The 57,671-nt window shown below is 42.5% G+C and carries 50 protein-coding genes, 1 rRNA gene and 1 other RNA gene (1 of these 52 running past the window's edge); 5 read left to right on the forward strand and 47 right to left on the reverse strand.

Going from position 1 to position 57,671, the window contains the following annotated elements; genetic code table 11:
* The 4 genes from QM873_RS07825 to QM873_RS07840 all read right to left on the reverse strand — a co-directional run.
* Positions 1 to 61: ribosomal RNA gene (locus QM873_RS07825) — 16S ribosomal RNA — on the reverse strand; the annotation flags it as partial.
* Positions 62 to 356: 295 nt separating this feature from the next.
* Positions 357 to 902 (reverse strand): ribosome hibernation-promoting factor, HPF/YfiA family, encoded by a 546-nt coding sequence (gene hpf, locus QM873_RS07830; RefSeq protein ID WP_006596830.1) that lies wholly within the window; start codon positions 900 to 902, stop codon positions 357 to 359.
* An 87-nt stretch (positions 903 to 989) separates the two neighbouring features.
* A complete protein-coding gene (locus tag QM873_RS07835; protein WP_129270675.1) occupies positions 990 to 1,595 on the reverse strand; it encodes a ComF family protein in 606 nt (201 codons plus the stop codon).
* A 62-nt stretch (positions 1,596 to 1,657) separates the two neighbouring features.
* Positions 1,658 to 2,956: a DEAD/DEAH box helicase gene (locus QM873_RS07840; protein WP_129270673.1), complete on the reverse strand. Its 1,299-nt coding sequence runs from the start codon at positions 2,954 to 2,956 to the stop codon at positions 1,658 to 1,660.
* A gap of 55 nt (positions 2,957 to 3,011) precedes the next feature.
* On the opposite strand from QM873_RS07840, the gene QM873_RS07845 reads away from it, so the two are divergent.
* The gene (locus tag QM873_RS07845; RefSeq protein WP_048715308.1) at positions 3,012 to 3,644 is read left to right on the forward strand and encodes a YigZ family protein; all 633 of its coding nucleotides are present in this window, start codon (positions 3,012 to 3,014) and stop codon (positions 3,642 to 3,644) included.
* 91 nt (positions 3,645 to 3,735) lie between these two features.
* Positions 3,736 to 4,665: a cysteine synthase A gene (gene cysK, locus QM873_RS07850; protein ID WP_048715306.1), complete on the forward strand. Its 930-nt coding sequence runs from the start codon at positions 3,736 to 3,738 to the stop codon at positions 4,663 to 4,665.
* Between the two features lie 51 nt (positions 4,666 to 4,716).
* Here cysK and QM873_RS07855 read toward each other — a convergent pair whose 3' ends face one another.
* The 13 genes from QM873_RS07855 to QM873_RS07915 form a co-directional block, all read right to left on the reverse strand.
* Positions 4,717 to 5,085: a S1 RNA-binding domain-containing protein gene (locus QM873_RS07855; RefSeq protein WP_048715304.1), complete on the reverse strand. Its 369-nt coding sequence runs from the start codon at positions 5,083 to 5,085 to the stop codon at positions 4,717 to 4,719.
* Complete coding sequence (locus QM873_RS07860; protein ID WP_343094245.1) at positions 5,082 to 6,488, reverse strand: bifunctional Cof-type HAD-IIB family hydrolase/peptidylprolyl isomerase; 1,407 nt, start codon at positions 6,486 to 6,488, stop codon at positions 5,082 to 5,084. Before QM873_RS07860 ends, QM873_RS07855 begins: the two co-directional genes overlap by 4 nt.
* A gap of 44 nt (positions 6,489 to 6,532) precedes the next feature.
* Positions 6,533 to 7,165, reverse strand: coding sequence for a response regulator transcription factor (locus QM873_RS07865; RefSeq protein WP_048789433.1), 633 nt, complete (start codon positions 7,163 to 7,165; stop codon positions 6,533 to 6,535).
* Positions 7,143 to 8,162: an envelope stress sensor histidine kinase LiaS gene (locus QM873_RS07870; protein WP_048691922.1), complete on the reverse strand. Its 1,020-nt coding sequence runs from the start codon at positions 8,160 to 8,162 to the stop codon at positions 7,143 to 7,145. Before QM873_RS07870 ends, QM873_RS07865 begins: the two co-directional genes overlap by 23 nt.
* Positions 8,159 to 8,854, reverse strand: coding sequence for a cell wall-active antibiotics response protein LiaF (liaF, locus tag QM873_RS07875; RefSeq protein WP_048691924.1), 696 nt, complete (start codon positions 8,852 to 8,854; stop codon positions 8,159 to 8,161). The genes QM873_RS07870 and liaF overlap by 4 nt, the downstream gene beginning before the upstream one ends.
* Before the next feature lie 131 nt (positions 8,855 to 8,985).
* Complete coding sequence (gene pknB, locus QM873_RS07880) at positions 8,986 to 10,857, reverse strand: Stk1 family PASTA domain-containing Ser/Thr kinase (protein ID WP_195348307.1); 1,872 nt, start codon at positions 10,855 to 10,857, stop codon at positions 8,986 to 8,988.
* Entirely contained in the window at positions 10,854 to 11,594 is a 741-nt protein-coding gene (locus QM873_RS07885) for a Stp1/IreP family PP2C-type Ser/Thr phosphatase (RefSeq protein WP_048715296.1), read from the reverse strand. Before QM873_RS07885 ends, pknB begins: the two co-directional genes overlap by 4 nt.
* 21 nt (positions 11,595 to 11,615) lie before the next feature.
* Positions 11,616 to 12,929 carry a 16S rRNA (cytosine(967)-C(5))-methyltransferase RsmB gene (gene rsmB / locus QM873_RS07890; protein WP_414279121.1) on the reverse strand — a complete coding sequence of 438 codons (1,314 nt, stop codon included), beginning with the start codon at positions 12,927 to 12,929 and terminating at the stop codon, positions 11,616 to 11,618.
* The gene (gene fmt, locus QM873_RS07895) at positions 12,919 to 13,854 is read right to left on the reverse strand and encodes a methionyl-tRNA formyltransferase (RefSeq protein WP_414279123.1); all 936 of its coding nucleotides are present in this window, start codon (positions 13,852 to 13,854) and stop codon (positions 12,919 to 12,921) included. Before fmt ends, rsmB begins: the two co-directional genes overlap by 11 nt.
* An 11-nt stretch (positions 13,855 to 13,865) precedes the next feature.
* Positions 13,866 to 16,256, reverse strand: a complete 2,391-nt coding sequence (locus QM873_RS07900; RefSeq protein WP_414279124.1) for a primosomal protein N' — start codon at positions 16,254 to 16,256, stop codon at positions 13,866 to 13,868.
* Between the two features lie 62 nt (positions 16,257 to 16,318).
* The gene (gene rpoZ / locus QM873_RS07905) at positions 16,319 to 16,633 is read right to left on the reverse strand and encodes a DNA-directed RNA polymerase subunit omega (RefSeq protein ID WP_006596845.1); all 315 of its coding nucleotides are present in this window, start codon (positions 16,631 to 16,633) and stop codon (positions 16,319 to 16,321) included.
* A 27-nt stretch (positions 16,634 to 16,660) separates the two neighbouring features.
* A complete protein-coding gene (gene gmk, locus QM873_RS07910) occupies positions 16,661 to 17,290 on the reverse strand; it encodes a guanylate kinase (protein WP_006596846.1) in 630 nt (209 codons plus the stop codon).
* 210 nt (positions 17,291 to 17,500) lie between these two features.
* On the reverse strand, positions 17,501 to 19,108 hold the full coding sequence (locus QM873_RS07915; RefSeq protein WP_048715288.1) for a ribonuclease Y: 1,608 nt from the start codon (positions 19,106 to 19,108) through the stop codon (positions 17,501 to 17,503).
* A 270-nt stretch (positions 19,109 to 19,378) separates the two neighbouring features.
* Here QM873_RS07915 and QM873_RS07920 point away from each other — a divergent pair, with 270 nt between their 5' ends.
* The gene (locus QM873_RS07920) at positions 19,379 to 19,861 is read left to right on the forward strand and encodes an S-ribosylhomocysteine lyase (protein WP_006596848.1); all 483 of its coding nucleotides are present in this window, start codon (positions 19,379 to 19,381) and stop codon (positions 19,859 to 19,861) included.
* Positions 19,862 to 19,903: 42 nt separating this feature from the next.
* Here QM873_RS07920 and QM873_RS07925 read toward each other — a convergent pair whose 3' ends face one another.
* The 5 genes from QM873_RS07925 to QM873_RS07945 all read right to left on the reverse strand — a co-directional run bounded on the left by QM873_RS07925 (position 19,904) and on the right by QM873_RS07945 (position 23,905).
* Positions 19,904 to 21,343 (reverse strand): cell division site-positioning protein MapZ family protein, encoded by a 1,440-nt coding sequence (locus tag QM873_RS07925; RefSeq protein WP_233332303.1) that lies wholly within the window; start codon positions 21,341 to 21,343, stop codon positions 19,904 to 19,906.
* The gene (locus tag QM873_RS07930) at positions 21,340 to 22,512 is read right to left on the reverse strand and encodes a THUMP domain-containing class I SAM-dependent RNA methyltransferase (RefSeq protein WP_048715286.1); all 1,173 of its coding nucleotides are present in this window, start codon (positions 22,510 to 22,512) and stop codon (positions 21,340 to 21,342) included. Before QM873_RS07930 ends, QM873_RS07925 begins: the two co-directional genes overlap by 4 nt.
* A gap of 63 nt (positions 22,513 to 22,575) precedes the next feature.
* Positions 22,576 to 22,941, reverse strand: an RNA gene (rnpB, locus tag QM873_RS07935) — RNase P RNA component class B.
* 22 nt (positions 22,942 to 22,963) lie between these two features.
* Positions 22,964 to 23,308: a cell division regulator GpsB gene (gene gpsB, locus QM873_RS07940; protein WP_195348302.1), complete on the reverse strand. Its 345-nt coding sequence runs from the start codon at positions 23,306 to 23,308 to the stop codon at positions 22,964 to 22,966.
* A 69-nt stretch (positions 23,309 to 23,377) separates the two neighbouring features.
* Positions 23,378 to 23,905, reverse strand: a complete 528-nt coding sequence (locus QM873_RS07945) for an SLOG family protein (RefSeq protein WP_195348301.1) — start codon at positions 23,903 to 23,905, stop codon at positions 23,378 to 23,380.
* Between the two features lie 66 nt (positions 23,906 to 23,971).
* On the opposite strand from QM873_RS07945, the gene recU reads away from it, so the two are divergent.
* Together recU and pbp1a are read left to right on the forward strand one after the other, a co-directional pair.
* Positions 23,972 to 24,565 (forward strand): Holliday junction resolvase RecU, encoded by a 594-nt coding sequence (recU, locus tag QM873_RS07950; RefSeq protein ID WP_125336196.1) that lies wholly within the window; start codon positions 23,972 to 23,974, stop codon positions 24,563 to 24,565.
* The gene (pbp1a, locus tag QM873_RS07955) at positions 24,566 to 26,683 is read left to right on the forward strand and encodes a penicillin-binding protein PBP1A (RefSeq protein ID WP_414279125.1); all 2,118 of its coding nucleotides are present in this window, start codon (positions 24,566 to 24,568) and stop codon (positions 26,681 to 26,683) included.
* A 64-nt stretch (positions 26,684 to 26,747) separates the two neighbouring features.
* On the opposite strand, the gene pepC is transcribed toward pbp1a, so the two are convergent.
* From pepC to infB, 25 genes are all read right to left on the reverse strand, one after another.
* A complete protein-coding gene (pepC, locus tag QM873_RS07960; protein WP_414279126.1) occupies positions 26,748 to 28,085 on the reverse strand; it encodes an aminopeptidase C in 1,338 nt (445 codons plus the stop codon).
* A gap of 68 nt (positions 28,086 to 28,153) precedes the next feature.
* Positions 28,154 to 28,705, reverse strand: coding sequence for a GNAT family N-acetyltransferase (locus tag QM873_RS07965; protein WP_154854854.1), 552 nt, complete (start codon positions 28,703 to 28,705; stop codon positions 28,154 to 28,156).
* A 96-nt stretch (positions 28,706 to 28,801) separates the two neighbouring features.
* Positions 28,802 to 29,527 (reverse strand): PoNe immunity protein domain-containing protein, encoded by a 726-nt coding sequence (locus QM873_RS07970; protein WP_414279127.1) that lies wholly within the window; start codon positions 29,525 to 29,527, stop codon positions 28,802 to 28,804.
* 141 nt (positions 29,528 to 29,668) lie between these two features.
* Positions 29,669 to 30,271, reverse strand: a complete 603-nt coding sequence (locus QM873_RS07975; protein WP_414279128.1) for a hypothetical protein — start codon at positions 30,269 to 30,271, stop codon at positions 29,669 to 29,671.
* Between the two features lie 316 nt (positions 30,272 to 30,587).
* A complete protein-coding gene (nadE, locus tag QM873_RS07980) occupies positions 30,588 to 31,412 on the reverse strand; it encodes an ammonia-dependent NAD(+) synthetase (RefSeq protein ID WP_129270655.1) in 825 nt (274 codons plus the stop codon).
* Complete coding sequence (locus QM873_RS07985) at positions 31,409 to 32,866, reverse strand: nicotinate phosphoribosyltransferase (protein WP_120701198.1); 1,458 nt, start codon at positions 32,864 to 32,866, stop codon at positions 31,409 to 31,411. The genes nadE and QM873_RS07985 overlap by 4 nt, the downstream gene beginning before the upstream one ends.
* A 198-nt stretch (positions 32,867 to 33,064) precedes the next feature.
* Positions 33,065 to 33,979: a thioredoxin-disulfide reductase gene (gene trxB / locus QM873_RS07990; RefSeq protein ID WP_120701199.1), complete on the reverse strand. Its 915-nt coding sequence runs from the start codon at positions 33,977 to 33,979 to the stop codon at positions 33,065 to 33,067.
* Between the two features lie 58 nt (positions 33,980 to 34,037).
* Positions 34,038 to 34,265 (reverse strand): DUF4059 family protein, encoded by a 228-nt coding sequence (locus tag QM873_RS07995; protein WP_120701200.1) that lies wholly within the window; start codon positions 34,263 to 34,265, stop codon positions 34,038 to 34,040.
* Positions 34,266 to 34,459: 194 nt separating this feature from the next.
* Positions 34,460 to 35,203, reverse strand: a complete 744-nt coding sequence (locus QM873_RS08000) for an amino acid ABC transporter ATP-binding protein (protein ID WP_120701201.1) — start codon at positions 35,201 to 35,203, stop codon at positions 34,460 to 34,462.
* On the reverse strand, positions 35,200 to 36,006 hold the full coding sequence (locus QM873_RS08005; protein WP_120701202.1) for an amino acid ABC transporter permease: 807 nt from the start codon (positions 36,004 to 36,006) through the stop codon (positions 35,200 to 35,202). The genes QM873_RS08000 and QM873_RS08005 overlap by 4 nt, the downstream gene beginning before the upstream one ends.
* A 224-nt stretch (positions 36,007 to 36,230) precedes the next feature.
* Positions 36,231 to 37,574 (reverse strand): DEAD/DEAH box helicase, encoded by a 1,344-nt coding sequence (locus QM873_RS08010; protein ID WP_195348296.1) that lies wholly within the window; start codon positions 37,572 to 37,574, stop codon positions 36,231 to 36,233.
* A 127-nt stretch (positions 37,575 to 37,701) separates the two neighbouring features.
* Positions 37,702 to 38,703: a phospho-N-acetylmuramoyl-pentapeptide-transferase gene (gene mraY, locus QM873_RS08015; RefSeq protein WP_129270649.1), complete on the reverse strand. Its 1,002-nt coding sequence runs from the start codon at positions 38,701 to 38,703 to the stop codon at positions 37,702 to 37,704.
* A 1-nt stretch (position 38,704) separates the two neighbouring features.
* A complete protein-coding gene (pbp2x, locus tag QM873_RS08020) occupies positions 38,705 to 40,990 on the reverse strand; it encodes a penicillin-binding protein PBP2X (protein WP_414279129.1) in 2,286 nt (761 codons plus the stop codon).
* Positions 40,983 to 41,318, reverse strand: a complete 336-nt coding sequence (ftsL, locus tag QM873_RS08025; protein WP_006596866.1) for a cell division protein FtsL — start codon at positions 41,316 to 41,318, stop codon at positions 40,983 to 40,985. Before ftsL ends, pbp2x begins: the two co-directional genes overlap by 8 nt.
* Positions 41,319 to 41,330: 12 nt before the next feature.
* The gene (gene rsmH / locus QM873_RS08030) at positions 41,331 to 42,281 is read right to left on the reverse strand and encodes a 16S rRNA (cytosine(1402)-N(4))-methyltransferase RsmH (RefSeq protein WP_006596867.1); all 951 of its coding nucleotides are present in this window, start codon (positions 42,279 to 42,281) and stop codon (positions 41,331 to 41,333) included.
* Between the two features lie 395 nt (positions 42,282 to 42,676).
* Positions 42,677 to 42,934, reverse strand: a complete 258-nt coding sequence (locus tag QM873_RS08035) for a DUF896 family protein (RefSeq protein WP_154859396.1) — start codon at positions 42,932 to 42,934, stop codon at positions 42,677 to 42,679.
* A 33-nt stretch (positions 42,935 to 42,967) separates the two neighbouring features.
* On the reverse strand, positions 42,968 to 45,004 hold the full coding sequence (glyS, locus tag QM873_RS08040; RefSeq protein ID WP_414279130.1) for a glycine--tRNA ligase subunit beta: 2,037 nt from the start codon (positions 45,002 to 45,004) through the stop codon (positions 42,968 to 42,970).
* A 208-nt stretch (positions 45,005 to 45,212) separates the two neighbouring features.
* Positions 45,213 to 46,130 carry a glycine--tRNA ligase subunit alpha gene (gene glyQ, locus QM873_RS08045; protein WP_002886077.1) on the reverse strand — a complete coding sequence of 306 codons (918 nt, stop codon included), beginning with the start codon at positions 46,128 to 46,130 and terminating at the stop codon, positions 45,213 to 45,215.
* Positions 46,131 to 46,806: 676 nt separating this feature from the next.
* Positions 46,807 to 51,297, reverse strand: coding sequence for a S8 family serine peptidase (locus tag QM873_RS08050; protein ID WP_414279131.1), 4,491 nt, complete (start codon positions 51,295 to 51,297; stop codon positions 46,807 to 46,809).
* 257 nt (positions 51,298 to 51,554) lie between these two features.
* Positions 51,555 to 52,397, reverse strand: coding sequence for an aldo/keto reductase (locus QM873_RS08055; protein ID WP_117745198.1), 843 nt, complete (start codon positions 52,395 to 52,397; stop codon positions 51,555 to 51,557).
* Between the two features lies 1 nt (position 52,398).
* Positions 52,399 to 52,626: a hypothetical protein gene (locus QM873_RS08060; RefSeq protein WP_042361369.1), complete on the reverse strand. Its 228-nt coding sequence runs from the start codon at positions 52,624 to 52,626 to the stop codon at positions 52,399 to 52,401.
* A 337-nt stretch (positions 52,627 to 52,963) separates the two neighbouring features.
* Positions 52,964 to 54,115: an N-acetylglucosamine-6-phosphate deacetylase gene (gene nagA / locus QM873_RS08065; RefSeq protein WP_414279132.1), complete on the reverse strand. Its 1,152-nt coding sequence runs from the start codon at positions 54,113 to 54,115 to the stop codon at positions 52,964 to 52,966.
* A gap of 431 nt (positions 54,116 to 54,546) precedes the next feature.
* Complete coding sequence (locus tag QM873_RS08070; RefSeq protein ID WP_414279133.1) at positions 54,547 to 56,178, reverse strand: Na/Pi cotransporter family protein; 1,632 nt, start codon at positions 56,176 to 56,178, stop codon at positions 54,547 to 54,549.
* Between the two features lie 144 nt (positions 56,179 to 56,322).
* Entirely contained in the window at positions 56,323 to 56,673 is a 351-nt protein-coding gene (rbfA, locus tag QM873_RS08075; RefSeq protein WP_414279135.1) for a 30S ribosome-binding factor RbfA, read from the reverse strand.
* Positions 56,674 to 56,745: 72 nt separating this feature from the next.
* Positions 56,746 to 57,671, reverse strand: the end of a protein-coding gene (infB, locus tag QM873_RS08080; protein WP_414279136.1) for a translation initiation factor IF-2. The gene runs 1,798 nt beyond the window's last position; the window shows 926 of its 2,724 coding nt (coding positions 1,799-2,724); its start codon lies beyond the right edge, outside the window — the gene reads right to left on this strand; the stop codon is at positions 56,746 to 56,748.

Consider the following 57,671-nt stretch of genomic DNA (forward strand, 5'->3'; position numbering starts at 1 on the left):
CTTGCATGTATTAGGCACGCCGCCAGCGTTCATCCTGAGCCAGGATCAAACTCTCATTAAAATAATTGTTTGTCTTAAACTCATTCTGTCACTGACAGATTTATTGTTTTTTCATTGTTCAGTACTACAACTTCTGTTGTAGCGCCCTGCACATTGGTTCGTCTTGTTCAGTTTTCAAAGGTCTTTGTCGCTCTCGCGCGACAACTATATTAGTATATCACGACCATATGACCTTGTCAATATCTTTTTTCTATTTTTTTAAATTTTTTATTGTTTTTTTGATTTTAGAAACTTTATCTTCTTATAATATAGGAAAGCTCCTGTATGTTCTACAGGAGCTTTCTTAGTGTATTAGCTTATTTTTCTTTGACTTCAAGAAGTCCTACATCTCCATCTTCGCGACGGTAGATGACGTTTGTTGTGTTATCTTCCACATCTTTGTAGATGAAGAAGTCATGTCCCAATAGTTCCATTTGTAGGATGGCTTCATCTAGTTCCATTGGTTCAATGTCAATCGTTTTTGTGCGGACAACTTTTTCAAGAGCAACACTTTCCTCAACCAGAGCGTCTGTAAAGATTTTGCTGGTTGCAGATTTGCTACGATTTTTCTTTTCAATTTTTGTTTTATTCTTTCGAATTTGACGTTCAATCTTATCAACTACCAAGTCGATTGATCCATACATATCTTGAGAAACATCTTCTGCACGAAGTGTAATGGAACCAAGTGGAATCGTGACCTCAACTTTCGCAGTTTTTTCACGATAAACTTTTAGATTTACGCGGGCATCCAATTCTTGCTCTGCTTGAAAATATTTTTCAATTTTTTCGAGTTTAGAAACGACGTAGTCGTGAATGGCTTCTGTTACTTCTAGGTTTTCACCACGGATACTATATTTAATCATATAAGTACCTTCTTTCTAAACGTTTTTCTTTTTATATCTTTATTATAACGCTTTCATTTTGTTTTTGCAAATATATTTTTGATTATTCTATCTTGCTATTGAAAAAGATCTTATTTCTTTCACCCCATTTACAATTAACATTTCTTTAGCTCTTTCGATGGTTGCTCCTGTTGTATAGATATCATCCACTATCACTATATTCTCTGGCCAGCTTTGATTTTCTGGCTCTATACGTTCAAAGGCTTGTTCTGCTTTCAATCTTTCCTTTTTATTTTTTTGTGATTGGGCCTTTGTATCCTTTTTTCTCAATAGGTCTTGATAGGGGATCCCCGCAGAATCTAAAATGGCTGTTACTTGATTAAAGCCCCTTTTCTTTTTTCTCGCATCGCTTAAAGGTATGGGAACTATGGTATAGCCTTTATATTTTTTTAGTTCTGCCTTCATTTCTTCAGCAAAGAGACAAGCTAACAATTGGTCACCCTGAAATTTGTACCTTTGAAAATATTCCTTCATTTCTTCATTATAATAATAAAGCGCTTTATGATTTACCTTCTTTCCTTTTCGTTTCCACTCTTGGCAATCTTCACAATAGGTTTCTGAGGATTTCTTATAACAAGACCGGCAACTAGCTTCACTAATTGGGTCAAACTTGTTTTTACAGTTGTCACACATTGTTGGATTATCCTTTTTCATTAGGATGAGGCTCTTTAAGGATTCTTGATTGAAAATCTCTTCATCACATAGCAAACAATTACTCAAAAACCTGCCTCCCGATTCATTTCTTTTATTTCTTTAATAGCTTGTGTCATCTCTTTGCTACTACCTTCTGCCAAGTATAGTAATTCCCCTGTGGGTCTTTCCATACTTCTTCCCACACGACCAGCGATTTGAACCAGAGCGCTCTTGGTAAACAGTCGATGATTGGCCTCAATCACGAACACGTCTACTTTAGGGAAGGTGACCCCCCGTTCAAGAATGGTCGTTGACACAAGGATGGTGATTTCTTGATTGCGAAATTTTTCTACCAATTCCAACCTATTTTCCGTTTTAGAGGTTACCAGTTCGATGTTTTCATCCTTGAAGGCCTTCCTTAATAGAATGAGGATTTTTTCTCCTAATTCGATTTCTGATACAAATAGGATTAGGGGGAAGGAGGTCTTCCGTTGTTCTTTTATTAGCTTGAGCAACTTCATTGGCACTTGTTTCTTTTCTACTTTTTTACGTAGATCTTTTAACCATATTTTCTTAGGGACCACAAGGGGATTGCCATGAAAGCGTCTAGGTAGGCTAACGCGTTTTATCTCCTGTTTTTTGACCTTTTTATCCAATTCTTCTGTGGAGGTAGCTGTCAAATAGATGAGCTTCCCATTCTTGGTCACTGCATTTGAAACGGCATGATAGAGAACGGGGTTGTCAACAAAAGGAAAGGCATCGACTTCATCGATTATGAGGAGATCGAAAGCTTGGTAAAATTTGAGTAGTTGATGAGTAGTGGATATGACAAGAGGCGTTCGGAAATAAGGGTCTGAATCACCGTGCAACAAGGAGATGGGACAGGAAAAGTCCAGCGTCATCCGTTTATACAATTCAATACACACGTCAATCCTTGGTGTAGCAATGCACACACATGTCCCTTTTTTAATCGTTTCCGCCACCACTTGGTACATCATTTCCGTTTTACCTGCTCCTGTTACTGCGTGTACCATCATCGGCTTGCTTTCTGTTAAGGATTGAACCAACTCCTGGGAAACCCGACTTTGAAAAGGAGTTAAGGTTCCCTGCCATCTTAAGACTTCTTCTTGCGGAAAGGCTTGTTGGGGAAAGTAGTAGAGTGCTTGGTCACTCCTAACTCTTCCTAATTGAATGCAGGCTCTACAATAGTAGCTTCCTATCTGTAGTTTCCATCTAGTCTTATCAATCTGGGTTCCGCACCGATTACAAGTCAACGCCGTCTTTTCCTGCACTATAGCTGGTAGTTGCTGAGCCTGCTCAAGCAGGTCATCCTCCAGTTGGTCTTGGGTGAACAAGCGTCCATAACAATCTTCAAGTTTCATACTTATATATTCGTAAAAGCTCGCAGTTTTAAGAGTTTTTTTGTAAAATAAATGTATGGAATACAAGACTTTTAAAGAGGACGGTCTCGTCCAAGAAGAAATTAAAAAATCCCGCTTTCTTTGCCATGTTAAACGAGTTTATACTGAAGAGGAAGCACGCGACTTTATAGCCGCTATCAAAAAGGAACATTATAAGGCAACTCACAATTGTTCTGCTTTTGTCATTGGAGAGCAATTTGAAATTAAACGGACCAGTGACGATGGCGAACCGAGTGGGACTGCTGGCGTGCCCATGCTTGGTGTTTTAGAGAATCACGAACTGACCAATGTCTGCTGTGTCGTCACTCGTTATTTTGGAGGCATCAAGCTAGGAGCCGGTGGACTCATTCGCGCTTATGCTGGCAGTGTCGCACAAGCTGTAAAAGAAATCGGTCTCGTTGAAATAAAAGAGCAGGTTGGTCTAGGGATTAGCTTAACTTACCCCCAATACCAAGAGTTTGCGAACTTTTTATCCGCTCACCAATTAACAGAATTCCAGACAGACTTCACCGATGCTGTCTTTAGTCTGATCTATGTAGATAAAGAGCAAAAAGAGGATGTGATTGCGGAACTGATTGATTTTTACCATGGAAAAGTTGAGATTAGTGATCAGGGGTTAAAGGAAGTGGAAGTTCCTATCCCGTTATAAAAAAAGGCTATCACCTTGATAGCTTTTTTATATTTTACAAACCTTCTTACTGGCGGTATACTGGATACACTAACAAAGGAGTGTATATCGTATGCCAATCTATCAAAATATTACAGAATTAATCGGAAAAACACCTATTGTAAAATTGAATCACCTAGTACCTGAAGGGGCTGCTGAGGTCTATGTTAAATTAGAAGCCTTCAACCCTGGTTCATCTGTCAAAGACCGGATTGCTCTTAGCATGATTGAAAAAGCAGAACGAGATGGACTTCTTCAACCTGGTTCTACTATCGTTGAAGCAACCAGCGGAAATACAGGAATCGGTTTATCATGGGTCGGAGCTGCCAAAGGGTATAAAGTGGTTATCGTCATGCCTGAAACCATGAGTGTTGAACGTCGAAAAATCATTCAAGCTTATGGAGCAGAACTTGTCTTAACTCCAGGTAGTGAAGGAATGAAAGGAGCTATCGCTAAAGCAGAAGAAATCGCTGCAGAACGAAACGGTTTCCTTCCCCTCCAATTTAACAATAGCGCCAACCCAGAAGTCCATGAAGCAACAACAGGACAAGAAATTTTAGAAGCTTTCGGACCAAATGGATTGGATGCTTATGTCAGTGGTGTTGGAACTGGTGGAACTATTTCAGGTGTTTCTCATGCCTTGAAAAAAGTCAACCCAGCTGTCCAAGTCTATGCAGTTGAAGCAGATGAATCAGCGATTCTTTCTGGTGAAAAACCTGGACCACACAAAATCCAAGGATTGTCAGCAGGTTTCATTCCAGAAACGTTGGATACCAATTCTTATGATGGCGTAATCCGCGTCACTTCTGAACAAGCTTTAGAATTAGGTCGCTACATTGGTGGAAAAGAAGGATTCTTAGTTGGGATTTCATCTGCTGCCGCTATCTATGCAGCAATTGAAGTCGCTAAAGAGCTTGGAGCTGGTAAAAAAGTCTTGGCTTTGGCACCGGATAATGGGGAACGTTACCTTTCAACTACCCTTTACGATTTTGATCAAGAATAAAAAAGAGGCTACGATGTAGCCTCTTTTCTTTCTATCTGCAGAAACAAATTCTTATTTTCCCTGACTGGTGTCACTCAAAAATTCTTTACTTTCTTTAATCCAAATAGGTAATTGTTTGGCTAAAGGAGTAAAACCGATCTTATGGCGATCATTTGAAAAACGATGATGGCGAAAATGCTTTCTGTTCCCAGCTTCTAAGGCTCGAAGGGACAAGCTAGCCTTCCCAGAGTATTCATCTATATCAATAACCTGGGTACAAACTTGATCCCCAATTTTTAAGATATCATGAATGTTGTCGATATATCCACTGCGGATTTCAGAAATATGAATCAAACCGGTTACCCCTGTCTCTAATTCAACAAAGGCTCCATAAGGTTGCAAGCCTGTCACAACACCCTTGAGTTTATCCCCGATTCTCATGCCTCTCCCTCAATGTCAATCGATTCCATGACCACGTCTTCTTTAGGTTTGTCCATGGCACCTGTCTCAACAGCCGCAATTGTATCCAATACTTGATAAGAAGCTTCATCCATCAATTGCCCGAATACTGTGTGACGACGGTCCAAATGAGGAGTTCCTCCTTCTTCTGCATAAATCTCTGCAATGGCTTCAGGCCAACCACCACGGGCAATTTCCTTTTTAGAATAAGGAAGGTGTTGGTTTTGAACAATGAAGAATTGACTACCGTTGGTATTTGGACCAGCATTGGCCATGGATAGCGCACCACGGATATTGTACAACTCTTCTGAGAATTCATCTTCAAAAGACTCTCCATAGATGGATTCTCCACCCATACCTGTTCCAGTTGGGTCCCCACCTTGGATCATGAAATCTTTAATGATGCGGTGGAAAATCACTCCATTGTAGTAGCCATCTTTTGCAAGTGCAATAAAATTTGCTACTGTTTTCGGTGCTTGATCAGGGAAGAGACGAATCTTCATATCTCCATAGTTGGTATGAATCGTCGCAATTGGTCCTGTTTCTTGATCCATTTTTGTTTGTGGTAAGTGCAATTCTTTTTCAACCATTTTTAACTCCTCTAAGGCATGTAAGATGCCATCTTCTTCTAAATTTTTTGTGACATAATCTGCTTTAGCTTTTAATGCATCCTGGGCATTCCCCATGGCAATCGCTAAACCAGCATAGTCAAATAGTTCTAAGTCGTTCAATCCATCCCCAAATGTTAAGACATTTTCTGGTTTGAATCCCAATTTTTCGACTACTTTTGAGACACCATGAGCTTTTGATTGCTGATCTAAGACAACATCTGATGAGATTGGGTGCCAGCGAACCAAACGCAATTTTTGCTCCAAATTCTCAGGTAGGGCATCAACTGTTTTACCAGTCTCGAAAGTCCACATCTGATAAATGGGATGTTTTGCAGCAAAATCGGGATCTACTGGTAGCTTTGGATAAATGGGGTCAATAGCCCGACTTATCTCTTCTGTCCGAGTCGAAAGAGCTGCTTGATGACTCCCAACCAAACCATAATGAATCCCTACCTGCTTAGCCCAAGCAATAAAGTCCTGAACAAGTGGATTTGGTACCCTTTCTTCATAAATGACATGCTCCTTACGATCAATCACGTAAGAACCATTCAGAGTGACGTAAAAGTCAGGTTGGAGAGCCTTGATTTCTTCTGGCACTCCAAAAATCCCTCTTCCACTAGCAATAGCTGTGTAAATTCCTTTTTCTCGTAATTGAGAGAATACTCTGGTGACCGAAGCCGGAACATAGCCGATCTCAACGTTTCGTAAGGTATCGTCAATATCAAAAAATACTATTTTAATCTTTTTTGCTTTGTAGCGTGTTTTTGCATCCATGTAGGTCTCCATTCAGTATGCTGTCTATTATAGCATGTTTTTGACTAAAAATCTTCCTGAGAAACCAAGTGATGCTGGAAGGCATAGACCACTGCCTGAGTACGGTCGCTCACTTCTAATTTTGACAAAATATTCGATACATGGGTCTTGACTGTTTTTAATGAAATGAATAACTCATCAGCAATTCGTTGGTTTTCATATCCTTTGGTTAGCAAAGCTAAGATATCTCGTTCACGCGCTGTCAAGTCATCATGGAGTTCCACGTGGTTTTTCCGATACTCTACTTTTTGGCTGACCTCTGTCTCAATTGCCAACTCTCCTTGCTCCACCTTGCGAATGGCCCGTAAAATTTCCTCTGCACTAGAGGTTTTGAGCATATAGCCCTTGGCTCCCGCATCCAAGACAGGATAGATTTTTTCATTGTCCAAATAGGATGTCAGGATTAATATTTTTGCATCTGGCCACTCCTTTAGGATTGCGAGTGTCGCTTCAATCCCGGTCATATGGGGCATGACAATATCCATAATGATGACATCTGGTCGCTCCTTTAGGGCTAACTCAACACCCTCTTGACCATCACTGGCCTCTAGGACTTGATCAATTCCATCTTGCATACTTAAATAGCTTTTCAAGCCTAATCGGACCATTTCATGATCATCTACTAGTAATAATTTCATCATCTTCTCCTTCTACTAATGGCACTTTAATATCAATAGCCACTCCCTTTTTGGGACTGGTCAAAATCTTAATTCTTCCTGCCATGTCATCTACTCGATCCTGAATATTCTTCATACCGTAACTTAGTTCACCCAAAGATTCTGGATCAAATCCCACTCCATCATCTGCTAATTTCAGATGGAGAGATTGTTCTGTTTGCAACAGATAAACATCCAAGCGCTTCGCATGGGCATGTTTTAGTGTATTGCTCACTACTTCTTGTACAATTCGAAAAATATGCTCTTCAATAGTTTTTGGTAACTTTTGAACATCGTGTTCAAAGTATACTTCTAAATTGCTCTTTTCTTGTAGTTCTCTAAAAATCACCTGGAGACCTTCTACCAAGTTTCGACCTTCTAATTCTGTCGGCCGCAAGTGTAACAATAGAATCCGCAAATCGTTTTGAGCAGTATTTAGAATTTCTGTGACCCCCTTCAACTGTTGCCCTACTTTAGGGAGTTGAAGAACTTGATCCTGACTGGCTACACCAGACAAAATCATATTAGCTGCAAATAATTCCTGGCTCACCGTATCATGGAGATCTCGGGCAATTCGCCGTCGCTCTCTTTCGACAATCTCTTCTTCATTTTGCATGACTCGATTTTCTGTTCGTTGCAAATTTTCTGTCAGGCGTTTGAGCTTGCGATCCAAGCGTTGAAACTCTTCATTAATCTCTTTGTTTTCTCCGAGTTTTAGCTTCTTGCCTTCGAGCAAGTTTCTCAGGTTTTTTTGGACGGTGTTCATGATTGTAAATTGAATCAATTTAATCAATAGAATCATCAAAATAGTCAGAGCAACCGTCAAGCCAAAACCAATAAACAGAAAAGCACGCAGTTTGGATAAATCTTCCAATAGATAAGTCCACTGAAAGTCGAAAAGACCAAAAATAGAATGGATAATAACAGCTAGAATTAAGACCGTATAAAGGAAGATTAAAAGATAGTCTGTTCGTTTCATCCTCTGACGACCTCCACATCTCCTACAATCCCCGCAATAACAAGTTTCACTGTTCGATGGGAACTTCGATAATTCGGTGTCTCCATGCTTACTGTCTCATTTCTCAATTTCCTAGGTTTTTGAGAGAAGAGGCGCAATTCTCCATATAAGGTATTCACCTGCAAACTCAGCTCCACATCCACCGGCAAAATAATTTTCGTATTGCCAAACATCTTTCTCATGATGATGACATTGTCATGATTCACAACAATCACTTCGTCTAAATGGATCGTATCCCGCCCCACTAAACGAGTAATCGTTAAATCACGAAAATGGCAGTTTACCTTTGAAAAATGATGCAGATCCCCAATCCAAGGTGTTTTCTCTTGTCGGATTTCTACATCTTCCTCATAATCTATCTTCACTTCTTCATTTTCACGGTAAAAATAGGGATAAGCCACCAGCATGGCATAGACAACGGCAAACAAAAGCGCAGCGATGACGTAAGGATTTAACATGACAATAAAAAACAGCAGAATGCTGGATGCCACTAAAAGAAAATTACTCCGCTGTTTTCCAATGTAATAATACAATAGAAGCAAGCAAAGGACCACGATTAGGACGATACGAGATATATTTCCCGCCAAAATAGTGATTGCAGCCATGGTGAGTAACAAAGCTTCAACAAACACAAACAATTGAATCTTCCACATAATTGAACCTCTCCATTCTATTTTATCAAAATTCCAAGGGATTCGCTTCAGACTCTAGAAGGATTCGTTAACAACTCTCTCTGTACTAAAAAAACCAGACCGATTGGGTCTGGTTTTATAGAGTCATCACGTTACGACTCTGGTTCAGAAGAGGCTGAAGGCTCCGTATTGGAATGGGATTCCACTGTTGTAGAGCTTGAGCTTTCTGATGAACTGCTTGAAGCTTTCGTGCTACTTGATGGTTCCGTCTTCGGTTCGTATATAGTCAAGACAATGCGAGTCTTTTTAATATCAATGCTCGATTGAGCTTCTGGAGTCTGACTCACAATTTGACCTGGTAAGACTTCTACACCAGCCGGAAGATGCGATGTGGTTTTCCGTTCAATATTTGCTTCCTTCACCCCGTAGATTTGAACGAGATTAGAGACAGCAAATTCATAATAAGAACCAACATAACTTGGTAACTCGATTGAATTACTTTCCTTCGATACTTTCAGAACAACCTTGGTATTAGAAGTCAAATCATATTTTTGACCAGCAGCAGGAGATTGCTCAAGCACGATTCCTGGCTCCACTTCATTGGTCTCGACTTCTTCAATCGAAATCAGCTTGCTAGAAAGCTTATAGGTGGTTTTCAGATCGTTTTCCGCATCTTCTCTAGACCTACCAGTATAGTCCGGCATATCAAAGGTGCTTGGCCCTTTCGAGACAACCAAATCAACCTTGCTGTTTTCCTTTTTCTGAGCTCCTGCATTTGGATTGGTACGGATTACATAGCCCTCCAGCACCGAATCACTGTATTCTTCTTTTTCGTCTCCCACTTGAAGATCCTGATCTTCAATGATAGCACGCGCTTCTGCTACCGTTTTTCCAGATACATCCGGAACTGTTTTGTTGGCTGGACTCATATAAAGAAGAAAGGCAAAGGCAGCTAGTACCAAAGCTAGGGCTACAAACAAGACCTTGTAGCGCGTCCGCAAACGACGACGTGGCTTATTTTTTAGAGAAACTGGAGCTGTTCGATCCTCTGAAGCCACTGGTCGGTCCTCATGAACTGTAGGACGAACCTCTGATGTTGGAAGTGGAGCCGGTTTTGGAACCACATTCACCTTTGGTAGGGTCTTAGTATCCGCTTTTGAAGCGTCATCAAAGACTAATTTTTTCTCATTACGGCGTTCATAAGATAGACAACTTGACAAGTCGACATACATTTCAGCTACCGACTTATAGCGATCGGATAGTTTCTTCGCTGTGGCCTTAATCACCACATTTTCCAAAGCCTGCGGAACATTTTTGTTCTCTTCAATGATGGACGGAAGTGGTTTTTGGAAATGTTGCAGCGCAATGGTCACTGCACTATCCCCATCATAAGGGATATGACCCGTCAGCATTTCGTAGAAAATGATCCCCATTGCATAGATATCACTTTGAATAGAAGCTTTCGATCCTCTGGCTTGCTCTGGTGATAAATAATGAACCGAACCCAACATAGAGTTGGTCTGGGTGAGACTGGTCTCTGCAAAGGCTACTGCAATCCCAAAGTCAGATACCTTGGCATTTCCGTCCGATGTTAAAAGGACATTTTGAGGTTTCAAATCACGGTGAATAATGCCTTGCGTGTGCGCCAAGCGCATAGCAAGGAGGATTTGCCCCATCAAGCGAACAGCTTCTTCATTTGAGAGAGGGGCATTTTCTTTGATATAACGTTTCAAGTCCAAACCAGCGACATATTCCATCGCCAAGTATTGCTGGCCATCCTCTTCACCGATATCCGTGATCCGAACGATATTTGGATGATCCAAATCTGCCATCGCTTTGGCCTCTCGTTGGAAGCGTGCAACTGCAATTGGATCTGTTTGGTAATTGGTCCTCAGTACTTTAACTGCAACTTCTTCACCATCTAAGATTAAATCCCGAGCGAGGTAGACATCTGCCATCCCTCCACGCCCGATTTGACGGATTATCTTATATCGTCCGGCAAAAATTTTGCCGATTTGAATCATGCCACATCCTCCTCAGCAAAGTGGATTAGTACAACTGTAATATTGTCCAAACCGCCAGCATTATTCGCAAAGCGAACCAAGGTTTTTGCCTTTTCTTCAACCGATAAATCGCTAACAACGATATCACGGATTTCATCGCCAGAGATCATATTGGTTAATCCATCACTATTAATAACAATGAAATCTCCTGCTTCAACCGTAACCATACCAAAATCCGGTTGCAATTCATCTTTTTGTCCAATGGATTGGGTGATGATATTGCGTTGGGGATGATGAGCTGCCTCTTCTTCCGTAATCTGTCCTGCCTTGAGCAAGGCGTTTACTAAAGAATGGTCACTGGTCAATTGATGGTATTCCCCATTACGCACGAGTCCAATTCGGGAATCCCCTACATGCGCAAATAAGACTTGGTCATCAATAACGGCAACAGCTTCGAGAGTTGTTCCCATTCCTTTATGTTCTTCATCTTGACCAATGCGATGGATCTGCTGGTTTTCTTTTTCCAGATACTCCGCAAACCACTCTCTGACTTCGTTAATGGTGCTGATTTCAGTCGCTACCCAAGCAGCGCCGAGATCGGTAACAGCCATCTCACTAGCAATATTACCAGCACGATGCCCCCCCATCCCGTCAGCTAGAAAAACCATGGATTTTCCCGCTTTATTTTTATATTGATTTGCATAGTCTTGGTTATTTGTCCGTCTTTGACCTACATCGGTTAAGATAGAAATTTCCATACTGTCCGTATCCTCCTGAGATTACGATATTCTTCGAAAACGACTAATAAAGAAACCATCGCTTCCATACAATTCTGGTGTAATTAAAATACAGCCATCTTTCAGAATATCTTTTCGTTCATGATCTAATGGCACGAGTTCAAAATTTGGATGGGTTTCTAAAAACTGGTCAACCACATCAAAATTCTCTTCTCCTATAATTGTGCATGTACTGTAGACTATTATACCATCTTTCCGCACACTTTGACAAACTCCATCCAATATTTCCAATTGAATCGCCTGTAGAGACGCAAAGTCAGCATTGTCTTTATTGTACTTGATGTCTGGCTTACGGCGGATCAAACCAATCCCAGAGCAAGGGGCGTCTACCAAGATTTTATCAAAGGCATCCGCTCCAAAAGCTTCAAAGACCTGGCTGGCATCCAGTTTTTTTGTCTGAATTTTATCTGCAACTCCCAGACGTTCCGCGTTTTCCTGAATTAATTGGAGCTTATGATCGTACAAGTCCAAGGCTGTGATCTTCCCATCTACTAGATAAGAAGCTAGATGGGTGGTCTTGCCCCCAGGTGCTGCACAGGCATCTAATACCTGGTCTGATGGTTGGACCTCTAAAGCCGGAGCGACCAATTGACTGGTCTCATCTTGAATGGTTAATTTCCCTTGTTTGAAGTAATCAGAGCCTGCAAAATAGCCATTTTCTTTCACAAGAGCTGTTGAGGCCAACAAGGAATCCGATGCCTGCAATTGCTCCTTGATCTCTTCTTTTTGATCCAGATCGACAACACGAACACTAGCCTTGTTGCGAACATAGAGACTCTCAAAAATCGCAATGGCCCGCTGTTCACCATACTCGTCCATCAACTTTTTCACCAACCAAACCGGAAGAGAATAGCGGATTGAAAGTCGTTTGTTGATTCGTTTAATCTGGTCAATTGATGGAAGCTCCTCTCGTAGCATTTTCCGTAAGAGAGCATTGACATATTTTTCACTCCCCTTCTTCCGTTGCTTGGCAAGCTCTACTGCTTCATGGACAACAGCATGGGGAGGAATTTTCTCCAGATAGACGAACTGATAGAGGCTCATCAATAAAAGATGATAGATCCAGGGATCTACTTGGTCCCGATCAGCGACAAAGTGCGATAGATACCATTCCAAGGTTAGTTTGCGTGAAACCGTCCCATAGACGATTTCGGTTACTAGACTTTTATCCACATCTGACAAGGTTGCCTTGCCCAAGGATTTTTTGAGGGCGATATTTGAAAAAGCACCGTCCTGGAAAATCTCTCCTAGAGTAGATAGGGCCACCCCTCGTGCAGTCTGCATCTTATTTACCAAATTGATCACCTACTTGCAGTTGTCGCCCCAAACCATTTAAGAAATCTCCGACAGCCATCTTGGGTTTACCAGCTGGCTGAACAAGGGTCAAGGCTAAGGCTCCCTCACCCGTCGCAACAACGATTTCATTTTTATGGAGAGCTAAAATTTCCCCTGGTTCTCCTTGACCTTCACACGGTTTTGCTTGGTATATCTTAAAGCGTTCACCCTTCCATAGGGTATGGGCAACTGGCCAAGGATACATGCCTCGAACTTGGTTAAAGAGTTCACGGTTGGTCCGTGTCCAATCCAGGCGTTCTTCTTCTGGCTTGATATTTGGAGAGAAGGTGACTTGTTGGGAATCCTGCGGTTGGGGCTTAAGCTCTCCCGCAAGGTAAGCTGGCAGAGTTTCTAAAAGAAGATCCCGGCCAACAAGAGCCAATTTCTCAAATAGGGTTCCCACATTGTCTTCCTCTAAAATAGGGATGGCGCGAGAAGAAATCATATCTCCAGCATCCATCTCTTTGACCATTTCCATGATGGTCACACCAGCTTCTTTATCCCCATTCATGATGGCATAATGAATAGGCGCTCCACCACGGTATTTTGGAAGAAGAGAAGCGTGCACGTTGACAGAAAACTTCATCGCCTCTAACAAACGACTCGGCAAAAACTGTCCAAAGGCTGCTGTGACAATCCCATCTGCTCCCAAAGCCAATAAGTCTTCTAGTTCTTGGCTTCCAGATAGTTTCTCCGGCTGGTAGATTGGCAAGCCCGCTTCTAAAGCCGCTTCTTTTACTGGTGTCATTCGAATTTCTTTTTTACGACCAACTGCTCGATCTGGTTGGGTCACAACGGCTAGAATCTCATAGCGTTCATCAGAAATCAAGCCTTTTAAGACTGTAGCTGAGAAATCAGGCGTTCCCATAAATAGTATTTTTGTCATTTTTTCTCCTTCTACATAAAACTTTGCGGTTCATTGTCAATGCTGACTCGAAGATCTTGATTTTCCCGCTCTTGAGTATAGTCCAAAATCTGATTTAAAACCTGTGGTAAGTGGTCTTCAAACCGGTACTTCAACAGAATCTGGTAATGGAATAGATTATGCGTACGAGCAATCGGTTTTGGCGTTGGTCCCAAGATTTGGACTTGGTCCGATAGCCCTGCTTTCAACAGGTCCATCACCTGATAAGCTTTTTTAACCACGACCTCTTCTTGTTTGTGAGAGAGGGTCAAACCTACCGTGTAATAATAAGGTGGATAACCCAACTGATGACGCACCTTCATTTCATAGGCATAAAACCCTTCATAATCTTGGCGTTTTGCGTATTCAATGGCATAATGATGAGGATTATAGGTCTGGATTAGAACCTGTCCTTCTTTATCCGCACGACCGGCTCGTCCTGCCACCTGGGTTAACAGTTGGAAGGTCCGCTCTGACGAGCGAAAATCAGGCAAATTTAGGGCTGTATCAGCATTGAGGACACCGACTAGCGTTACATTGGGGAAATCCAAGCCCTTGGCAATCATCTGGGTCCCCAGTAAAATATCCGCTTGCCCTTGACCAAACTGGTCCAACAAGGCCTCGTGACTCCCTTTTTTCCGAGTAGTATCAACGTCCATCCGCAGAATACGAGCCTCGGGGAAAATTTCTTGTAGCTCATCGTAGGCCTTCTGGGTCCCCGTCCCGTAATAACGAATCGATCGACTTTGGCAATTAGGGCAGACTGTTGGGATGCCCTTGTGGTAATTACAATAATGGCAATCCATCGTCTTGGTATCCATGTGAAGGGTCAAGGAGATATCACAATTCGGACAGGTATCTACCTGACCGCACTCCCGACACATAACAAAGCTGGAATAACCCCGGCGATTGAGCATGAGGACGACTTGCTCTTTTCGTTGCAGACGTTCTGCTATCGCTTCCAGCAACTTAGGCGTATAGGTTCCGGATTCTTGCTGGCCAATATAATCCCTGAAATCAATCACTTCCACCTCTGGAATACGGGCAAGAGGATTGGCTCGTTGGGTCAATTGAAGAAATTCATAGACTCCTTTTCCTGCACGGGCTCGTGTTTCTAGACTAGGTGTCGCCGACCCCAAGACCAAAACAGCCTGGTGATACTGAGCTCGTAGTAAGGCCACTTCACGCGCATGGTAGCGAGGATTGCTATCTTGTTTATAGGTAGCCTCATGTTCTTCATCGATAATAATGGCCCCTAGGTTCTTCAGAGGTGCAAAGATAGCAGACCGCGCTCCTACGACCACTTGAGCTTCTCCACGTTCAACACGTCTCCACTCATCGTATTTTTCACCGTTGGATAGACCTGAATGAAGGATGGCCACTCGATCCCCAAAGCGAGAAATGAAGCGATCCGTCACTTGAGGCGTCAAGGAAATTTCGGGAACCAACATAATAGCTGTTTTTCCCTTTTCTAGCACCTCTTGGATGATTTGGAGATAAACCTCTGTCTTCCCACTTCCTGTCACTCCTTCTAGCAAAAAAGGTTTGGAAGGTTGCCCTATTTTGCTGGTTACCGCTTGAACGGCTCGTTCTTGTTCAGCATTTAAAACCAAGGCCTCTGTCGACTCTTTGTCTTTAAAGTAGGCAGCCGCACGATTGACTTCTTTCTCAAAAATCAGTAAGGCTCCCTGATCGATGAAATAGTTCACAACTGGACGAGAGAATTCCGCCAATAAATCACTCAAAGGCGCATCTTCTTCCTGACCTTGGACAAAGTCTCGCAAGGCCAAGCGCTTTTTAGCATTCTTAGCGATTTCCAAATTTTCAAGTAGGGGTTGATTTACTCGATACCATTTTTCTGTTTTGATATGTTTACGATCCACTGCTTGGTATTCTACTTCCAACTCTCCTTTACGAGTCAGTCGCATCATTCGTGCTTGTGCATCAATATCCAAAGAAGAAAAGGCCAAGCTGGTCGCTGTTCCAAAAATGTCTTCTCGATCCTCTGGCGATAACAATTCTGTCGGATGGAGAATTTTGTCATAGGAAGAATTTAAAACACTCGGTAGCATGGCTTTCAAGAGGGTGATCTTGTAGGCAAAAACCGTCTTTCGCAACTGATCTGCCAGCCAAAATTGCTCCTCTCCTAGAACTGGTTGGTAGTCTAAGACCTCCACGATATTTTTCAATTCTTGATCTTTAACTGCTAGAGTGGTCTCTTCAAGGCCAACCACAATCCCTTGAATGAGCCGATTTCCCTTTCCAAAGGGAACATGCACCCGCATTCCTTTTTCCAAGAAAGGAGAAAACTCTTCTGGTACCTGGTAGCTATAGGGCTTGTCTGTTTGCATCAAGGGAACATCAACGATGACTTGTGCTAGCATGCTTCCACCTCCTTCCTGTCCTAGCGCTAAATAGCAAAAAATAAGATTGAGCGAACCCAACCTTAAATTTTTTCACCATCTTCTTTTTCTTTCGCGATTTGTTCTTTAATTTTACGCTCTTCTTCTTCTTTACGCAAGCGTTCTGCTTCGATTCGACGACGAACCGCTTCACGCTTAGCTTCTGGATCTGGGTGAATCACCACATTTCCTGATTCAATCTCTTCCAAGGCACGCAAGGTAGATTTTACTGATTGAAATTCTTGAGTAGGAGTTGCACCACTCTCTAACTCATGAGCTCGTTTGGCTTCAAGAATAACCAAAGAGTATTTTGACGGTACTTTATCCAACAATGTGTCAATAGATGGTTTTAACATCATAATCTTTTTACCTAATTCCTATTCTAATTATCGTACCACTTGAGTGGCTTTGGGAAGCATTTCTTGGTAGTGACCAATGACCCGATCAACACGGAAATGTTCTGCCTCAATCACACGTTTAACACGTTCTGCAGCCAAAGGTACTTGATCGTTGACAATGGCATAGTCATACTCCCGCATGAGGGCAATTTCTTCTTTTGCTTTTTCAATCCGCTGGGCAATGACTTCCGCACTATCTGTGCCGCGTCCAACCAAACGGTCTTGCAATTCATCCAAATCTGGAGGAGTTAAGAAAATGAAGACGGCATCTGGTACCTTTTTCTTGACCTGCAAAGCCCCTTGCACCTCGATTTCAAGGAAAACATCGATCCCTTTATCGAGGGTTTCGTTCACATAGGTCAAGGGAGTCCCATAGTAATTGCCAACATATTCAGCATATTCGAGCATTTGACCTTGACGAATCAATTCCTCAAATTCTTCACGTGTCCGGAAGAAATAATCTACTCCGTCCACTTCACCTGGACGTTGTGCACGTGTTGTCATCGATACTGAGTATTGAAACTGATTATCTGAGCTTTCAAAAATCTCACGTCTAACCGTTCCTTTCCCAACACCTGAGGGCCCTGAGAAAACGATTAATAATCCTCGATCCGCCATTTTATCTCCTTCGCTGTCTTTCTATCTAGTGTAACAAAAATAGAAAGATTTTTCAACAGATTTTTCCTAGAGGCAAGGCCCTAACCACTTCTCTACCAATGAACCATTTCATCTGTGCTAACCCATTTTTAACACGACTCACAAAAAAATAGCCAACTAAGGTTGTTCCACCTTCGCTGACTATCTTTTATATATGGCTTTTAACAAGCTCTATTTTGCATAATCAATGGCACGTAATTCACGAATAACGGTTACCTTGATGTTACCAGGGTACTCCAAGTTGGACTCAATCTTCTCACGGATATCATGAGCCAAGATGGTCAACTTATCATCCTTGACTTCTTCAGGGCTGACCATAATTCGAATTTCACGACCTGCTTGCAAGGCAAAGCTTGTCTTAACTCCCTCAAAGCCATTTGCAATTTCTTCAAGATCTTGCAGGCGTTTGATGTAGCTTTCAAGAGACTCGCTCCGGGCACCTGGACGCGCTGCACTCAAGGCATCTGCTGCTGCAACAATAACTGCGATGACACTTTCTGGTTCAACATCACCATGGTGACTAGCAATCGTATTGACAACAACTGGATGCTCTTTGTATTTACGAGCTAATTCAGTACCAATTTCTACGTGGCTACCTTCTACCTCACGGTCGATGGCTTTACCAATATCATGAAGGAAACCAGCTCGACGAGCCAAGGTAGCATTTTCACCAAGCTCACTAGCAATAATACCAGATAACTTAGCAACCTCAATGGAGTGACGCAAGACGTTCTGTCCATAAGAAGTTCTGAATTGCAAGCGTCCCATAATCTTCATCAAATCAGGATGTAGATTTGGTGCGCCAATTTCATAGGCTGCTGCTTCACCATATTCACGAATCCGTTGGTCAATTTCCAAACGGTTCTTCTCTACCAACTCTTCAATCCGAGCTGGATGGATGCGACCATCTTTCAAGAGACTTTCCATGGTCATTCGTGCGATTTCCCGACGAATCGGATCAAATGCAGACAGGGTGACTACTTCTGGAGTGTCATCAATAATCACATCCACACCTGTCAAGCTTTCGAAGGTTCGGATATTTCGACCTTCGCGACCAATAATCCGGCCCTTCATTCCATCATCTGGTAAATGAACCGTTGAGTTGGTCTGTTCTGCCACAAAATCCCCGGCCATCCGTTGCATGGCTTGAACCAGGATATCTTTTGCAACTTTATCTGAACGTTCTTTCACTTCCACTTCTGCTTCTCGAATTCGAGTCGCAATCTCTTTGGAAAGTCGTTCTTCTGTTTGCGTTAAGATAATATCACGTGCTTCCGATTGAGTCAGAGAAGCAATTTTTTCTAATTCTTCTTCTTTCTTCTTTTCTAGCTCATGTAATTGTTCTTCACGCGCATCAATGTGTTTAGTTCTATCTGAAAGACTTTGCTCTTTTTGTTCAAGAGCTTGCTCTTTGCTCGTAAGATTGTCATCTTTGCGATCAAGATTATTCGAACGTTCCGCTAAGCGGGTTTCTAATTGTTTTAATTCTTGACGCTCTGATTTAAACTCAGCATCGACTTCTTCTCGATATTTTCTGGCTTCTTCCTTTGCCTCCAAAAGTGCTTCTTTTTTAAGTGAACTAGACTCGTGCTTAGCTTCTTTCAAAATCAAATCAGCTTCGCGCTCTGCCTGTCCACGTAAATTCGTTGCTTCTTGTTCAGCATTTAAAAGAGTAAGTTCTGCAGCCTCTTTCGATGCTTTCATCTTGACTGAGATCCCTACATATCCAATGACTAAACCAATGATTGCGGCAAAAACAATTGCAATTCCAAATTCCATGTTTTTACCCCTAATCTAATGAATAGTTGAATTAAAAAATTCTTTATTATTTTATCATATTTTTACAAAATTAACAAACAAATTTTCTAGCGAAAACTAATCTATTTCTGCTATCATTCTAATGCTTCTTTCCCTTGATTCTAACGGGAAAACACCCTAAAAACAAGCTTCTGAATCCTATTTCAACGGCTACTTGCCACTATCTTCTCTTGTGTTTTCTTCCAGCGCCAATTGTGCTATAATCAAGAAAAAAGAAATTGAGGAAGATACATGACGAAAGAAGTTATTGTGGAAAGTTTTGAACTAGACCACACTGCTGTAAAAGCCCCTTACGTCCGCCTAATCGGAGAGGAAACTGGACCAAAAGGAGATGTCATCTCAAACTACGATATCCGCTTGGTTCAACCAAATGAAGACTCTATCCCGACTGCTGGTTTACATACGATTGAGCACCTATTAGCTATGTTGATCCGTAAGCGCATTGATGGGATGATCGATTGTTCCCCATTTGGGTGTCGTACTGGATTTCATATGATTATGTGGGGTCAGCACGATCCAAAAACCATTGCACAAGTGATTAAATCTTCTTTAGAGGAAATTGCTGAAGCAACAAGCTGGGAAGACGTGCCAGGAACGACGATTGAATCTTGCGGAAACTATAAAGATCACAGCCTCTTTTCTGCCAAAGAGTGGTGCAAATTGATTCTCGAACAAGGTATTTCTGACGATCCATTCACACGCCATATCGTATAAAAAACAAAAGACTTCTCTTTCAAAGAGAAGTTTTTTTAATTCTTAATAATCCAATGCATCGGAATGGCCTTTTCCGTTTCCGACAAAGTAGCCTGTTTTAGCATTGATACTAAACAAATAAGTTCCATCTGGCTTAAAGAGGTTGTAATAACCATTGCCGTTGATGATATTCACGCGTTCCAAGATGTATTGATCTCCAACGATATGCCCACGTTCCCGAGCAATCTTCAGAACTTTCTCCAAAATACCAGGGTTAAAGGTCCATGCAGGATTGTTTACATCGTCAAGCGCTGCTTGGTTGTATGGCACCCGGCTCAAGTTTCGTTGAAGTGGCACACCAGTACTTTGAAGGCCAAAGCCAGAATAGCCTGGGTTCACTCCGCCTATCGTGTTGCCTTCAGTAGCTGGGGCTGGTGTAGGAGCTGGACTGGTTACCGTTCCTGAAGAAACTGCATTTCCACCTGTAGCACTGCCACCATCATCTGTCACGGGTGCTGGAGTCGCAACTTGTTGCGAGCGTCCTTGAGAAGCTGCATCCTTCAATAATTGGTTCAATTGTGTATTAGATGTTGACACATCTGAAAAGACTGCATCACTCTTTACCTGCGCCTTGGTATCGATGGCCCCATCCTTAATAACTGGGCTGGTAAACTGAGAGTTTACTGTTTGAATAGCAGAAACCTGCTTCACCAATTCATCGTATTTACTTTTGGCTGCATCGTATTCCTTGGTGTCTTTCAATTTATCTAAACTGGCTTTTAGTTTTTCCAAATTACCAAAAGAATCATTTTTCAACTTCGTCTGCGTGTCATCTGTAAAGAAAGCTGCATACTGATCGTTAAAATCCTTCAGCAAAGCCTCTGTATTCGCGCTCGTTGAGGAAGAAGAACTAGAGGACTTCTTGCTAGATGAGCTAGTAGAAGAGACCACTGTCGTTTCCCCTTTAGACTGGTTACGGATCCATTGATAAGACAACCAACTAGCCGTAGCAACTGCTGTCAGAGCTAAAACTGAAAACAAAATTGGTTTGACCCGGCTTTTTTTCGGCTCTTCAGGAATCTCAATTTCTTCATCCACATATGGTTCTGTTGGCTCTGGACCAAACTTAATTTTTGCAGGGCGTTCCCCAGGAATTGGATCTGGAATGCGAGTAGATGCAACCTCTTTTTTAGCTGCTTCTGCTGAACTTACTTCTGTTGCAGGTTCTTCGTTTGGAATTGACTCTGTTGCTTCCACAGTGGCTGCTTCCTCTGCCTCAGCCAACATTTCCTTTTGCATGACGATGGTATCAAACTTATGAGCTTCGATTTCCTCACGGTGCTGTTTGATGTATTTATCGAGGACATTATCTGTTTCTTTGACCCCTGCTTCGATTTCTTCAGCTTTGCGGTTCGCTTGGCCAATCGTCATCTCTTTAGCGTCCTTAAAATCAAGAACTGACTCTGCCTCTTGGCCCAACTGTTGTTTATCTTCTTTTGTCATATGTTTCCTTTCTCACTAGTCGCTTGTCGACGTACCCGCTCCCCAAAGAACTGATACAAGTCAACCTTTAAGGTTCCGTTATATAATTTTCGTTTTTTATCTGCTTGTCGCCCAAATTTCTTCTCAAAATTTTCATCGCTGGTCAGGATAAATTTGCTCCAAGTCTTCAAGGGCTCAAAGACCTCTCCCATTTCAGCGTACAATTTTGTAACTCCTGCATCATCGGATAAGCGTTCACCATACGGTGGATTGGAGATAATGACCCCATTGATCTTCTCCGATCGCAAATCTTGCACCCGCATTTGCTTAAAGGTGATATCGCTCGCAACTCCAGCTTTTTGAGCATTTTCTTTGGCAATCTCAACCATCCGCGCATCGATATCGGTTCCCATGATGTCTAGGACAAGGTCCCGATTGATTTTTTTACTAGCCTCTGTGCGAACTTCTTGAATCAGTCGATCATCCACCCAATTCCACTCTTCAAATGAGAAGGTCCGTCTCAAGCCTGGCGCTATCTGGCGAGCCATCATCGCTGCTTCGATACAGAAGGTCCCTGATCCACAAGTCGGATCAACCAAAGGCTTATCTGGATACCAATTGGAAAGTTGAAGAATGGCTGCCGCCATATTTTCCTTAATGGGTGCGCCCCCTTTTTCCGTCCGATAACCACGTTTGAAAAGGCTGCTACCAGTGGTATCAATTAGAATAGTCGCTTGGTCCTTCAAAATGGAAACTTCAATTTTAAATTCTGGTCCATTTTCAATCAATGGAACGCCTTCCGGGCGGGCATAGTGTTTTTGCAACTTTTTAACAACAGCCTTTTTTGAAATCGCTTGTACACTCGGTTCGTTATGCAGTTTGGATTTGACACATTTTGCTTTGGAGATGGGGAAACGTGCTCCTAAAGGGAGGTATTGGTCCCAATCCAAGGCAAAAACTCCTTGAAAGAGTTCTTCAAAGGTACGGGCAGGAAAGGATCCTACGACGATCTTGATTCGGTCTGCAGCCCGCAACCAAAGATTGGTTTCGATGATTGCACGAACATCGCCTTTGAAACGGACTCGTCCATTTTCCACTTGGCAATCGTAGCCGAGCTCTCGTAATTCACGCCCAACCACTGCTTCTAATCCAGCAGCAACTGTCGCAATTAATTCAAATTGTTTTTTCATGTGTTCCTCATTGTTTAAAAAAGAGGTTGAGATTTCTCTCCCCCTCACCACCTATATGCAATTTTCTATAAGCCATGTTTTGTTCCAGAAATGACTAGGTACCATTTCCTTCGATAATCATCTGTCTACTGTTTCCAGTCAGAATGCTATGTTCGTTTCCATGCATCCCATGCCCCGACCAAAGTTTGGGTTGCTAGCTTGAGGGGTTTACCGCGTTCCACTTTTTAGGTTTCCCTAAAAACTACGTCACTGTGGCACTTTCAGAGCTAGTAGAACTTATCCTAAGACTTAGCCCGTTCGCTCGCCGTAACTTGAAGATCAAGTCCCTAGGCTTATGGATTCACCTAGCACAAACACTACAGGCATCACAGCCTGTGCTAGCATGGACTTTCCTCATGAGAGAAAGCTCTCACGCGATTATCCAAAAATTGCACGATTCATCTTTTATGTCTTAAAAATCACGATCTATGACTTGTTTCCCGAAGACTTCTTTTTCAAGACGATTTAAGCGTTTCAAAATATCGAAGTTTGTCGTAGTAGTGACCTGAGGAAACTCATGCTTTGGAGCAGATTCAGGAACTGATGGACTCGGAGTTGCTTGGCTCGTTTTCTTCGCTAATTCTTCACGGAGCCGAGCATTTTCTTCTTTCAATTCCTTCACTAAGGCAGCATAGGTTTCATAGTCTTTGATGACATCATCCAAAAACTCATTTACCTCAACTTTACTAAATCCACGAACTTCTTTTTTGAAATCTTGATCAAAAATATCTTTCGCAGTAAAAATAATACTTGCCATCATTCTCTCCGTTCTAGTTAATCATAATCATTATATAAAAAATGAGGAGCAAAAATCAAGGTAAATCACTTATTTTTCGTAAATTTTTTCCGCTACTTCATTTAAGTCATCAAAGTTTAATCTTTTGACATGATACTGATCCATTTCTAGCATCATTTTGTAAAGATATTTGAGATTTGTTTCGTGTTCTGGATCGTAAAATAAATAAGCGCCATCTGTATTTTCTAACAAAAATGTATTGTATTCTTTAAATTGGCCTGGCTGGCTATAAGAGGGATAGGCATACTTGACAAAATCAACCTGCTTAAAGCGACTAAGGAGTTCTTGATTGGCCTCATTCCAGTTCTCTCCTTGGTTTTCAAACATAAAAATCGTGGCCAACTGTATCTCGTATTCTTTTTTTAATTCCTGGGCAACCTCCAAGGCCCAGGCTTCAAAACCTAGATTACCCGTAAAAATCAGCCACTTGACGCCCTCTTCCAAAAAACGGACTAAATCCCTGCGAATCGCCTCTTTAATAATGGGAAGTCTAGGGTCCTTTGCTGTCAGAATTCCCAATTCAAATGCCTTGTAACCTGTAATCAGTAAACTATTCATTATTTCCCCTCCCTTCTTCATTTTGTGATATAATAGAGTGATGTAATTGTACCAATAAGGAGAATTATGGTCAACTATCCTCACAAACTTAGCAAGAAATCTTCTTCGCCCATCCAGAGGAAGCAAAGTGTAAACTTTGCCAATCGGGGGATGACATTTGAAAAAATGATTAATGAGAGCAATCAGTACTACCTTTCTAGAGGGCTAGCGGTGATTCATAAAAAGCCGACACCCATCCAGATTGTAAAGGTGGACTATCCTCATCGCAGTCGGGCAAAGATTGTGGAAGCTTATTTTCGCCAGGCGTCTACCACAGACTATTCTGGTGTTTATAAAGGACACTACATTGATTTTGAAGCAAAAGAGACCCAGCAGAAACAATCCATGCCGATGAAGAACTTTCATCAGCACCAGATTGATCACATGGCTGCGGTCGTCCAACAGGGAGGAATTTGTTTTGTGCTCTTGCATTTTGCAAAGCTCAATGAGACTTATCTACTGCCAGCTCCTTCCTTAATCGACTTTTACAACATCGATCACGGCAGTAAATCTATGCCATTGACCTTTATACAGGAAAATGGTTATCGTATCGAGACAGATCACCTTCCAAGCGTTCCTTATCTCGATATTATCGAACAGAATCTACTAGGCGGTAATTAAATGAACAAACAAACAGTTATCCAGTGGTTAAAATATGCAGCGATTGCGGCTATTTCCTTATTTTTCCTTTTACTTATCCTGGGTGGGTTGGTATTTGGATACTATGCCTCAAAAGCACCGACTCTTTCTGAGAAAGACCTCATCGCAACGACTTCCAGTAAAATCTATGACAATCAAAACAATCTGATTGCCGACTTGGGTGCTGAGAAACGAATCAACGTAAAAACAAATGAAATCCCAATCGACTTGGTCAATGCGATTGTGGCGATTGAAGACCACCGCTTTTTCAATCACAGAGGGGTCGACTTTATTCGTATTGGAGGAGCCTTCTTCAGTAACCTCCGCGGAGGTCGCCAAGGGGGATCCACTCTTACACAGCAATTGATCAAGCTCACTTACTTCTCTACTTCTTCGTCCGACCAAACCCTATCTCGGAAAATCCAAGAAGCTTGGCTTGCGACACAATTAGAACAAAAAGCCACTAAACAAGAGATTTTGACCTACTACATCAACAAAGTCTACATGTCTAACGGAAACTACGGAATGCAAACAGCTGCTCGTAGCTACTATGCAAAAGACTTGAAGGACCTTTCTCTGCCACAAGTGGCCCTATTGGCCGGAATGCCTCAGGCACCCAACCAATACGACCCTTATACCAATCCGGAAGCTGCACTCCAACGCCGTAATCTGGTTCTTAAAGAAATGTTGGACATGAAGTCCATTACAAACGAACAGTACGAAAGTGCCGTCAATACACCTGTTACAGATGGTTTACAAAGTCTGACAGGCTCAAGCAACTATCCTGCTTATATGGATAACTACCTTAAAGAAGTCATCCAACAAGTCGAAGAAGAAACAGGCTACAATGTCTTGACAACTGGTATGGATGTCTACACCAACGTCGATACCGCAGCTCAAAAACGTCTGTGGGATATTTACAACTCTGACGAATATGTCAATTATCCAGATAATGAGTTGCAAGTTGCTTCTACTATCATCGACGTGACAAACGGAAAAGTCATTGCTCAGTTGGGATCCCGTCATCAATCATCTAATGTATCCTTCGGTACCAACCAAGCTGTCGAAACGAACCGAGATTGGGGTTCTACAATGAAACCTATCTCAGATTATGCTCCCGCGATTGAACATGAAGAATATAGCTCCACTGGAGTAACCATTCCTGATACACCTTACAACTTCCCTGGTACAAATACGCAAATTTATAACTGGGATAGACAATACTATGGTAATATCAGCATGGTCTATGCTCTCCAACAATCCCGTAACGTTCCTGCGGTCCGGGCCCTCGAAAAAGTTGGTTTGAAGAAGGCTCAGAAATTCTTGAGCAGCATCGGAATCGATTATCCAGAAATGGTATATGCAAATGCCATCTCAAGTAATACCAGCGACTCTAGCAACAAATACGGGGCTAGCAGTGAGAAAATGGCCGCTGCTTATGCAACCTTCGCAAATGGCGGTACCTATTACAAGCCACAATATGTGAATCGGGTTGTCTTTAGCGATGGTACAACGAAGAACTTCGATACCTCTGGAACACGAGTGATGAAAGAAGCCACAGCTTACATGATGACAGATATGTTGAAATCAGTTATCACAGCTGGTACAGGATACAATGCAAATATCTCTGGTCTTTATCACGCTGGTAAAACAGGTACCTCTAATTATGCCGACAACGAATTAAAAAAACTGACCAAAGACTACAATTACTCAAGTATTGTGACACCTGATGAATTGTTTGTGGGTTACACCACGCAATATTCTATGGCTGTATGGACAGGATATACCAATCGCTTGACTCCAGTCCTAGATGATGGAATCAAAGTCGCGACGGATGTCTACAAACAAATGATGCTGTATTTGTATGAGCAATACGGATCAGGTAGCGAAGACTGGACCCAACCAAGTGGCGTATACCGTAGCGGTTCCTACCTCTATCTTAATAATGGTAAGAACAACTACAATTACTACTATTATGAGCCAAGCTATACAGTTGATGAAACGAGCGAATCAACAGAAGACAGCTCAAGTTCATCTAGCTCAGAAGAGAATTCTCAACACACAGAATCATCTTCTAAAGAGAATGAGCAAAATCACTAATTAGACCACACTATATTAATAAAACACGATTGTTCTTAAACAATCGTGTTTTTTCTTATATTTGTTACTTAGAAGCCAAGGCACCCATCGGATCCCATGGAGCCAAGACGATTGGCTCTGCCTCATAAGCAGCCAATTCTTCCGCCGTCAACAGTTCCTTGCGGACGACGATTTGGTAGGTGTATTCGTCCATCCAGGCATCAGAAGCTACAAAGTAGCCATCTGTTCCGACTTTATCTCCCCAAGAATTCTCAACCTTCCATTTGAGAGAGCGTCCAGCTTCGTCCAGATCTACACCAGTCAAGACCATGGCATGGGTCATGAGACTTTCCGCATAATCCAAACGCCCTGCCTTATCTTGAGTCAGCTGGATATCCATTCCCGCTTCAAAATCGTAAACATCTGTCGCAAGGATTCCAGCTTTCCGGTTGCTGACTTGGCCGACATCCGATCCAAACCAAACAGTTTCTCCAGCTTTCATTTGGGAAATGGCCAATTCTTTCAAGCGCTCCATCGGAACGTTGAGGTAGCGGACTTCCCGGCTACCGACCACATTCCCCAGCATCTCAACTGTGTAGGACTGGCCATAAGGCTTGTCTGCCGTTGGCGCATTGATAACAGAAACGTAGTCCTCCAACTGAAGATCCACATATTTTTTGTAAAAACTTTGAGGTGTCAAGCCAGACTCTGTGTGGAAGTTATTGTCCTTATCGCGATAAGAGAAACTAAATGTACGAGGGGGCAAGCCCAGTGACATAGCTAAGAAATTAAAGATTTCTTGGAGGAGCTCTTCTTTCTTGCTTTGAACCGTTGCTTGATCTGCTCCACTCGCAAGCAATTCGCGCAGGATCTGCGCATCTTGACGCAACAATTTGTTTAAGTAGGTATTGAGCTCTCGGCTATTGCTAGATGAGATGGATTCTGGATAGACAGACTTGGGTACAACCCCATATTTTTCAAAAAGGGAAACGACCATATCCCATTGACCACCATCTTGTTGAGGGGTTTGAAGGAGGAAGGCCACCTTGCGGCTGGTCAAATCCTGGTCCGCTGTCGCAATGATTTGTTCCAAGAACCAGTTGGATTTTTCGTACTTGTCCCAGAAGAAGGTATGAGCTTGAGACAACTCAAAATCCTCTAATTGGAAGCTGGCAATCATTTTATGACGGAAGGTATTCAGAGCCGCAAACATCCAGCAACGACCTGAAGCTTTCTGGTCCGTCACCTTGTCCTTGGTTAAATCAAGAGAAAAGACGGGTGTATTTTCAACTGCACTTTTGCGTGTCTCTAAAGCTGCATGAATCCCATTGTGGGTGATGGCATTTTCAAGAGCCACAAATTTCACATTTGCTTGGTAATTCGCATAGAGTTGATCTGTAAATTCTTGTGTTAATTCTGACATAAGATTCTCCTTTGTAAAGCTACTTACCATTATAGACCATTGGCTAAAATCTTCAAGTAAAAATTGTTTTAAAGGTCAGAAGAATGGATAGTGTAGATTATTTGATCTCCGACATAGCCTTTTCTGGCAACAGCATTTGGGAGAGTAGCTAGATATTGCATCCCAGCTTTTTCCATAACCCTTCCCGAAGCAGGGTTCAAACTGACATACTTGGCCTGAATTTCCTTGAATCCCACCTCTACCAACAAAAAGTGTAAAACAGTCTGGAGGGCTTCTGTCATCAGACCTTGACCCCAGAAGTTCTTCCCTAGAATATAGCCGACTTCACACAGTTCTTTTTGTGGATTCTGAGAAACGACACTGATATCACCTATCACTTGTGTGGGATCATCTTTCTTGCAAATCGCCCATTTGTATGTGTTTTCCTCTTGGTAATGAAGGAGCCATCTCTCAATTGAAGCTTGAGTCACTTGAGGATTTGTATGGGGATCCCAAGTCACATATTTAAGATTATCTCTATCAGACGCCCAATTTTCAAACATTGCCTTTGCATCCTCTACAACAAAGCGTCTTAATAATAAACGCTTGGTCCCCAATTCAATAGAACCTAATTTCCTCATCCTCTTTCCTCCTTTCCTGTTTTAAAAAAGTCGGCTCAACCGACTTTTCTTTCCTATCAACGCCAGAAGGTATCAAACTTAGAGTTCATCTCACAGCTATTTTTCCGCAACCAAATCATAAGGAAAATATGAAAGTCCTTCTAATTCCTTATAATCCAAGCCCTTAAGCTTGCAGAGAGCCCCCGACTCAAAGGACCAGTAGCCATAATAATTATCAATGTTGCGCTTATGCAAATCATACCAGCCTTCATCTCTACATCCCTGATACCATTTTTTAGTCAAGTATTCTTTCAAGAGAGATACAGCCTTTTCAGAATTTTCTTCCTCTATAATCTTTCGAGTAAAACCATAGGGTCTTGGGAAATTATAGTTGATACGAATCTTCCACTCTGGATGACGTGATTGAATCAAGTAATCTATCAAATAATCCTCTGGATCATCCTTTTTGACTAAGTCTACTAACCGATCAAAAATCCCCTCCTCAATATCTAACAGAATCCCAATAGAAAGAGCCCGAATCATTTGGAGATAGCCAGAATTGCTCTGCCAAACTGGAAGAAGGCTATTAACAAAATTAATGTATTCCTCCTTAAAATCTTCAATAGGATAACCTGCTGTATAGGTAGCTATCATTTTCTTTTCTTGATAAATAGAAATATCTTCTTTAGTTAGCCTAATAACTTCTTCAATTGGACGTTTATAAGGATTAATTCCTTGGTTAAGTTGGTCTAACTCTTGTAACCATTCCTTAATCATCATTTCATTAAATTTAATGAGTTCATTAATTTTCTCTTCAATAAAAATAGTATCTCTTTTCATCATTTTTCCTCTTATGGGCAAATGCCACCTGGTTTACTCTAATAACTAATTATGCATCCCCTTTAATTTGTTACTTCTTCTGGGACAGAATATAGAATCATGGTTTCTGAAGCTATCTACATAGACACCTCTTTGATCAAATGGCTATTCTCCGCCTCTTAGCCAATTTTCCTGCTGAGCTTTTTCGACAAAATCATGCGCCTTATCGATATCTAGGCTTGACTCCGTAGAACCTTCATTAGACCCACCATTTTCCTGGTCATCTCGACTACCCTCCTCTTCTTTCTCAAGCCCTGAAGAGGATTCGTATTCTTCAGGCTCTTCTGTTCGATGCTCTAAAACTGATTCAACATCTCTGCTATCTTCGATAAGATTTGATTCCGTATCCATTTTTAAGATAGGATGGTAAAAAAAATGAAATCCAACAACTACAAGAGCCAGAGCTAAAAGGGCGATCATATTCCGTTTCCCAGCTTCTTCCTGAGGAATTTCTACTCCCTTTGTTGGTAAAGTCTTCCACTCAGGGTGTTCAAGCTCCGCCTCTTTTTTCGCATTGTAAACAGGTAAAATAAGAAACTGATTCATCAGAGAAAGAGCACCAATGCCAATCAGTACATAGACCATATAGCGAGAATGGTTGACTACCATCTGGATATAAAACACAGTAGCTATTAAAGCAATCAGTATATTCAGCATAAATCGAATCTTCAATTCTTTTTTTAGTTGAAGATATTTTTCTTTTGACATCCCTTTACCTCATTTCGTCTAAAAGACCGACTTAAAAGTAACTCCAGTCTCATATTTTTATAGGAGCACTCTCTTAGACTCACTCCTTTTATTCCATTCCTAAGCAACAAGAATCATTACTCTTATCATACCGGATTTGTTCCTCGATATCAAACTATTTACTAACTAGCGTTATTCTAATCTTCTCTCATAGCTAGACAATCCCTCTGCTAGCTTTTGAAATAAGAGTAAAGAAAAAAGAGAAGATCAACTCGATCTTCTCTAGGCTTGTTTTTTGACCTATCTGGTCACTTTATCTGTCGACTTTTCTTACCTATCAACGCCAGAAGGTATCAAATACCGTAATCGGTAGATGGCGTTTGTGTTGGCCTTTGTGCCACCAGTTTTCAATGGTTGCTTGAGCTTCCGGGCTAACTGATTTTCCTTCTAGGTAGTCATCAATTTCTGCATAGGTCACCCCAAGAGCTACTTCGTCAGCGATACCTGGCTTCTCCTCTTCCAAATCCGCAATCGGTACCTTTTCATACAAGGCAGGATCAGCTCCCAGCGCCTGAAGCAACTGCTTGCCTTGGCGCTTGTTAAGGCGGTAGAGAGGCAGAATATCGGCTCCACCGTCTCCAAACTTGGTAAAGAATCCAGTGATGTTTTCGGCTGCATGGTCTGTCCCAATGACGGCTCCGCTATAGGCACCCGCTAAAGCATACTGAGCAATCATCCGACTCCGGGCCTTGATATTGCCCTTGTTAAAGTCTGAGACATCCGTTCCTGTCGCTTCGACAGCACGCTCCATGGCATCGACCGATTCCTTGATGTTCACGACCAGGCTGACGTCTGGCTGGATGAAGGCCAAGGCCTTTTGGGCATCTGCTTCATCCGCTTGGACACCGTAGGGCAAGCGAACTGCAACAAACTGATAACTGGCATCTCCAGTCTCTGCCCGCATTTCCTCCATGGCTAATTGAGCCAGGCGACCCGCTAGGGTCGAGTCCTGACCTCCTGAAATTCCTAAGACAAAGGTCTTTAGAAAAGGATGTTTTTGCAAGTAATCCTTCAAAAAATCAATCGACCGGCGAATCTCTTCTTGAGGATCAATGACTGGTTTGACCCCTAATTGGGCAATAATGTCTTCTTGTAGGCTCATTCTTCTTCACCTCCCAAGGCTTTCTGACGCATCTGATCAATGAGGTCCATCTTATCTTGCCAAACATCCTTGGCCAAGTCCACGGGATAATGTTGTGGATTGAGGACACGTTTGTACTCATCCCAGAGCTTGTCAAATTCCTTCCGAGCATAGGCTTGGATATCCATCAAGGTTGGCAATTCGTAGACCTGTTTTCCATCCTTGAAAATATCGACCAAGAGCGGGATGGCATCAAAATCACGAACCGTCTTCTTGATATAGGTGTAGGTCGGATGGAACATTTTGATTTCTGTCAGTTCATTGACATCTACTCCATCGTAAGTGATGTAATCCCCTTCAGATTTGCCTTTTTCCCGACTGGTAATACGCCAAACTTGCTTCTTCCCTGGGGTTGAAACTTTTTCAGCATTGTTAGACAGCTTGATGGTATTTCGCATTTGACCATTGTCGTCTTCGATAGCAACAATCTTATAGACTGCTCCGAGGGCTGGTTGGTCATAAGCTGTGATCAACTTGGTTCCGACACCCCAGACATCAATCTTAGCCTTTTGCATCTTCAAGTTGAGGATGGTGTTCTCATCCAAATCATTTGAAGCATAGATCTTCGCTTTTGTGAAACCAGCTTCATCCAACTGCTGGCGAACCTTTTTCGAGATGTAGGCAATATCTCCAGAGTCAATCCGCACTCCTAGGAAGTTGATACGATCGCCCATCTCACGCGCCACCTGAATCGCAGCTGGAACTCCGATGCGTAACGTATCATATGTATCCACCAGGAAGACACAGTTGCGATGGGTCTCAGCATAGGCCTTGAAGGATTTATAATCATCGCCATAGACCTGCACCAAGGCATGGGCATGGGTCCCAAGGACAGGGATGTCAAAGAGTTTTCCTGCACGTACGTTACTGGTCCCGCTAGCGCCTCCAATAACGGCTGCACGGGTTCCCCAGATAGCCGCATCCATTTCTTGTGCCCTACGAGTTCCGAACTCCATCAAAGGTTCGTCTTCGATCACAGACTTGATCCGAGCCGCTTTTGTAGCAATCAAGGTTTGGAAATTGACAATATTGAGGAGGGCCGTTTCGACCAATTGACACTGGGCTAGCGGTCCTTCTACTTGAACAATCGGCTCATTGGCAAAGACCAGGTCCCCTTCTTTGGCAGAACGAACGGTCAATTCCATTTTAAAATTTTTCAAGTAATCCAGGAAGGCTCCTTCGTAGCCCAAAGATTCTAAGTAGGCAATATCCGACTCTGAAAAACGTAGATTCTTCAAATAGTTGACAATGCGCTCAAGACCTGCAAAGACGGCATAGCCATTTTTAAAAGGTTGCTGGCGGAAATAGGCTTCGAAGACCGCCTTTTTATTATGGATGCCTTGCTCAAAGTAAACCTGCATCATATTGATTTGATACAAATCCGTATGGAGAGTTAAACTATCATCTGGGTACATGTTTGATCCCTCTTCTTTTTTTACGTCATGGCACCAGTCACGCTCTGTCAACTGGCACAGTCCAAAATAATTTTAAACACATTATAGCACATTTTAAGCAGGACCACATGACTTTAATCCGGGCTAAGACTCATTTTTATCGTAAAAAAGAAGGGATCTTCGCCTCTTTCCATCAGACGAACATCCCTTTCTTCTTTCTTATTCTTCGTGTTCAGTAATATATTTATAAGCTTCTTGACCGGCGACAGCGCCATCCCCAACAGCTGTAGTGACCTGACGAAGATCTTTTTGGCGGACATCTCCAACCGCAAAGACACCCGGCACGGAGGTCTTCATATGATCATCAGTGATCACCCAACCTTGATCGTCTAGAATACCGAGGTCTTTGGCAAAGTCACTGACAGGATCCAAGCCCACATAGATAAAGACACCACCAGCTGCTTGCTCGCGAACCTCACCAGTTTGAACATCTTTTAAGACCAGACTGGTCACACGGTTGTCCCCTTTGATCTCTTCGACCACTGTATTCCAAGCAAAGTGAATCTTTTCATTGGCAAAAGCTCGGTCTTGAAGAACTTTTTGGGCACGTAGGGCATCGCGTCGATGAACAATGGTAACAGACTTAGCAAACTGAGTCAGGAAGATTGCCTCTTCAACCGCAGAATCTCCTCCACCAACAACCATGAGGTCTTCATCTCGGAAGAAGGCGCCATCACAGACAGCGCAATAAGAAACCCCACGACTATTTAATTCTTCTTCACCTGGAACTCCCAACAAGCGATGGTTAGAACCAGTCGCAATAATAACGGTCTTGGCTTGAAGGAGACCATCATCTGTCGTAATCTCCTTGTAGTTTCCTTGATCCACAATGTTTTCAGCTCTGCCGAACAAGTGTTCCACTCCTAAAGCTTCTAGAGGTTCGAACATCTTTTCAGCCAATTCAGGACCACTGATGTTGGCATAGCCTGGATAATTTTCAATGTCAGACGTGTTGTTCATCTGTCCGCCAGGAATTCCTGCTTCTAACAAGGCAACCTTGAGATTGCTGCGGGCTGCATACAAGGCTGCGGTCATTCCCGCAGGTCCTGCGCCGATAATCAGTGTATCATACATAAGCTTCTCCTTTTGTTGTAACTATCTTGATTCTAACTCCAATTCAATCATTTTGCAATTATCTTGCTCGAAGAATAAACAGAACTCCAATGACTGCAAAGGTAAGGACTGGAATTGTCATAATATCAATTAATAAAATATCATAGAGGTGTAACTGGCGTTCCTTAGCTGTTTTATCCGTCTTACGAGCTACTCGCAAGCCTATCCAAACAGCTGAAGCAACCAACACCCCAACTGAAGTGATGATTAAGCTCTCGATATAGAGAGATAGCAATTGGTTTAACATAAGATCTCCTTAGTATCCAAACTTGGAATGAGGGGACGAGATGCCGCTTCGTTTCGTTCACCGTTGGTCAACTTGAAATACCTATCTATGCGGAAAAGTAGACTACTAATCATCATCTTCTCCTGAGGCACCTACTCAAAGAAAAATCCGAGTCTGAAACATCGCGTTCCAGACTCGAGCTCTTATATATTATATCAAACAAACGTTCGTTTGTAACTAGCAAAGAATTCTTTTGTCCGCTCTTCTTTAGGAGCATTCATAATCTCTTCTGGAGTCCCAGATTCAATAATTTTTCCCTTATCAAGGAACAAGACCTTGTCCGCCACCTGGGAAACAAAGCTCATGTCATGACTGACCAAAATCATGGTTTGACCTGCCTGAGCTGCTGCTGCGATGGCTTTTTCTACCTCTCCGACCAATTCCGGATCGAGGGCTGAAGTTGGCTCATCCAACAAGAGGACTTCCGGCTTCATGGCTAGGGCACGCGCCAAGGCTACCCGTTGTTTCTGCCCTCCGGACAAATGACGAGGGTAATGGGTTTCGCGGTCCGACAGACCGACTTTTGCGAGTTCTTCTTTGGCAATCTTGGTCGCTTCCTGGTCGGATAAGCCTTTGACGACGATCAGTCCTTCCTTGACATTGTCCAAAGCAGTCTTGCGACTGAAAAGATTAAACTGTTGAAAGACCATAGCTAGCTTTCTTCGAAGGGTCAGGATCTCGTCCTTACTGATGGTTTCAAAGTCTACCTTTTCCCCATTGATCTCAATGCTACCACTATCTGGTGCTTCCAAATAGTTCAAGCTTCTCAAGAAGGTTGATTTCCCAGCTCCAGAAGAACCGATCAAAGCAACGACTTCCCCTTTTTGAACTTCCAAATCGAGATGGTCTAGGACCACTTGACCGGAAAAAGATTTTGATAATTGTGAAATCCGAATCATGCTGCTCGTTCCTCCTCTTGCAAGGTTTGGGTAACAACTTTTGGATCTTTGATAGCGAGTACCTGTTCGATCCAACGTCCCAATTGTTCAATCAAAATATTAATGGCCCAGTAGATCAATGAAACAGAGATAAAGCGCTCGAAGTAGCGACTGTCATTCCCCGACATAATCTTGGCTTGGGCAAAGATTTCCAAAACACCTGCATAAAAGGCCAGGGAAGTCCCCTTGGTCAAACCAATCAAAGAGTTGATCAAGGTCGGAGTCGCAACCACGGCTGCATTTGGAATAATAATCCGACGATAAACTTGAGCATTGGTCATGCCGAGACTCTTCGCTGCTTCGATTTCACCCGCATCAACAGATAAAATTGCTGCCCGAATGGTCTCACTGGCATAGGCTGCCTCATTGAAGGCAAAGGCTACAATGACAAATAAATGGGCTGGCACATCGTTGATATTAAAGGCTGTCCCATATTGTTGGTTAATGGCCTTCAATAGGAGCGGGATTCCATAGTAGGTCAGCATCAACTGGACCAAAATTGGTGTCCCTCTTAAAAAACTCACAAACAAGGCTTGGATCGGGTAGAGGATTTTTACCCGATTGATTTTGACAATGGCAAACAATAGGGCTAGCAATAAACCAAAAAAGGCTCCTGCCAAGGTTAACAAAATCGTATTTGGAAGCTCTTTTAAAATTCCGGGAATAGCTTCAAAAACGACGCGTAGGTTAAAGATTTCTCCTTCTGGTATCCATTTTAAAAACTCTTCGTACCAGCCAGATGCCAGATAAGTAGTTGTAAACATCTTCGTTACTTCCTCCCTCGATAATGAATCATTCTATCATATTTACAGTTAAAATGCTGAGTTTTGCTACTGATCGTTCGTAAATCATGCTTCAGGTCTGATGTGATAACAAGCAAGCATCTCCCCTAAGAGCAAAAAAATAGACTATCTATAGATAGTCTGTCACAAAATAAATCAGCGACCAAATAGTTAATTTTTATGGAAATCTTTAAATTTCTTTATCACTAAAAGGTTTGGCGTTTCGCCTTTCTTTCTGCTCGACCTCGAGCACGATTCTCAGCTCGCTTGGCTTTGCGACGTTTCTCGTCCACAGCCCATTTGATTTTTTTCTTGTAGCCTGGTTTGATTTTTTTCTTTTTCTTCTTGACCAAGCCGATCATCTCAATGTCGAGTTTTTCTTGGCGTTTTTCACGATTAGCCCGACGGTCCCGGTCATAGGTATCTTCGATAGTTCCAGCCTTCAAGACCTTAGGGACAAACTGGATCCCCAATTTTTCAAGCTCCCGAATGTCTGAGTCATCACTCGGTTGATAGAGGGTGATGGCTGTACCAGGAAGACCATTCCGACCAGTCCGGCCAACGCGGTGAACAAAGAAGGATAAGTCTTGTGGAATAGCATCGTTGATGACATGACTGACCCCTTCGATATCAATCCCACGCGCTGCCAAGTCCGTTGCCACGATATATTCAAAATCCAGATTTTTAACTTGGTTCATGATTCGCTTGCGCTCCCGTGGAGGAACCCCCCCATGGATTTTAGCGACCTTGAGCCCCTTCTCTACTAGAAAAGCATGCAAATCGTCCGCTCTGTCCTTGGTATTTACAAAGATCATAGCCAGATAAGGTTGAAGAGCCTGCGTCAGTTGATAAATCTGCTCGTTTTTGTCACGCCCCTTTGTCGATACCAACCAGTTATCAATGGTGTCCGAGATTACCGTTTTGGTTTTGATCTGCTCCATGACAGGGTTAGACAAATATTTCTTCAAGAAGGGTTGTAACTTTTGTGGAATCGTTGCTGAGAAGACTAAAAACTGAAGCTTCTTTGGAAGACTGGATGCAATCTTGTCTACCGTCGTCAAAAAGCCCATATCGAGAGTCATATCCGCCTCATCAACCACAAAAGTGTGAGCCTTATGAATAGCCAAGTCTCCAGAAGCGACCAAATCATAGATCCGTCCAGGTGTCCCAATGACAATATGGGGTTGGGCTACTTGGAGCTTATCAATCTGACGAGCCTTATCAGTTCCCCCAACGTAGTTGGCAATCCGAATTTCTTTTTCACAATGGCTAGCAATCTGACGAGCCGCTTGGTAAATCTGTGTGGCCAATTCCCGACTAGGCGCTGTAATGACCACTTCGACATTGCTACTATCCTCATTTAAGGTTTGAAAAATTGGTAAGAGGAAAGTATGGGTCTTCCCTGATCCTGTTTTAGATTCACCGACCAGATCACGGCCTGCTAAAACAATCGGGATCAGCTTTTCTTGAACTTCTGTTGCTTCGATAAAATTAATCTCTTTTAAGGCCTCTTGGATATAGTCCTTAAACTTAAAATCTGTAAATTTCATTCTCTTATCCTTTCATCATCTCCACTATTATATCAAAAAACTCCTCTTCCCGCTCTTCTTTTGGACAGCAATTCCTAGCCAGCGAAAAAGGCTGAGATAGCAATCCCAACCTTTTATGATTCATGGCTTATGAATTGATCAAATAGTAGATCAAGAGGGTCAAGGCGCTCATTCCTGCACCAACACTCCAGAGAAAGGCATCGACCTTCCACTCAGACCATTTAGGTCCATTACCTGACAGACCACCTAATTCTAAATGGTGATGGAAAGGCGTCATGCGGAAGATCCGGCGTCCTTCCCCTGTCCGTTTTTTCGTCCATTTGAAATAGGACACCTGGAGCATGACAGAGCTAGTCTCAAAGACGTAGACAATCCCAATCAAGAGCAAGGTCCACTCTACGTGGAGAGCCATGGATAGAGTCGCAAGCATCCCACCTAGGGCTAGGCTTCCAACATCTCCCATGAAAATCTTGGCCGGCTTGTGGTTGTAGACGAAGAAACCTAATAGAGCTCCAATCATACTAATCGTTACAAAAAGGATATCGATTCGTCTTTGCCAAACAGCGATGATGGAATAAGCGATCAAGCTGATGGTTACCGAAATACTTGCCAAGCCATCAATCCCGTCCGTTAAGTTGACTGCATTTGAAAAACCAACCAACCAGAACAAGGCAAAGACAATATAGAAATGTCCCAAATAGACATCCCAACCAAAGACATTGAGAAGACTACCAGCTCCATGGCGTTCAGAGAAGAGATAGAAAATGATCCCTCCCAACAATTGCAGGGCTAATTTTTGCTTGGGATTCAGCCCTTCATTAATCTTACGAAAAACTTTTAAGAAGTCATCTAAGAAACCGACGATTCCATACAAGACCAAAATAAAGAGAATTAATTGAACAGGTCGCGTAAAGTTCCCAGTTAAAAAGCTAAAAACAAGGGTGACAAAGACTGAAGTGATCAAGAAGACCACTCCCCCCATAGTAGGAGTGCCCGCCTTGGCTTTGTGTTGCTTCACATCTTCGTGCATTTGTTGCCCCGAAATATGGGCCCGTTGATAGAAACGGATAAAGGCAGGAATGCCAATAACCGTCAGTATAAAGGATACTACTAGGGTAGCAAGTAACATATCAATCTCCTAATGTAATTGTTATTTTCTTCGTCTTCTTTAAAGCAGTTTCTACTTTGACGTTTTGTTTGCTCACACGAGAACCTTCCCCTTTATAGGTGACCTCAATGCCCGTCCATTCCGCAAATTTATCAACATTTTCCTTGGTCCAGCCATACATATCCGGAACTGAATCCAAGTCATCTGTTAATAATAACACTTGCTCATTTGCTTTTAATTTCGTTCCTGCTGATACAGACATCTTTTTAATATTCTTTCCAGTTCCTAGGACGACAGGCTGGATCAGATTGCGACGCAGTTCATCTGCGAAGCCACCTGGGCTGGTGGTCTGCTTCAAGTTCAATTCTTTCGACAAGGATTCTGCCGACGGCATCTTATAGGTGTCCTCTTTCGTGACCCCATCCAAGGCTTTGGTTTCCGTTACTAGATTCAACTCATCCTTCAAAGCAACCGCATCTTCCAAGACTGGATTGACTAGTTCTTGCCAGCTCTTTGGACTAAAGCTGACTTCAGGCTGTTGAACTGTCACATACATAATAAAATCTGGGTCTTCAGCAGGTGTCATGACAACAATCGAGTTGATATTATCATTTTCGCCTTCCAAGTAGCCATTAGCTGTCGCAATTTGGGCTGTCCCTGATTTAACAGCAACATTTTGTCCAGCTACTTGGATAATGGGACCATCCGATGAATAGAGGGTACCAAATTGAGGATCAGTCCCTACCGTAATCATGTAATTACGGGTCTGTTGGGCAGCCGAAGCGGATACTGGATTGCCGACAATCTCTCTTTGTGATTTACGAGCAGTTTCATGCTTGCCGTCGTAAATCGCACTGATAAATTTAGGCTCCAACATTTCCCCATCATTTGCAATGGCAGAAAATGCACGCAACATCTGCGTTTGGGTCACCGAAATCCCTTGACCGAAAGAAGACATGGCTTGAGTGACATAGTTATCTCCTGGTAGGCCTCCAAAACTTTCGTCTCCCATTCCAAAACGTGTAGGAAGTCCGAACTTAAAGAGTGTGAGGTAATTCATCCAGACATTATTGCCCATCTTCTGTTCAAGCTTGGTCATCCCAATGTTACTTGAATAGGCAAAACCTTGGGCAATATTCATATAGCGACCTTCTGACAAGCCCATATTGATTTCCCAGTCTTTGATGATCGCATCTTTCACCTGTAACTCGTTATTAAAATAAACTTCGTTATAGGCTGGGAAAGTCCCATGATCAATCGCCGCAGCCAAGGTCATGACCTTCATAGTCGAACCTGGTTCGTATTGATCCTGGTAAAGAATCGTGTTCCAGGTTCTCAGATTCTTAATATCCAAGCCTTCTTTGGTATCTGCATTATAGGTTGGACGTTGCGTCGTTGCAAGGATTTCCCCCGTTTTGGCACTGACCAGGGTCGCACTGACATATTTACCTTTTACCTTTTCTTGGAAAACATCCATTCGCGTTTCGAGATAGGTTTGAAGTTCCGCAGAAAGGGTTGTGTAGACATCCTTCCCATCTTCGGTCTTCACGGCAACCTTATCTGATCCCGGCACAATATTTCCGTTGCGATCCTTCTCATAGGTCACAACGCCATCCTGACCACCTAGGATGCGATCCAAGGATTTTTCGATTCCCGTTGTTCCCTGCAGGGTTTTATTGCCTTCTTTATCTTCTATCAATTGAGCTTGACCGATAAATTGAGAGGCAAAGGTCCCATTTTTATAACTCCGGTTTGGACTCGTCGTAAAATCAACACCTTTAATGTTGGCAGCTTCTAGTTCACTCCGGATAGCATCCATATTGCTATAGCTGATATCGTTCCCCGCTGCACCAAAAGAAACCTGGTTGAGCTTCTTTTGAGACAGTTGTTGGACGACATAGTCTTTTTCCATGCCCAAATAACGATTAAAAACGTCTGCTACTTGGTTGTATTGACTTTCTTCAACGTATAAAACTTCACCTTTTGCCGATTTATAGGTTTTGTCGATGATCGCATAAACATTATAAGTCGTCGCATCCTCAGCAATGACAGCTCCATTTCGGTCATAAATTGTTCCTCGTTTGGCTGGAACAATCTCTGTTTTCTGATGGACTTGATGGGATAACTCAGATAAATTTTTTCCGAATTTGCTATCAGTACCTATGATAACTGCAAAATTAATGAGAAATATGAAGAAAACAAGAATGGAAAGCAAACTTAAATTCTTAGCTACTTGCCGACGATTTTGGTCTGGAAGTTTCCTTTTTTTAAGGGAATAACGAATGATTTTCTTCTTTAATTTACTCATCGCTACTTGAACTCACCACTTTTCGATTTTCTTTTTGGAGGGTCATCCCCTGAGAACTAGCTAACTTAGACAAGCGTTCATATCGAGTCAACTCATTGACTTCTTGCCGGATATCTTCTAGTTCAGTCTCTTTTGTTTTTAGTTCCGTATTGAGGTTTGTCAAATCGCTTTGCACTTGTAGAATCCGCGTCTGCATAAAAATAATACTGACAGCGAGAATAATCCCTGTTAGGACAATCGAGCCATAAAAAGCTTTTTCTACTCTGGTAAAGCGACGAATACGATCTTGCAATTGACTGCCCCGAGATCGTAATGGTTGATCTGCCATGTTTATATCCTCTTACTTATGAATTTTTCGAGCAACCCGCAATTTTGCAGAATGAGCTCGGTTGTTCTTCTCTAACTCTTCTTGGCTTGGAAGAATCGGTTTTCGAGAGACTAATTCCATTTTTGGTTTTAAGTCCTCTGGGATGAAAGGCAAGCCCTTCGGTACTTCTACTGTAGAAGCTTCTTTAAACAATTGCTTAGTCAAACGATCTTCCAAGGAATGAAAGGTAATGACTGAGATACGACCACCAACTGCCAATAAATCCATGGCCTGCTGAATTGATTCATCCGCCGCTCCCAATTCATCGTTGACTTCAATTCGAATCGCCTGGAAAATTTGTTTGGCTGGATGCCCCTTTTTCTTTAGTTCCTTAGCCGGTTTTGCCGATTTGATGATTTCAGCCAATTCTGTCGTCGTTTCAATCGGTTTTACCGCACGCGCTTGTTCGATCTTTCTAGCAATTTGCTTGGAAAACTTATCTTCCCCATACTTGAAAAAGATTCGGACTAGATCGTGGTAATCATAGTTGTTGACCACGTCATAAGCCGTCAAAGAGGCTTCTTGATTCATCCGCATGTCCAAGGGAGCATCTTTTTTATAAGAAAAACCGCGAGACCGCTCATCTAACTGGGGACTAGAAACTCCTAAATCATAACAGATTCCATCAATCTCATTGACTCCCAATTCTTGGAGACGTGCTTGAAGATTCCGGAAATTGTCTTTGATGAAGGTTACCATGCCCTTTTCAACATAAGGAGCTAATCGTTTCTCCGCATTATCAATCGCATGCTGATCCTGGTCAAAAGCATATAAATGCCCTTTTTCACTTAATTGACTTAATAAATATTCGCTATGGCCGGCTCCACCTAAAGTGGCATCCACATAGATTCCATCTGGCTTTACATCCAGCATATCAATCGTTTCATGGAGCAAGACCGTTACATGATGAAATTCTTTACTCATATCCTATCTATTTTACCACAAATCTGACCAGGATGCACTTGAGATTCTCTTCTCAATCCACTCATCATTTTCGGATAAAAAGTTCCCATTCTTCAAAAGCTCATCCTATCAACCAATAGACCGAGAGAAGCAAATTGTGATACAATAACTCTATGAAAAATAAGAAATACCTTCTCCTTGGCCTGCTAGTGGCCGATCTAATTGCAGTCTACTTTTTCCTCCGAACTCCTGTCCCTTGGATTTTTTGGACAGCAACCTTCGTTCTTGCCGTCTCCATTTGGATATTTAAAAATCAATGGAAAAACTACAAAAATAGAGATAGGGATTCAGAGTAGCCCATATAGAACAAGAAAACTCGATCAGTTCAACATCTGATCGAGTTTTCTATTGTCTATTTATGAATTGGGATCATCAAGGCTACGGCCATGCAAACCTTTTTCCCGTTGGACTTGGCGTAGTTTCTCAGGGGTTACATCATTTCCTTCTTCGTCAACCACTTTAATTCCTTCAATATGGTGACGAACGGAACGACGATAGCCCTCAATGTATTCTTCACGAAGTTTTGCTTGTTCCACAGTTTCTTCTGGAGTCAACCCTTCTGTTTTTTTCTTTTTAGCAAGCTCATTGATGCGAGCGATTTTTTCAGGTGTCATAATAAAACCTACTTTCTACCTGTCATCAGGTCATTATTTTGTGTTCAATTGATTAAAGGCTGCGACAGCATTAGCTTTCGCTACAAGACCTGCAAGAAGGGCCAAACGGTTGTTTTTAACAGCCTCATCTTCTGCCATTACCATAGTATTGTCAAAGAAAGCATCAATAACTGGGCTAAGAGCAAAGAGTTGAGCCAATTTGTCGCTAGCTGAACCTGTCAATTCAAGACTTTCTGCTGCTTGAGCCAAGGCTTTTTCTTGATCATTTTCAAAGAGACTGGCATCGACTGCTACTGAAGCATCTGCTTTTTCTGCCAAGTTGAAGGCACGAGAGAGGGACTCAACAGCTGCCTTGTAACCATCAGCCTTAGCAGCTTCTGAGAGGGCGTCAGCCGCTTCCAGCATATCAGCCACGACAAAGTTTGAACCAGCAAGCACAGCATCTTTGATATCTTTTGGTGTGCGTCCCATCATCTTGTCCACACGCGCCTTGATGAAGTTGAGCACTTCTGCTTGATTGTCATATGAAAGACTATCAAATGAAAGTCCGTAAAGGCTGTCAATCAACTCATCCATAGGGATGTGCCAACCAAAGGCATCCAAGATACGAACAATTCCTTGAGTCGCACGACGAAGCGCATAAGGGTCATTGGAACCTGATGGAATCAATCCTACTGAGAAGAAGGAAAGGAGGGTATCCAATTTATCTGCAAGCGCAAGGATAGCACCAACCTTAGTCTCTGGAAGGGCACCATCTGCTGAATCAGGAAGGTAGTGCTCACGGATAGCTGTCGCAACCGCAGCATCTTCACCAGCAAGGAGAGCGTATTTTTCACCCATGATTCCTTGCAATTCATCGAACTCTCCGACCATACCCGTCAAGAGGTCAAATTTGTAGATTTCAGCTGCACGAGCGACAGCTGCCGTTTCTTCAGCAGTCAAACCAGCTTGCTCAGCTAGTGACGCTGCAATGACACCAGCGCGCGCCATGTGTTCTGAAAGAGAACCAATTTTTTCATGGAAGGTCACGTTCGCCAATTTAGCAACGAGGTCTTCAATCTTAAGTTTTTGGTCTTCACGCCAGAAGAATTCACCATCTTCAAGACGTGCCACCAAGACTTTTTCATTTCCTCGGATGACATTTTCCAAGTGCTCAGCGTTCCCATTACGGACGGAGATGAAGTTTGGTTTGAGCTTACCATCAAGGTCACGTACAACAAAGTAACGTTGGTGCGTTTCCATTGAGGTCACCAAAACTTCTTCTGGAACGTCCAAATATTTGGTGTCAAAACTTCCCATAAAGGCAGTTGGGTATTCGACCAAGTTCAAGACTTCATTCAAAAGTCCTTCTTCGATTTGGACCTGAACACCTTGATCTGCCTCGATAGCCTTGATTTGCTCACGAATCATGTTTTCACGTTCTTTGCTATCCGCAATCACATAAACGGTACGAAGGTCTTCTTCATAAGAATCCGCATTGGTAATTTCCACTTCGTGCCCGAGGAAACGGTGCCCACGGCTCACACGACCTGAGTGGATATCCAAGAAATCAAGGTCGAGCGCTTCATCACCCAAAAGAACGATCAAGGTATGAACTGGGCGAATGTATTCAAAGGTGTTGTTAGCCCAGTGCATGCTAACAGGGAAGGTCAATGAAGCAAGCACCTCTGGAAGGCCAGCCAAGACTTCTTTAGCTGGTTTTCCAGCTTCGTGCTTCGTAACATAAACGTACTCTTCCCCTTTGACTTCACGGAATTCGATATCATCAACCGTCAAGCCTTTTCCACGGACGAATCCTTGAGCCGCTTTTGAGAAGTTTCCATCTGCATCCAGGGCGATTTTCTTAGAAGGTCCTTTAAAATCTTCAGTCAAATCCGATTGTTGGTCAGCTAAACCAATCACACGGACTGCCAAACGACGTGGTGTTGAGAAGGTTTGAATGCTTTCGTATGAAAGACGGTTGTCATCCAAGAAGGCTACCATTTTCTCACCCAGTTGTTTTTCACTTGGTGTGACAACGTAGGCTGGCAACTCTTCAAGTCCAAGTTCTACTAATAAGTTTTTTGTCATGTTTTTTCTCCGAAAAATATCTTTTTTTCCAGTTTGCCTTATGTGATTGGCACGCAAGCAACCGACTTCGTCGTTTCATTGCTAAAATTGGAGCCTAAGGTCTCCAATTTTGCCTGGTATCGTTAGTTTCTCTAACGATACCTTTATCACTGCGGCAACTGGTTCTGTAGGATTGCTCTATCATCCAATCCCATCTAATACGCTCTCTTTACTCTTCCTCTTCTGCTAGGAGTTTGGCGCGTGTTGCTTCGTCAAGAAGTGGGTAACCAAGTTTCTTGCGTTCTGCGACGAAGGTTTTGGCTACGACACGGGCCAAGTTACGGATGCGGGCAATGTAGCCGGCACGTTCTGTAACGGATACTGCTCCACGCGCGTCAAGCAAGTTGAAGGTGTGTGAACATTTCAAAACGTAGTCATAGGCTGGGTGAACAAGGCCTAATTCCAAAGCACGCCCTGCTTCTTTTTCAAATTTTTCGAAGTTTTCAAGAAGCATATCTTGGTCAGAAACTTCAAAGCTGTATTTTGAGTGCTCGTATTCTGGTTGAAGGAAGATTTCTCCGTATTTAACGCCTGGAGCCCACTCGATGTCGTAAACAGAATCTACTTCTTGGATGTAAGAAGCCAAACGTTCCAATCCGTAAGTGACCTCAGAAGTTACCGGACCAGTTGCCAATCCACCAACTTGTTGGAAGTAGGTGAACTGAGTGATTTCCATACCGTCCAACCAAACTTCCCAACCAAGACCAGCTGAACCAGTTGATGGGTTTTCCCAGTTGTCTTCAACAAAGCGGATATCGTGTTCCAATGGATTGATCCCCAATTTTTCCAATGACTCAAGGTAGAGTTCTTGGATGTTTGATGGTGATGGTTTCATGACCACTTGGAATTGGTGGTGTTGGTATAGACGGTTTGGGTTTTCCCCGTAACGACCATCCGCTGGACGACGTGATGGTTCTACATAAGCCGCATTCCATGGTTCAGGACCAATGGCACGAAGGAAGGTGTAAGGACTCATGGTTCCCGCACCTTTTTCATTATCATACGCCTGCATCAGCATACAACCCTGGTCATTCCAGTATTGTTGCAAAGTAAGGATGATTTCCTGGAAAGTCAATTTTTTAGACATGTTTTACTCCTTTTTTCTATAATTTCTTGCGACACGAGTCTGCCTCGTCGATTATACGAGGCAAGACGAGTTAGTACTGCGTCTAGCTCAGGCGCCCTAGTGCTGAGCGTGGGGCAGTCCGACTGTAAGGAGGTCTCTGCCACTAACGCAGTGGAAGGTTAGTTTTTTAGACATCTTCTTCTCCTTTTTATAATTTCTTGCGACACGAGTCTGCCTCGTCGATCATATGAGGCAAGACGAGTTAGTACTGCGTCTAGCTCAGGCAGCCTAGTGCTGAGCGTGGGGCAGTCCGACTGTAAGGAGGTCTCTGCCACTGACACAGTGAAATGTTAATTTCTTAGACATGATTACTCCTTTTTTAATTCTTGCGACTTTGGATACAAAAAAACCGTGTCTTTGCTCCTAAGTCAAGTGACCTAGGGGCGTCAAAAACGCGGTTCCACCCTAATTTATTACTTCATTTTATTCTACTGTACTCAGCTATCTACTGAGAGAAAGCGCCACTTGCTTATCTTGTTCTGCTTGGCTTTCACTATCCCAAGCTCGCTAAAAAAACGCCATAAGCCTTTCTTTCTTGACTAGTATTATAGCAGATTTCTACTCTAGTGTAAACCAAAAACAAGTCCGAAACAGGTGTTTCAGACTTGTTGCAAATCCTTTCAAAGAAAGGTGACTGTTATGGGCGTTTTACAACCTTTGGTTTTTTCCCATTTAATTTTTTCTTAGCAGCTTTAACCTCAGCTAATACCGCCTTGACTTCCTGTTGACTGGCACCAGGATTAGCCAGTACAGCTTGAGCGCGGATAAAGGCTTGTAGGTAGTTTACCTTCACCTTATCTGCTGCATAGATAAACTTCGCATTCTTAGCTTGGAACTGGAGTTCTGCGGCAATCAATTTCTTCAGACTTGAAAAATCAGTTGTTTTACCATTTAGCTGTTGATCAGCTGCCTGGTAATTTGCAAGTGCTTGGTTGATTTGCTCTTGTGTCACACCTTCACGGACGAGCAAGAGGGCCAATTCCTTAAAGCTTTGGTCAAAGGTACGTCGAGCGGAATCCTTAGCGTTGGCATAGCGACCTGTTTTTGAGGTTACATCATAGGCAGCAATGGCTGATTTTAGCGCTGTAAAATCAGACTCTTTTCCGTCTAATTGACTTGTAACCAATCCAAGATTTGAAAAGATTTGGTCAACTTCTGCTTGTGATAACTTAGTCGCAAGAGCTTTCTGAGCTTCTTGATAAGCTGCATCATAGGCTAAACGTTTTTCACTTGTTGCATTAAAGTACTGAGGAGTGCTGGTCAAGTTAGCTTGTTGAGCCAACAATTGCAACAATTGGGTCTTAATGACAACAGATAGTTTTGCGAGATTGTTTTGGTCTGCTAGAACGGTCACAGTCGGTGCATCCTCAAACAACTCATAACCTGTTGGTAGACTGACTGAAATCGTGTATGTTCCAACTGGGACATCTTTTCCAAAAGCATTCTTGCCATAGCGTTGAACTGGAAGAACAAAGGTTTCACCAGCTTGATTTTTCAGAACAACTGGTGTTGTTCTTGGTACTGCTTGATCAAAGACCAGGCTCAAAGGTGCAGTGACAATCTCTTTGGCCAAGAATTCGATGGTCTTAAAGCTGTCCTCTGCAGTGATTTCAAATTTCTGAGTTCGTTGGCTGACAAGTTTCAGATCTGATTTGTCATAGGCAAAGAGTTCTGCCACGTAGCTACCAAACTTAAGGAAATTGATTTCTTTCCCTTTGTCTAAGTTGACATACTGTCCTTGATCATCCTTGATACGGTAGACAAAATCTGTATCTAATTCTTTATGTGTATCGGCATCTAGGACTGACACCTTAATCCGGCCACTATCTTCACTACCAGCAAAATCAGAAAGAGAAGCAAAGTCGCGGTTTCCAGCGTAGTCTTCTACCATATAGTAAAGTAAGTCTTTACTGATTCCTTCTGGAAGAGTATAGCCACCGTCCTCATTTGCCGTTAAATAGACACGGTTTTCAAAGCGGCTAGTCTTCCCTAGGACATCTTTCCCCTCCTTAACCAGGGTTCCTTCTTCATCAAAGGCCTTGACATAGAAGACTTGCTCTCGTAAGATTCCACCGTTGCCAATATCTTTTGTTTTACGAGCATAGAAGGTTTCTACTCCATCCTTCTTGGTCGTATAACCTGAAGTCAAGACTGGTTTTTGGGTGTCAATTTGGAGGTTAAAGCGAACAACTTGCTCCTCTGCTCCTGGAACTGCTGGCGTATAACGAACCTCATAGACATAGTGACCATCCGCCACCTTTTCACCCTTGGCATCCGTTCCTTCCCAAGCCGAGTTGTCGACTAGATAAGATCGTTTCCCACGTCCATCAAAGTAATTCTTACGAGCAGAGAAAGCTCCTGTACTTGTCCAAATTGGGTTAGCAAAAGCTTGATCATCTGCCTTGTAGACAGCCGCTTTCATATTATTTAGGTTTCGCAAGACGACTGCACGGTACTGCACGTAATCTTTGTTTCCATCTCCATCTGGAGAAATAGCCAGACGGACATTGCCATCAGCATCCAAGTGGAGGACGTTCAAACCTTCTGGTGTTTCCACTGTTCCAAGAACGATTGGGCTTCGTTCTGCTGTTTCCTTCTTAGCAGTCGAATAGAGCACGTCGTTAGCGTTAGAGACTAAGGATGTAACATTCGCCTTTGATGGCACGTGTTTGGTTTCTGGAACATCATAGTAGAAACCTGATTTCCCTTCTCTTACCAAATTGTAGATTGGTTTTTCAACCGCAGGGATATTTTGGAAAGAACCACGGAAGCCCATAAATGGAATGCTAACCACATCGCCGTCATCTGCTGGATCCACAAAGCGAACAAATCCTTCTAGGAAGTAACCGTTCGGCATCAATTTAGTCAATTCCTCTGCAAACTTAGACGCATCGACAGTCACTGTCACTGTCTGACTACTATGGGCTTTTACAGTTACATTTGGCCATACCGTCTCTGTTAATTTCCGAGGCTTCAAGGTAAAGCGATCATCTTTTACATCGTCGGTAGTGGTATTCACAATCATCTTCAACTCTCTGTCAGTATCAGAAATATTATGAACGGTCACATCAAAACTAAACCGATCCTCGACATTGCCAAGAGTTACGCTTGGGTAAGCATCTTCATTCGTTACATATAGGTCTGTTGAAACCGCTGCAGCAGTATCCACAATCCCCGCCCCTTGTTGACGTACCGAAGTGTAAGCACCCGTTTCTTTGTTGAGGTGCGGTTTTGCGGTTGACATGATCAAGGCCTTGACTGTTGCAGATAGCTCCTCTGGCGAAAGTTCTGGATGGTGAGCTTGGAGGTATTCCTTCACTAAAGCCGATACCCCAGCTACATGAGGGGAGGCCATACTGGTTCCGCTCATACTGCCATAGCTATTGTCATTTAGAGATGAAAAGATAGAACCACCAGGTGCTGTGACATCCGGTTTTAATTGGCCATCTGTTGAGACTCCCCAACTGGAGAAATCTGACATCTTATCTGCATCAGGGTTTGGACGATTGTCTAAGCTACCATCAAAGACAAGCTTGTAGTCTTTACCTTTAATCGCTTCTCCATAGCGCTTAGAAATGAAAACAGCAGGGATCTTTCTCGCATCCCCTTCGAGGCCCATTTTGACATTCGCGCCTTCGACACTGTTGTAAATAAGGGCTCCAATTGCTCCTTTTTTATAGACATTAGCGACCTTATCTGAGAAGGTGATTTCGCCACGTTTGATAAGGGCAACTTTACCAGTCAAATCGAGACTGTCTAAGTCACTCTCACGCCCCAAACCAGCATCTACATAATCATATTCTTTCCCATTTTCGAAATTGGCATCTGTTTCAGCTGCTGTATAGGTGAATTTCCCTTTATCCAAGTCGGCATTGTCTTCCAAGCCTCGAACTGTAAAGACTTCTTCTGTTACAACCGAATCATTTACGGATGCAACTGAAATAGACTCTTCTACGGTTGAAGGACTCCCCACGACACCGTAATCAGGGTTTTCAGCACTTGGATTGTCATAACCGTATCCATAGGTATTGCTATTGCCGGCAGCGATAATGACACTAACCCCTTTTGCGCGTGCTCGTTGGATAGCTTCTCGGACAGCGGGACTAGCATTCACTGTAGAACCTGTCACAGATCCCAAACTCATGTTGATGACGTCCGCTCCCAATGCAACTGCGTCATCAATTGCTTTCACATAGACAACATCACTGGTTGATCCACTACGATCAGAGAAAACTCGCATAAACATCACTTGGGCTTCTGGTGCAACTCCGTATACATAGTTGCCATCCCCAGCTTTTTTGTCAGGGTTCCCAGTTGCAATTCCTGTTACGTGCATACCATGTGAATCATGGTCTTTTTCTTTGATATTGTCATCTCCATCCATATAATCATAAGCAAAGACGACCTTATCGTTGTACCATTTTCCGTAATCAATTCCCGCTGCTTTTTTTGCAGCTTCTAATTCTGTTTGATTTTTGAACTTCCCTTTTGTCGGGTCTGAAATCCGCAATACTTCATGGTAGACATCTAAACCAGAGTCAATGACTGCAACAACAGTCCCTTCACCCTTGTAGCCTTTTTCCCAAGTTTGAGGCACATTAATAATCGTATTGCTGCTGATACTGAATGGTTTGTCTTCAGCTTTCTTTTCAGCTCTTGCTTCTGTTGCAGGGTTAGCCTCAGCCTTCTCCTCTGTTGAAGAGGGTTTAACTTCTGTTTTTTCCTGTCCCTCACTTGCTTTTTCTGCAGGTTTAGCCTCAATTTTAGTTACAGCTTCTACTTGCTTTTCAGTAGCTTTATCCTCTGTTTTTGCTTCCTGGGCAACTACTTGGCTACCTGATTCGACAGATGGACTTGTTGCCCCTTTTTCTGAAGAGGCTGGCTCGTCAACAACTTTACCATTTTCAACTACTGAGTCTCTAGTCTGCTCATTTGCCTGATCACTTACAGGAGAAGCAGACTCGCTTGGCAACGCTGGATTTGCTTCTGCAGATGCAATTACTGCCGTCTCTGGTTGTTTTGTTTCATCCGCACTTACATTTCCTGCTCCAAAGACAAGGACCGACCCTAACAGCACCGATGCAACACCAAATTTATATTTTCTCAATGAGAAACGCTGTTTACTCATAAAATTCCCCCTATATACTAAATTATTCTTATTATACTCCTAATTTTTCAGAAAATTCACTCAACATTAACTTTGTTATCAAATTGTAATATTTCCGCATGATATCTTTAATTAGGTGTTTTTTGTTTGTTTTTAGTGATTTTATAATTCAAATAATTAGAAAACTAAAACCAATCATCCGTTTTTTTATCTCATTGCACAAAAAAACAGCGAGAGCAAACTCTCACTGTCTTTTATAAATCAACTAACTTACTGTCTTAAAAGTCTTTGGTATCTGGATCTGGCGCTCCCGCTTCTACTGGGATCTTCCGAAGGAGCTCACAGTCTTCTGGAGCCAATTCGATTGTAGTGCATTGAAGATTACTTGCAATGCGTTCAGGAGTCACTGATTTAGGCAAAGGTAAAAATTCTTCTGCTAAACTCCAAGCTAAAAGAAGCTGGGCTGGAGTTACACTATATTTTTTAGCCAATGCAAGAACTGTCTCATTTTGAAAAAGTTCTCCTTGACCAAATGGACCCCAAGCCTCCAATAAAATTCCTTTATCACGGCAATAACGGACTACTTCCTCTTGATAGACTCCAGGAGCCAAGCGGATCTGATTGACTGATGGAAGAACTTTGGCACTCTCCAACAAAGCATCCAGGTGATGAGGCAAAAAGTTACTCACGCCAATCGAGCGAATTTTACCCACTACCTGCATATCTTCCATGGCTCTCCAAACCTCACGATTCCGTTCTTTCCAGGCCTCATTTTCTCGGTGGGTCACAGGATTTGGCCAGTGGATTAAATACAAATCGATATATTCTAGTCCCAATTTGTGCAAAGATTCTTCTAGGCCATTGACAGCATCCTCATAGGTGTGACGATTATTCCACAACTTGGTCGTTACAAAAAGCTCTTCTCTTGGAATACCACTATCCCGGATAGCCTTTCCGACGCTTTCTTCATTTTGATAGATGGCTGCCGTATCAATATGGCGATAGCCCGCTTCTAAGGCTGTTTTTACTGCTTGATAAGCTTCCTCGCCATCTTTCGCCTTCCAAGTACCAAAACCTAGTACAGGAATTTGGCGTCCGTCATTTAGTTTGTAGCTCTCCATTTTATTTCCCGTCACTTTTCTTTGTTTTTTCATCAGACTTAGAAGTCTTTGCATTCAAGCGCAACTTTGGCTTAAAGATATTTTCCTTAGGTTGCACCATTGATTTACTAAAAAAGGCATAGAGTAAAAAGGCACTACCTGCCACTAGAATGACGGGACTACGGCGTAACATACCGTAGAGAAAGAAAAATAATCCCATCAACAAAAAACGTACATTTATCTTATTCATAAAACTACCTCGCGATTCAATTAATTTCATTATACCATGTATCAGAGCAATGAGACAAATGGCTAGGCCAAGGAATCCTATTTAAATGAGAGTGGGACAGAAATCGGTCATTCGTTAGAATTCGATTTCGTCGTCCCACCTCCGCACAGTTGAGTAGGGCTGTAAAAGCTGATGAAATCAGCGTAGTAGAGCCCACTCAACCACTGCGTCTTGCTCGACAATCTAAAGACAATTGAGAGGCTAGGACTTTTGTCCCAGCCTCATGGAAGAAATTCAATTTTAAAACTGGTAAAAGGAAACAAAAGCAATTGATTCGTATTTGAACCTTTTTTCACCATTAAGCTTCAAATCGTTTTTGGCCATCCAAGAAGGTTGCAACCAACTCTAAATCTTTATCCAGTACAATGAAGTCAGCATCATATCCCTCACGGATTTGGCCACAGACATCATCGATATGGACAGATTTAGCAGGGTTGAGACTGGCCATCATGACCGCTTCATGAGGATTCGCAATGCCCCACTCAACAACATTCTTCAATCCATCTTTAAGCTTCAAGATCGAACCAGCCAAGTTTCCTGTCGATTTCAAACGGGCCGTTCCATTTTCTACGACAACAGGGAATTCACCCAACATGTAGTCGCCATCTTCCAAGCCACCAGCTGTCATACAGTCGGTGATCAAGGCAATATTTTCCACTCCTTTTTGTTTGAGGAGAATATCGCAAGCTTTTGGATCAACGTGATGGCCATCACAGATTAACTCTGCATAAGTATGAGGAAGTTGGTACATAGCCCCAACCATTCCAAGCTCACGGTGCGTCAAGCCACGCATTCCGTTATAGGCATGCACCCAGACACTAGCTCCAGCATCCACTGCTTTTTTGGCTTCGTCAAAGGTTGCATTGGAGTGCCCAAGCGCAACCGTCACCCCTTCTCCTGTTACTGTACGGACAAAGTCTTCTACACCTTCCCGCTCAGGAGCAAGGGCAATTTTATTGAGCAAGCCGTTGGCTGCTTTTTGCCATGCACGGAATTCATCCATCCGAGGATCTTTCATATAGGCTGGATTTTGAGCTCCCTTGTACTTCTCTGTAAAGTAAGGTCCTTCAAAGTAAATCCCACGAATCTTTGCACCGGAAGCTTCTTGGTATCGTGCACCAATGTTTTCAGTTACTGCTAATAATTGCTCATAAGAAGAGGTCAAAGTTGTTGGCAAAAAGCTAGTAACCCCTGTGCTCAAGAGCCCCTCGCTCATAGTATGAAGGGTTCCCTCGATGTTGTTGTCCATAACATCAACTCCACCAAATCCATGGATGTGCGTATCGACCAAACCAGGAGCAATACTATAGCCTGTATAGTCCAAAACAGTAGCTCCCTCTGGTAGCTGATCTACATGTTTCTCAAATTTGCCATCGACAATTTCTAGATATCCTCCCTTACGAATGCCATGGGGATAAAAGAATTGATCTGCTTGTATATAAGTTATCATGGTGATTTCCTTTCTTTTTCTACCGATATATTCATACACATTATAATCCTTTGTACTGTATTTGTAAATGGTCTAGACCTATTTTGTTTAAATATATTAATATTTTCTATAAATACGATAAAAAATCCAGTTTTTTTGAGCTGGATTTTAGATTGCATATAAAGTCTTCTTTAAAACTTTCCTTAGGTGAGTACGGACGTCAGCGAACTTCTTCGAAGTTCCATGACTTAGTTTTGAACCTACAGTTTCAAAACTCCCGAGTGGCTGAAACTTTAGCGTTTCAGCCACTTTTCTCACAGCGGAAAGTTATAAATTTTCTTAATTAATTAAAAATACAAATTATTTTTTTGAATAAATTTTCTAGCTATTTCATGAAAAAAGTTTGTCTACATTCTAAAATCCAGTCCTAAAGAACTGGATTTTTGCTTTGTCTAGATTTGCTCCAATTGTACCTTCTCTGCTAAATTCATGGCATGGTCTGCGACACGTGTATAGTGAGAGATGATATCAATAAAGTTCACACCTGCTTGAGGTGTACACTCGCCCTTGTTCAGACGAGAAATATGGGTCTTCCGCAATTTCTTTTCGAGCTTTTCAATTGCCTGATGGCGCTGTTCCAACTCTGCTGCCAACTCTTGGTTATCCTCTTCTACACTTCTAAGTGCATCTTTAACAAAAGTAGCAGTTTGTTGGTAGATATCTTCTAATTCAGCCAAGGCATTATCAGAAAACACAACTTTCTTCCGAATGAGGTAGTCCGTCAGGTTGATTAAGGCTTCCGCGTGGTCTCCAATCCGCTCTAAATCTCGAGAAGAATCCAAAATATTGGTCAAGGATTCACTTTCTTTTGGACTCAGAGCTTCACTAGACAAGCGGATCAAGTATTTGGTCAACTGATCATCGATGGTATTAATGGCTTCTTCTGTTTTATGGCCTTTTTCAGCTAGCTTTTCTTCTTGATTTACAATGTAGCGATAGGCCAAGTCGAAACTCTTTTCAGCATAGGTTCCTAAATGCAATAGTTCTTTTTTGGCATTTCCTAAAGCAATCGAAGGAGCTTGGGTAATCAGATTTTCATCCAAGTAAAGTGGTTCGTATTTGACCACTTCATCCTCACCAGGAATCAATTTCGTCACAAAGTAAGCCAAAGCTCCAATGAAGGGGAACTGGATGATGGTATTGGTAATATTAAAGGTCCCGTGAGCAAAGGCTATGGTCATCTCGGGAGACAAATGAAGAGTCGTTTCAAACCATTGAATCAAAGATGTAAACGGAACAAGGAAGACAAGACAGATAATGGTTCCGATAACATTAAAGGCTACATGGGCACCCGCCACACGTTTGGCCGCAATATTTGCTCCCAAGGAAGCAATGATGGCTGTAATGGTCGTTCCGATATTATCACCAAAGAGAACTGGGAGAGCCCCTTTAAGGTCAATCAAATGACTAGCATAGAGATTTTGTAAGATACCAATGGTTGCAGAGGAAGCCTGAATCAAAAGAGTTAATCCTGATCCGACAAAGACACCCAAGATAGGACTTTTACTCAACTCCACCATGTAGTCACGAAAAACTTGCAAATCTTTAAGAGGTTCCATAGCCCCACTCATCAAGTTGAGGGCAAAGAAGATACCACCGACACCAAAAACGATTCGTCCAACATTATTAACCAAACGATTTTTGGTAAAGAAGAGACAAAACGCTCCGATAAAAAGCATAGGCAAGGCGTAGTCTCCTAATTTAAAACCAATGATAAAGGAGGTAACAGTAGTTCCAATATTGGCCCCCATAACAATACCAATAGCTTGATGGAGGGTTAGAAGTCCAGCACTCACCAGACCGACCGTAATCACTGTAACCCCTGAACTAGACTGAATCAAGGCAGTCATCCCAATCCCTACTAGAACCCCTAGAAAGGGATTACTCGTATATTTATCAATATAGTATCGAAGGCGATCCCCTGCAGCCTGTTGCAAGCCTTCTCCCATGGTTTTAATACTATAGAGAAAGAGACCCAAGCCACCTAAGAAGTTAAATAAAATGTTCTGCCAATCAATGGACATTTCTTTCCTCCATCATCATTCGATAAAAGTTTACTCACTCTATTTTAAAACATCCACCACTTGGACACAAGTTTTTTTTTGAAATTTCTTCTGAATTCTGCCATAAAAAAACGATAGACTCTACAGAATCTATCGTTTTGTTCATTATTTTTCATCAAGCTCTCGTAACATTTGATCAATTTTGTTTCCATATTCAATGGATTCATCTTTGACAAAGGTTAAATCCGGAATCTTATATAATTTTAAATTCCGACCTAATTCGCGCTTGATGGTTCCTGTTGCTTTTTCCAGCCCTGTCTGAGCCTTCTGATTATCTGAAGCCAGGTCACTCATAATCGAATAATAAACCTTTGCCATAGACAAATCGCCTAGCATCTGAACATCCGTAATGGTGACACCTTGAACACGTGGGTCACGAACTTTTTTTTGCAAAATTTCGTTGACTTCACGCTTGATTTCCATCCCTACTCGGTCTGTCCGAAAATGACTTGCCATAGGAACTCCTTTCTGATCTGTCTTTAAAACTAGGAAATGGGAGAATTCTTCTCTTCTTTCCTAGTTAACAGTTTATTTTTTAATTTCTTCCATGATGTAAGCTTCGATGGTATCATCCGTCTTGATATCATTATAGCCTTCGATCATCAATCCACCTTCGCGACCGTTGGTTACTTCTTTGACATCATCTTTATAATGTTTCAAGCTAGCAAGAGCGCCATCATAAATCACGACACCGTCACGAATGACACGGACTTTGGAATCACGAGTGACCTTACCACTGAGGACCATAAATCCACCAATGGTACCCACTTTAGAGACTTTGAAGGTTTCACGAATAACCGCTTCCCCGATGACTTTCTCTTCAAACTCAGGATCCAACATTCCCTTCATGGCATCTTCCATTTCTTCAATCACTTTGTAGATGATTGAGTGAAGACGGATTTCTACCTCATCAGCTTCAGCTTGCTGACGCGCTTGAGGAGTAGGGCGGACGTTAAATCCAATGATGAAAGCATTTGAAGCTTCTGCGAGGGTAACGTCTGATTCGTTGATAGCACCAACCGCTGAGTGAACGATGGTAATCTTGACACCTTCTACTTCAATCTTTTGAAGGGAAGCAGCAAGGGCTTCAACCGAACCTTGTACATCAGCCTTGATAATGACATTAACAGATTTCACTTCACCAGCCTTCAAAGTATCAAAGAGGTTTTCAAGGCTGACACGATTAGTTGCTTGCCGTTGTTTCAAGAGGGCACGTTTGGCACGTTCTTCACCCGCTGCACGCGCTGATTTTTCATCTTCATAAACCGCAAAATGGTCACCCGCCATCGGCGCTTCGTTTAGACCAGTAATCGAAACTGGTGTGGAAGGACCTGCAACCTTAACCCGACGTCCAAGGTCATTGGTCATGGCACGGACACGCCCGAAAGTATTCCCGACAACGATTGGATCTTGGACATTCAAAGTACCTTGTTGCACAAGAAGAGTTGCAACCG

It is taken from the genome of Streptococcus australis (assembly GCF_047463015.1).
Taxonomy (GTDB): Bacteria; Bacillota; Bacilli; order Lactobacillales; family Streptococcaceae; genus Streptococcus; species Streptococcus australis_F.

Coding starts and splice junctions, on each gene's coding strand:
- hpf (WP_006596830.1), bottom strand. CDS start 902: ATGATTAAATATAGTATCCGTGGTGAAAACCTAGAAGTAACAGAAGCC.
- QM873_RS07835 (WP_129270675.1), bottom strand. CDS start 1,595: ATGAAAAAGGATAATCCAACAATGTGTGACAACTGTAAAAACAAGTTT.
- QM873_RS07840 (WP_129270673.1), bottom strand. CDS start 2,956: ATGAAACTTGAAGATTGTTATGGACGCTTGTTCACCCAAGACCAACTG.
- QM873_RS07845 (WP_048715308.1), top strand. CDS start 3,012: ATGGAATACAAGACTTTTAAAGAGGACGGTCTCGTCCAAGAAGAAATT.
- cysK (WP_048715306.1), top strand. CDS start 3,736: ATGCCAATCTATCAAAATATTACAGAATTAATCGGAAAAACACCTATT.
- QM873_RS07855 (WP_048715304.1), bottom strand. CDS start 5,085: ATGAGAATCGGGGATAAACTCAAGGGTGTTGTGACAGGCTTGCAACCT.
- QM873_RS07860 (WP_343094245.1), bottom strand. CDS start 6,488: ATGGATGCAAAAACACGCTACAAAGCAAAAAAGATTAAAATAGTATTT.
- QM873_RS07865 (WP_048789433.1), bottom strand. CDS start 7,165: ATGAAATTATTACTAGTAGATGATCATGAAATGGTCCGATTAGGCTTG.
- QM873_RS07870 (WP_048691922.1), bottom strand. CDS start 8,162: ATGAAACGAACAGACTATCTTTTAATCTTCCTTTATACGGTCTTAATT.
- liaF (WP_048691924.1), bottom strand. CDS start 8,854: ATGTGGAAGATTCAATTGTTTGTGTTTGTTGAAGCTTTGTTACTCACC.
- pknB (WP_195348307.1), bottom strand. CDS start 10,857: ATGATTCAAATCGGCAAAATTTTTGCCGGACGATATAAGATAATCCGT.
- QM873_RS07885 (WP_048715296.1), bottom strand. CDS start 11,594: ATGGAAATTTCTATCTTAACCGATGTAGGTCAAAGACGGACAAATAAC.
- fmt (WP_414279123.1), bottom strand. CDS start 13,854: ATGACAAAAATACTATTTATGGGAACGCCTGATTTCTCAGCTACAGTC.
- QM873_RS07900 (WP_414279124.1), bottom strand. CDS start 16,256: ATGCTAGCACAAGTCATCGTTGATGTTCCCTTGATGCAAACAGACAAG.
- rpoZ (WP_006596845.1), bottom strand. CDS start 16,633: ATGATGTTAAAACCATCTATTGACACATTGTTGGATAAAGTACCGTCA.
- gmk (WP_006596846.1), bottom strand. CDS start 17,290: ATGGCGGATCGAGGATTATTAATCGTTTTCTCAGGGCCCTCAGGTGTT.
- QM873_RS07915 (WP_048715288.1), bottom strand. CDS start 19,108: ATGGAATTTGGAATTGCAATTGTTTTTGCCGCAATCATTGGTTTAGTC.
- QM873_RS07920 (WP_006596848.1), top strand. CDS start 19,379: ATGACGAAAGAAGTTATTGTGGAAAGTTTTGAACTAGACCACACTGCT.
- QM873_RS07925 (WP_233332303.1), bottom strand. CDS start 21,343: ATGACAAAAGAAGATAAACAACAGTTGGGCCAAGAGGCAGAGTCAGTT.
- QM873_RS07930 (WP_048715286.1), bottom strand. CDS start 22,512: ATGAAAAAACAATTTGAATTAATTGCGACAGTTGCTGCTGGATTAGAA.
- gpsB (WP_195348302.1), bottom strand. CDS start 23,308: ATGGCAAGTATTATTTTTACTGCGAAAGATATTTTTGATCAAGATTTC.
- QM873_RS07945 (WP_195348301.1), bottom strand. CDS start 23,905: ATGAATAGTTTACTGATTACAGGTTACAAGGCATTTGAATTGGGAATT.
- recU (WP_125336196.1), top strand. CDS start 23,972: ATGGTCAACTATCCTCACAAACTTAGCAAGAAATCTTCTTCGCCCATC.
- pbp1a (WP_414279125.1), top strand. CDS start 24,566: ATGAACAAACAAACAGTTATCCAGTGGTTAAAATATGCAGCGATTGCG.
- pepC (WP_414279126.1), bottom strand. CDS start 28,085: ATGTCAGAATTAACACAAGAATTTACAGATCAACTCTATGCGAATTAC.
- QM873_RS07965 (WP_154854854.1), bottom strand. CDS start 28,705: ATGAGGAAATTAGGTTCTATTGAATTGGGGACCAAGCGTTTATTATTA.
- QM873_RS07970 (WP_414279127.1), bottom strand. CDS start 29,527: ATGATGAAAAGAGATACTATTTTTATTGAAGAGAAAATTAATGAACTC.
- QM873_RS07975 (WP_414279128.1), bottom strand. CDS start 30,271: ATGTCAAAAGAAAAATATCTTCAACTAAAAAAAGAATTGAAGATTCGA.
- nadE (WP_129270655.1), bottom strand. CDS start 31,412: ATGAGCCTACAAGAAGACATTATTGCCCAATTAGGGGTCAAACCAGTC.
- QM873_RS07985 (WP_120701198.1), bottom strand. CDS start 32,866: ATGTACCCAGATGATAGTTTAACTCTCCATACGGATTTGTATCAAATC.
- trxB (WP_120701199.1), bottom strand. CDS start 33,979: ATGTATGATACACTGATTATCGGCGCAGGACCTGCGGGAATGACCGCA.
- QM873_RS07995 (WP_120701200.1), bottom strand. CDS start 34,265: ATGTTAAACCAATTGCTATCTCTCTATATCGAGAGCTTAATCATCACT.
- QM873_RS08000 (WP_120701201.1), bottom strand. CDS start 35,203: ATGATTCGGATTTCACAATTATCAAAATCTTTTTCCGGTCAAGTGGTC.
- QM873_RS08005 (WP_120701202.1), bottom strand. CDS start 36,006: ATGTTTACAACTACTTATCTGGCATCTGGCTGGTACGAAGAGTTTTTA.
- QM873_RS08010 (WP_195348296.1), bottom strand. CDS start 37,574: ATGAAATTTACAGATTTTAAGTTTAAGGACTATATCCAAGAGGCCTTA.
- mraY (WP_129270649.1), bottom strand. CDS start 38,703: ATGTTACTTGCTACCCTAGTAGTATCCTTTATACTGACGGTTATTGGC.
- pbp2x (WP_414279129.1), bottom strand. CDS start 40,990: ATGAGTAAATTAAAGAAGAAAATCATTCGTTATTCCCTTAAAAAAAGG.
- ftsL (WP_006596866.1), bottom strand. CDS start 41,318: ATGGCAGATCAACCATTACGATCTCGGGGCAGTCAATTGCAAGATCGT.
- rsmH (WP_006596867.1), bottom strand. CDS start 42,281: ATGAGTAAAGAATTTCATCATGTAACGGTCTTGCTCCATGAAACGATT.
- QM873_RS08035 (WP_154859396.1), bottom strand. CDS start 42,934: ATGACACCTGAAAAAATCGCTCGCATCAATGAGCTTGCTAAAAAGAAA.
- glyS (WP_414279130.1), bottom strand. CDS start 45,004: ATGACAAAAAACTTATTAGTAGAACTTGGACTTGAAGAGTTGCCAGCC.
- glyQ (WP_002886077.1), bottom strand. CDS start 46,130: ATGTCTAAAAAATTGACTTTCCAGGAAATCATCCTTACTTTGCAACAA.
- QM873_RS08050 (WP_414279131.1), bottom strand. CDS start 51,297: ATGAGTAAACAGCGTTTCTCATTGAGAAAATATAAATTTGGTGTTGCA.
- QM873_RS08055 (WP_117745198.1), bottom strand. CDS start 52,397: ATGGAGAGCTACAAACTAAATGACGGACGCCAAATTCCTGTACTAGGT.
- QM873_RS08060 (WP_042361369.1), bottom strand. CDS start 52,626: ATGAATAAGATAAATGTACGTTTTTTGTTGATGGGATTATTTTTCTTT.
- nagA (WP_414279132.1), bottom strand. CDS start 54,115: ATGATAACTTATATACAAGCAGATCAATTCTTTTATCCCCATGGCATT.
- QM873_RS08070 (WP_414279133.1), bottom strand. CDS start 56,178: ATGTCCATTGATTGGCAGAACATTTTATTTAACTTCTTAGGTGGCTTG.
- rbfA (WP_414279135.1), bottom strand. CDS start 56,673: ATGGCAAGTCATTTTCGGACAGACCGAGTAGGGATGGAAATCAAGCGT.